Origin of the sequence: Streptomyces odontotermitis, from assembly GCF_050510915.1 — a bacterium.
GTDB lineage: Bacteria > Actinomycetota > Actinomycetes > Streptomycetales > Streptomycetaceae > Streptomyces.
On the sequence record NZ_JBNJLS010000001.1, the window covers coordinates 223348 to 279153 of the forward strand.

The 55806-nt window shown below is 72.7% G+C and carries 54 protein-coding genes (2 of these 54 cut by a window edge); 20 read left to right on the top strand and 34 right to left on the bottom strand.

The window, feature by feature from the left end; translation table 11 throughout:
- Together ACQB60_RS01075 and ACQB60_RS01080 are read left to right on the top strand one after the other, a co-directional pair.
- Nucleotides 1–17, top strand: partial view of a pseudouridine-5'-phosphate glycosidase gene (locus ACQB60_RS01075; protein ID WP_496923878.1) — the end only. Its footprint begins 892 nt before the window's first position; only the last 17 of its 909 coding nucleotides appear in the window; the start codon falls outside the window, past its left edge; its stop codon occupies nt 15–17.
- The gene (locus ACQB60_RS01080) at nt 14–952 is read left to right on the top strand and encodes a carbohydrate kinase family protein (RefSeq protein WP_496923879.1); all 939 of its coding nucleotides are present in this window, start codon (nt 14–16) and stop codon (nt 950–952) included. Before ACQB60_RS01075 ends, ACQB60_RS01080 begins: the two co-directional genes overlap by 4 nt.
- A gap of 166 nt (nt 953–1118) precedes the next feature.
- On the opposite strand, the gene ACQB60_RS01085 is transcribed toward ACQB60_RS01080, so the two are convergent.
- Nucleotides 1119–1934, bottom strand: a complete 816-nt coding sequence (locus ACQB60_RS01085) for a methyltransferase domain-containing protein (protein WP_496923880.1) — start codon at nt 1932–1934, stop codon at nt 1119–1121.
- A 150-nt stretch (nt 1935–2084) separates the two neighbouring features.
- Between ACQB60_RS01085 and ACQB60_RS01090 the strand changes: the two genes are divergently transcribed.
- A complete protein-coding gene (locus ACQB60_RS01090) occupies nt 2085–3236 on the top strand; it encodes a magnesium and cobalt transport protein CorA (RefSeq protein WP_496923881.1) in 1152 nt (383 codons plus the stop codon).
- Between the two features lie 58 nt (nt 3237–3294).
- On the opposite strand, the gene ACQB60_RS01095 is transcribed toward ACQB60_RS01090, so the two are convergent.
- Both ACQB60_RS01095 and ACQB60_RS01100 read right to left on the bottom strand, forming a co-directional pair.
- The gene (locus ACQB60_RS01095; protein ID WP_496923882.1) at nt 3295–3714 is read right to left on the bottom strand and encodes a CBS domain-containing protein; all 420 of its coding nucleotides are present in this window, start codon (nt 3712–3714) and stop codon (nt 3295–3297) included.
- Between the two features lie 185 nt (nt 3715–3899).
- Nucleotides 3900–4592: a nucleoside/nucleotide kinase family protein gene (locus tag ACQB60_RS01100; protein ID WP_496923883.1), complete on the bottom strand. Its 693-nt coding sequence runs from the start codon at nt 4590–4592 to the stop codon at nt 3900–3902.
- Between the two features lie 129 nt (nt 4593–4721).
- On the opposite strand from ACQB60_RS01100, the gene ACQB60_RS01105 reads away from it, so the two are divergent.
- Entirely contained in the window at nt 4722–5201 is a 480-nt protein-coding gene (locus tag ACQB60_RS01105; RefSeq protein ID WP_496923884.1) for an anthrone oxygenase family protein, read from the top strand.
- 375 nt (nt 5202–5576) lie between these two features.
- Here the strand turns inward: ACQB60_RS01105 and ACQB60_RS01110 are convergent, their stop codons facing one another.
- The 3 genes from ACQB60_RS01110 to ACQB60_RS01120 form a co-directional block, all read right to left on the bottom strand.
- Nucleotides 5577–6404, bottom strand: coding sequence for an SAM-dependent methyltransferase (locus ACQB60_RS01110; RefSeq protein ID WP_496923885.1), 828 nt, complete (start codon nt 6402–6404; stop codon nt 5577–5579).
- Nucleotides 6382–6597 carry a DUF397 domain-containing protein gene (locus ACQB60_RS01115; protein ID WP_384843788.1) on the bottom strand — a complete coding sequence of 72 codons (216 nt, stop codon included), beginning with the start codon at nt 6595–6597 and terminating at the stop codon, nt 6382–6384. The genes ACQB60_RS01110 and ACQB60_RS01115 overlap by 23 nt, the downstream gene beginning before the upstream one ends.
- 99 nt (nt 6598–6696) lie before the next feature.
- Complete coding sequence (locus ACQB60_RS01120; protein WP_496923886.1) at nt 6697–7557, bottom strand: Sco1979 family transcriptional regulator; 861 nt, start codon at nt 7555–7557, stop codon at nt 6697–6699.
- A gap of 201 nt (nt 7558–7758) precedes the next feature.
- On the opposite strand from ACQB60_RS01120, the gene ACQB60_RS01125 reads away from it, so the two are divergent.
- Together ACQB60_RS01125 and ACQB60_RS01130 are read left to right on the top strand one after the other, a co-directional pair.
- A complete protein-coding gene (locus ACQB60_RS01125) occupies nt 7759–8199 on the top strand; it encodes an ATP-binding protein (RefSeq protein ID WP_496923887.1) in 441 nt (146 codons plus the stop codon).
- A 103-nt stretch (nt 8200–8302) separates the two neighbouring features.
- Nucleotides 8303–8713, top strand: coding sequence for a hypothetical protein (locus tag ACQB60_RS01130; RefSeq protein WP_496923888.1), 411 nt, complete (start codon nt 8303–8305; stop codon nt 8711–8713).
- Nucleotides 8714–8867: 154 nt separating this feature from the next.
- Here ACQB60_RS01130 and ACQB60_RS01135 read toward each other — a convergent pair whose 3' ends face one another.
- Together ACQB60_RS01135 and ACQB60_RS01140 are read right to left on the bottom strand one after the other, a co-directional pair.
- Nucleotides 8868–9935, bottom strand: coding sequence for an alpha-ketoacid dehydrogenase subunit beta (locus ACQB60_RS01135; RefSeq protein ID WP_496923889.1), 1068 nt, complete (start codon nt 9933–9935; stop codon nt 8868–8870).
- 15 nt (nt 9936–9950) lie between these two features.
- On the bottom strand, nt 9951–10883 hold the full coding sequence (locus ACQB60_RS01140) for a thiamine pyrophosphate-dependent dehydrogenase E1 component subunit alpha (RefSeq protein ID WP_496924745.1): 933 nt from the start codon (nt 10881–10883) through the stop codon (nt 9951–9953).
- A gap of 297 nt (nt 10884–11180) precedes the next feature.
- Between ACQB60_RS01140 and ACQB60_RS01145 the strand changes: the two genes are divergently transcribed.
- Nucleotides 11181–13274, top strand: coding sequence for an ABC transporter ATP-binding protein (locus ACQB60_RS01145; RefSeq protein WP_496923890.1), 2094 nt, complete (start codon nt 11181–11183; stop codon nt 13272–13274).
- Here ACQB60_RS01145 and ACQB60_RS01150 read toward each other — a convergent pair.
- From ACQB60_RS01150 to ACQB60_RS01165, 4 genes are all read right to left on the bottom strand, one after another.
- Complete coding sequence (locus ACQB60_RS01150; protein ID WP_384843576.1) at nt 13219–13401, bottom strand: DUF8839 family protein; 183 nt, start codon at nt 13399–13401, stop codon at nt 13219–13221. The two genes, ACQB60_RS01145 and ACQB60_RS01150, sit on opposite strands and share 56 nt — an antisense overlap.
- 118 nt (nt 13402–13519) lie before the next feature.
- On the bottom strand, nt 13520–14203 hold the full coding sequence (locus ACQB60_RS01155) for a DUF899 domain-containing protein (protein ID WP_496923891.1): 684 nt from the start codon (nt 14201–14203) through the stop codon (nt 13520–13522).
- Between the two features lie 127 nt (nt 14204–14330).
- Complete coding sequence (locus tag ACQB60_RS01160; protein WP_496923892.1) at nt 14331–15539, bottom strand: cytochrome P450 family protein; 1209 nt, start codon at nt 15537–15539, stop codon at nt 14331–14333.
- Nucleotides 15540–15607: 68 nt separating this feature from the next.
- Nucleotides 15608–17053 carry an amidohydrolase gene (locus tag ACQB60_RS01165; RefSeq protein ID WP_496923893.1) on the bottom strand — a complete coding sequence of 482 codons (1446 nt, stop codon included), beginning with the start codon at nt 17051–17053 and terminating at the stop codon, nt 15608–15610.
- Nucleotides 17054–17160: 107 nt separating this feature from the next.
- Between ACQB60_RS01165 and ACQB60_RS01170 the strand changes: the two genes are divergently transcribed.
- A complete protein-coding gene (locus ACQB60_RS01170) occupies nt 17161–18123 on the top strand; it encodes an endonuclease/exonuclease/phosphatase family protein (protein WP_496923894.1) in 963 nt (320 codons plus the stop codon).
- Nucleotides 18124–18165: 42 nt separating this feature from the next.
- Here ACQB60_RS01170 and ACQB60_RS01175 read toward each other — a convergent pair whose 3' ends face one another.
- Nucleotides 18166–19221: a phosphatidylinositol-specific phospholipase C domain-containing protein gene (locus ACQB60_RS01175; RefSeq protein ID WP_496923895.1), complete on the bottom strand. Its 1056-nt coding sequence runs from the start codon at nt 19219–19221 to the stop codon at nt 18166–18168.
- 260 nt (nt 19222–19481) lie between these two features.
- On the opposite strand from ACQB60_RS01175, the gene ACQB60_RS01180 reads away from it, so the two are divergent.
- Entirely contained in the window at nt 19482–19943 is a 462-nt protein-coding gene (locus ACQB60_RS01180; protein WP_496923896.1) for a DUF3574 domain-containing protein, read from the top strand.
- Between the two features lie 24 nt (nt 19944–19967).
- On the opposite strand, the gene ACQB60_RS01185 is transcribed toward ACQB60_RS01180, so the two are convergent.
- From ACQB60_RS01185 to ACQB60_RS01200, 4 genes are all read right to left on the bottom strand, one after another.
- A complete protein-coding gene (locus ACQB60_RS01185) occupies nt 19968–20798 on the bottom strand; it encodes a nucleotidyltransferase domain-containing protein (RefSeq protein WP_496923897.1) in 831 nt (276 codons plus the stop codon).
- Nucleotides 20799–20808: 10 nt separating this feature from the next.
- Entirely contained in the window at nt 20809–21252 is a 444-nt protein-coding gene (locus ACQB60_RS01190) for a hypothetical protein (protein WP_496923898.1), read from the bottom strand.
- 50 nt (nt 21253–21302) lie between these two features.
- Nucleotides 21303–22844 carry an SWIM zinc finger family protein gene (locus tag ACQB60_RS01195; RefSeq protein WP_496923899.1) on the bottom strand — a complete coding sequence of 514 codons (1542 nt, stop codon included), beginning with the start codon at nt 22842–22844 and terminating at the stop codon, nt 21303–21305.
- A gap of 83 nt (nt 22845–22927) precedes the next feature.
- Entirely contained in the window at nt 22928–25912 is a 2985-nt protein-coding gene (locus tag ACQB60_RS01200; RefSeq protein WP_496923900.1) for an SCO1167/SCO6262 family helicase, read from the bottom strand.
- A 213-nt stretch (nt 25913–26125) separates the two neighbouring features.
- On the opposite strand from ACQB60_RS01200, the gene ACQB60_RS01205 reads away from it, so the two are divergent.
- From ACQB60_RS01205 to ACQB60_RS01225, 5 genes are all read left to right on the top strand, one after another.
- A complete protein-coding gene (locus ACQB60_RS01205) occupies nt 26126–27091 on the top strand; it encodes a metallophosphoesterase family protein (protein WP_496923901.1) in 966 nt (321 codons plus the stop codon).
- Between the two features lie 12 nt (nt 27092–27103).
- On the top strand, nt 27104–28444 hold the full coding sequence (locus tag ACQB60_RS01210) for an MFS transporter (RefSeq protein WP_496923902.1): 1341 nt from the start codon (nt 27104–27106) through the stop codon (nt 28442–28444).
- Complete coding sequence (locus ACQB60_RS01215) at nt 28441–29424, top strand: TolB family protein (RefSeq protein WP_496923903.1); 984 nt, start codon at nt 28441–28443, stop codon at nt 29422–29424. The genes ACQB60_RS01210 and ACQB60_RS01215 overlap by 4 nt, the downstream gene beginning before the upstream one ends.
- 70 nt (nt 29425–29494) lie before the next feature.
- A complete protein-coding gene (locus tag ACQB60_RS01220; protein ID WP_496923904.1) occupies nt 29495–29935 on the top strand; it encodes a RidA family protein in 441 nt (146 codons plus the stop codon).
- A complete protein-coding gene (locus ACQB60_RS01225) occupies nt 29932–30372 on the top strand; it encodes a GNAT family N-acetyltransferase (RefSeq protein ID WP_496923905.1) in 441 nt (146 codons plus the stop codon). The genes ACQB60_RS01220 and ACQB60_RS01225 overlap by 4 nt, the downstream gene beginning before the upstream one ends.
- Nucleotides 30373–30418: 46 nt before the next feature.
- Here ACQB60_RS01225 and ACQB60_RS01230 read toward each other — a convergent pair whose 3' ends face one another.
- The 4 genes from ACQB60_RS01230 to ACQB60_RS01245 all read right to left on the bottom strand — a co-directional run bounded on the left by ACQB60_RS01230 (nt 30419) and on the right by ACQB60_RS01245 (nt 35529).
- Nucleotides 30419–31438, bottom strand: a complete 1020-nt coding sequence (locus ACQB60_RS01230) for a glycoside hydrolase family 6 protein (protein ID WP_496923906.1) — start codon at nt 31436–31438, stop codon at nt 30419–30421.
- Nucleotides 31439–31641: 203 nt separating this feature from the next.
- Nucleotides 31642–32592, bottom strand: a complete 951-nt coding sequence (gene pip, locus ACQB60_RS01235; RefSeq protein ID WP_496923907.1) for a prolyl aminopeptidase — start codon at nt 32590–32592, stop codon at nt 31642–31644.
- A gap of 43 nt (nt 32593–32635) precedes the next feature.
- Complete coding sequence (locus tag ACQB60_RS01240) at nt 32636–34171, bottom strand: YfcC family protein (protein WP_496923908.1); 1536 nt, start codon at nt 34169–34171, stop codon at nt 32636–32638.
- Nucleotides 34168–35529 carry a M20/M25/M40 family metallo-hydrolase gene (locus ACQB60_RS01245; RefSeq protein ID WP_496923909.1) on the bottom strand — a complete coding sequence of 454 codons (1362 nt, stop codon included), beginning with the start codon at nt 35527–35529 and terminating at the stop codon, nt 34168–34170. The genes ACQB60_RS01240 and ACQB60_RS01245 overlap by 4 nt, the downstream gene beginning before the upstream one ends.
- A 143-nt stretch (nt 35530–35672) precedes the next feature.
- Between ACQB60_RS01245 and ACQB60_RS01250 the strand changes: the two genes are divergently transcribed.
- Nucleotides 35673–36137 (top strand): RNA-binding S4 domain-containing protein, encoded by a 465-nt coding sequence (locus ACQB60_RS01250; RefSeq protein ID WP_496923910.1) that lies wholly within the window; start codon nt 35673–35675, stop codon nt 36135–36137.
- Here the strand turns inward: ACQB60_RS01250 and ACQB60_RS01255 are convergent, their stop codons facing one another.
- The 3 genes from ACQB60_RS01255 to ACQB60_RS01265 all read right to left on the bottom strand — a co-directional run bounded on the left by ACQB60_RS01255 (nt 36138) and on the right by ACQB60_RS01265 (nt 38433).
- A complete protein-coding gene (locus ACQB60_RS01255; RefSeq protein WP_496923911.1) occupies nt 36138–36569 on the bottom strand; it encodes a DoxX family protein in 432 nt (143 codons plus the stop codon).
- A gap of 98 nt (nt 36570–36667) precedes the next feature.
- Nucleotides 36668–37375 (bottom strand): class I SAM-dependent methyltransferase, encoded by a 708-nt coding sequence (locus ACQB60_RS01260; protein ID WP_496923912.1) that lies wholly within the window; start codon nt 37373–37375, stop codon nt 36668–36670.
- A gap of 59 nt (nt 37376–37434) precedes the next feature.
- On the bottom strand, nt 37435–38433 hold the full coding sequence (locus ACQB60_RS01265; protein ID WP_496923913.1) for an acyltransferase domain-containing protein: 999 nt from the start codon (nt 38431–38433) through the stop codon (nt 37435–37437).
- 41 nt (nt 38434–38474) lie between these two features.
- Here ACQB60_RS01265 and ACQB60_RS01270 point away from each other — a divergent pair, with 41 nt between their 5' ends.
- Nucleotides 38475–38744 carry a DUF6343 family protein gene (locus ACQB60_RS01270; protein ID WP_496923914.1) on the top strand — a complete coding sequence of 90 codons (270 nt, stop codon included), beginning with the start codon at nt 38475–38477 and terminating at the stop codon, nt 38742–38744.
- On the opposite strand, the gene ACQB60_RS01275 is transcribed toward ACQB60_RS01270, so the two are convergent.
- From ACQB60_RS01275 to ACQB60_RS01290, 4 genes are all read right to left on the bottom strand, one after another.
- The gene (locus tag ACQB60_RS01275) at nt 38745–39107 is read right to left on the bottom strand and encodes a tetratricopeptide repeat protein (protein WP_496923915.1); all 363 of its coding nucleotides are present in this window, start codon (nt 39105–39107) and stop codon (nt 38745–38747) included. It lies immediately after the preceding gene.
- 78 nt (nt 39108–39185) lie between these two features.
- Nucleotides 39186–39569, bottom strand: coding sequence for a DUF3592 domain-containing protein (locus ACQB60_RS01280; protein WP_496923916.1), 384 nt, complete (start codon nt 39567–39569; stop codon nt 39186–39188).
- A 33-nt stretch (nt 39570–39602) separates the two neighbouring features.
- Nucleotides 39603–40205, bottom strand: a complete 603-nt coding sequence (gene coaE, locus ACQB60_RS01285) for a dephospho-CoA kinase (RefSeq protein WP_496923917.1) — start codon at nt 40203–40205, stop codon at nt 39603–39605.
- 23 nt (nt 40206–40228) lie between these two features.
- On the bottom strand, nt 40229–41167 hold the full coding sequence (locus tag ACQB60_RS01290) for a PAC2 family protein (RefSeq protein ID WP_496923918.1): 939 nt from the start codon (nt 41165–41167) through the stop codon (nt 40229–40231).
- A gap of 214 nt (nt 41168–41381) precedes the next feature.
- Between ACQB60_RS01290 and ACQB60_RS01295 the strand changes: the two genes are divergently transcribed.
- Complete coding sequence (locus tag ACQB60_RS01295) at nt 41382–42371, top strand: right-handed parallel beta-helix repeat-containing protein (RefSeq protein ID WP_496923919.1); 990 nt, start codon at nt 41382–41384, stop codon at nt 42369–42371.
- 86 nt (nt 42372–42457) lie between these two features.
- On the opposite strand, the gene rpsA is transcribed toward ACQB60_RS01295, so the two are convergent.
- On the bottom strand, nt 42458–43966 hold the full coding sequence (rpsA, locus tag ACQB60_RS01300; protein WP_384843495.1) for a 30S ribosomal protein S1: 1509 nt from the start codon (nt 43964–43966) through the stop codon (nt 42458–42460).
- Nucleotides 43967–44302: 336 nt separating this feature from the next.
- Here rpsA and ACQB60_RS01305 point away from each other — a divergent pair, with 336 nt between their 5' ends.
- Together ACQB60_RS01305 and hrpB are read left to right on the top strand one after the other, a co-directional pair.
- The gene (locus ACQB60_RS01305) at nt 44303–45133 is read left to right on the top strand and encodes a class I SAM-dependent methyltransferase (protein WP_496923920.1); all 831 of its coding nucleotides are present in this window, start codon (nt 44303–44305) and stop codon (nt 45131–45133) included.
- Nucleotides 45134–45137: 4 nt separating this feature from the next.
- A complete protein-coding gene (gene hrpB / locus ACQB60_RS01310; RefSeq protein WP_496923921.1) occupies nt 45138–47681 on the top strand; it encodes an ATP-dependent helicase HrpB in 2544 nt (847 codons plus the stop codon).
- Between the two features lie 29 nt (nt 47682–47710).
- On the opposite strand, the gene pgfA is transcribed toward hrpB, so the two are convergent.
- The 5 genes from pgfA to polA form a co-directional block, all read right to left on the bottom strand.
- On the bottom strand, nt 47711–48709 hold the full coding sequence (gene pgfA / locus ACQB60_RS01315) for a cell envelope lipid trafficking protein PgfA (RefSeq protein ID WP_496923922.1): 999 nt from the start codon (nt 48707–48709) through the stop codon (nt 47711–47713).
- 13 nt (nt 48710–48722) lie between these two features.
- Complete coding sequence (locus ACQB60_RS01320; protein ID WP_496923923.1) at nt 48723–48857, bottom strand: SPW_0924 family protein; 135 nt, start codon at nt 48855–48857, stop codon at nt 48723–48725.
- A 153-nt stretch (nt 48858–49010) separates the two neighbouring features.
- Nucleotides 49011–50735: a lytic transglycosylase domain-containing protein gene (locus tag ACQB60_RS01325; RefSeq protein ID WP_496923924.1), complete on the bottom strand. Its 1725-nt coding sequence runs from the start codon at nt 50733–50735 to the stop codon at nt 49011–49013.
- Nucleotides 50736–50906: 171 nt separating this feature from the next.
- Nucleotides 50907–51884 carry a serine hydrolase gene (locus ACQB60_RS01330; protein WP_496923925.1) on the bottom strand — a complete coding sequence of 326 codons (978 nt, stop codon included), beginning with the start codon at nt 51882–51884 and terminating at the stop codon, nt 50907–50909.
- Between the two features lie 238 nt (nt 51885–52122).
- Nucleotides 52123–54867 carry a DNA polymerase I gene (gene polA / locus ACQB60_RS01335; protein WP_496923926.1) on the bottom strand — a complete coding sequence of 915 codons (2745 nt, stop codon included), beginning with the start codon at nt 54865–54867 and terminating at the stop codon, nt 52123–52125.
- 122 nt (nt 54868–54989) lie between these two features.
- Here polA and ACQB60_RS01340 point away from each other — a divergent pair, with 122 nt between their 5' ends.
- On the top strand, nt 54990–55806 hold the start of the coding sequence (locus ACQB60_RS01340; protein WP_496923927.1) for an FdhF/YdeP family oxidoreductase. Its footprint extends 1478 nt past the window's final position; only the first 817 of its 2295 coding nucleotides appear in the window; its start codon is at nt 54990–54992; its stop codon lies beyond the right edge, outside the window.

Here is a 55806-nt window from a genome sequence, read left to right on the forward strand (position 1 = left end):
GGGCGGAGGGACGGTGACAGGGGCGGAGGAGCGCTCCGGGGTTCCTGGAGGGGGTGGCGCGCTCCTGGTCGTCGGGGACGTCGTCACCGATGTGGTCGCGCGGCACCGCGGCCCCCTCGCGCAGGGCACCGACACCGCGGCGGAGATCCGTACGGTGCCGGGCGGCGCGGGGGCGAACGTGGCCTGCTGGGCGGCGTACGAGGGGTGTCCGGACGTGCGGCTCCTCGGGCGGGTGGGGGCGGACTCGGCTGCCTGGCACGAGGAGGAGCTCACGCGCGCGGGGGTGCGGCCGCGGCTGGTCGTCGACCCCGAGGCGGCCACCGGGACGGTGATCTGCCTGGTCGACGGGGAGGCCGCCGCCGAGCGGACGTTCCTCACGGACAGCGGGGCGGCGCTGCGGCTCTGCGCCGACGACTGGTCCCCGGAGCTGCTCGACGGGGTCGGGTGGCTGCATCTGTCGGGGTATCTGTTCTTCGCCGAACCCAGCAGGGCGGTCGCCGCTGTCGCACTGGAGGCGGCACGCGCGCGTGGGGCGCCGGTGAGTGTGGACCCCGCTTCGGCGGGATTTCTCCGGGAGTTGGGGGTGGAGAGGTTCCTGGGGCTCGTGGACGGCGTCGATGTGCTGTTGCCGAGCCGGGACGAGGCGGAGCTGCTGGCGGGTGTGCCGGACAGCGAGGGGGCGGCGGCGAAGTTGAGCCTGCGGTTCGCGGAGGTGGTGGTGAAGCGGGGGGCCGAGGGGGCTGTGGTGGCTCGGGGTGGGGTGGTGCGGGAGCGGGTGGGGGCGGCGGAGGTGGAGGTTCCGCGGGACTCTACGGGGGCGGGGGATGCGTTTACCGGGGGCTATCTTGCGGCTCGACTGGGTGGGGCGGGGGTTCGTGAGGCTGTGGGCGTGGGGTGTGCGGCGGGGGGTTTCGTTGTGGGGCGGGTGGGGGCGAGGCCGCCGGGGCGGTAGGCCGCTGGGAGCTGGGGCCCTGCGGGGCCTTTTCCCCAATCCCGCCCCTTCCCGAATCCGCGACTCCGTCGCCCTGGGGTGCCCTCTTTTTGGGGCTTCGCCCCTTGCCCCCCTGTCGGCCTGGACGGCCTCGTCCTCAAACGCCGGACGGGCTGAAGGGGCGCCCTTACGCCTTGCGGCCCCACGCCGAGATCAACGGTGCCGTCGTCAGGTCCAGTTCGCCCTCCGCCACATTCGCCAAGTGCCGTTCGATGTCGTCCGGCGTGGCCAGGCCCGCTGCCAGCAAGGGCTCGCGGATGTGGTTGATCGTCGCCTCCTCCAGCGCCGCGCACGCGGGGGACGTCAGGGGGAAGTACGCGTCCGCCTCCACCTGGCGCAGGCCCGCCTCGCGGAGGACGCGGGGGAGCTTTCTGCCGTACGAGAGGTCGGCGCCGCGGTCCGCGAGGAGGGCGCGCAGGCCGTGGCGGAGGCGGTTGGCCAGCTGCTGGGCGGGGCCGTGCTCGTCGGGGCAGGCCAGGGGCTGGAGCGCGGGGTCGGCGTCCTCGATGAGGAGGCGGCCGCCGGGGCGCAGGGCGCGGATCATCGAGTGCAACGCCCGCTCCCGGTCCGGCACATGGACGAGGACGAGGCGGGCGTGGACCAGGTCGAAGCCCTCGGTGGGCGGCTCGTCCGCGGCCACGTCGTGGGTGCGGACCTCCAGCGGTGAGCGGGGCGTCGTCGTCTGCCAGGAGGTGTCGATGTCGGTGGCGAGCACGCGTCCCGTGGGGCCGACCCGCTTGGCCAGCCAGGAGACGACCGACGTGCCGCCCGCGCCGACCTCCCAGACGCGCCAGCCGGGACCGATGCCGAGCCGGTCGAGGTGGCGGAAGGTCGTGGGGTCGAAGAGCGCGGCGAAGGCTTCGAAGCGGCGGCCCGCCTCCGCCTGCTGGTTGTCGAGGAGATAGCCGTTGTGGGAGGAGGCGCCGTCGGTTTGCAGTGTCATGTCGGGATCATCCCAGTTGCGGAGGCGAAGAGGGAGAGACACGGACAGACAGAGGGGACTTATGGAGCGGAACGCTCCATTTCCACAGGGGGTTCGGCTGATTCGGCAGCCCTGGCACACTGGCCGTTCACGTCGGACTAGGAGGCCCCCATGACGGTGGCGGACAACCTGCGGAAGGTCGGTGGCCTCCGCACAGTAGGAACACTCCGTAAGGTCGGCGGCTTGCGCAAGGTCGCGCGGCTCGCCCGGCGCAGCCCTCGCGTGGACCTGAGCCACCCGGCCCGCTCCCCCTTGGGCTCGGCGGTGGTCAAGTGCGTGACGTACCAGGACGGCATCCGGAAGTCCGGGGGCTCCGACGGCGACGTCGTCGAGGCCGTCGAGCGGGTCCGCAGGGCCAAGGACGGATTCGTCTGGCTGGGGCTGCACGAGCCCACGGAGCAGGAGTTCGCAGGGATCGCCGAGCTCTTCGACCTGCACCCGCTGGCCGTGGAGGACGCGGTGCACGCGCACCAGCGCCCGAAGGTCGAGCGGTACGGGGAGACGCTGTTCGCCGTGTTCAAGACCGTTTGTTATGTCGAGCACGCCCAGCTGACCGCGACCAGCGAGGTGGTCGACACCGGCGAGCTCATGGTCTTCGTCGGGCAGGATTTCGTGATCACCGTGCGGCATGGCCGGCACGGCTCGCTGGGGCCGCTCCGGGAGGCGCTGGAGGCGGATCCCGAGCAGTTGCGGAAGGGCCCGGCCGCCGTTCTGCACGCGGTCGCCGACCAGGTGGTGGACGACTACCTGGAGGTGGCCGACGCGGTGCAGAACGACATCGACCAGGTCGAGACGGACGTCTTCGCGAAGGACGGGGTGCGGGCCGACCCGGGGCGCATCTACCAGCTCAAGCGTGAACTCCTCGAGCTGAAGCGGGCGGTGGTGCCGCTGGGGCGTCCGCTCCAGATACTCGCCACGCAGCCGATGCGCGTCGTCGCCCCGGAGATACAGGCGTACTTCCGGGACGTCGACGACCATCTGAAGCGGGCCGCGGAGCAGATCGCCGCCTTCGACGAACTGCTCAACTCCATCCTCCAGGCGCACTTGGCGCAGGTGACGGTCGCGCAGAACGAGGACATGCGGAAGATCACGGCGTGGGCCGCGGTCATCGCCGTGCCGACGATGGTCTGCGGGCTCTACGGGATGAACTTCGACCACATGCCCGAGCTGCACTGGAAGTACGGCTACGCAATGGTGATCGGACTCATCGTCACCGCCTGCTTCGCGCTCCACCGAGGGTTCCGGCGCAACGGCTGGTTGTGAGGCCGTCGGCCCGGGGCGGTGAGGCGATCAGTCCTCGGCCGTGGGGCCCGTGGGGCGGTCAGCCCTTCGCGTAGACGCTCTCGCACCACGTCGCGAGCTGCTCCTCGGAGAGGTGCGTGGCCAGGTCGGCCTCGCTGATCATGCCGACGAGCCGCTTGTTCTCGATCACCGGCAGGCGGCGGATCTGGTGGCCCTGCATCTCGTCGAGCACGGCGTCGATGTCGGCGTCCGCCTCGATCCAGCGGGGCGTGCCCTTGGCCATGTCGCCCGCGGTGACCTTGGCGGGGTCGTGCCCCTTGGCGACGCAGCCGACGACGATGTCACGGTCGGTGAGGATGCCGCAGAGCCGCTCGTTCTCGTCGCTGATGGGGAGCGCGCCCACGTCGAGCCGGGCCATCAGCTGGGCGGCCCGGTCCAGGGTCTCGTGGGCGGGGATCCACTGTGCACCGCGGTGCATGATGTCTCCGGCTGTGGTCATGACGTACCTCCCGGGGCCGGACGACCGGCGCGGCACGGGGTCGCCGCTGTCCCGGCGCGGCGCAGAGCGGGCCGCTGTCCCGGCGCCCCTCATTCTCACCGCGCGCCCCGCGGTCCGCACGCGCAGTCACACAGAGCGAGCAGCCCCGCGCGGCCGTGCGGCCGGCCGTGTCGCCAGCCGTGCGGTCAGCCGCTCCAGGCCGGGCGGCGGGGGTCGTCGGCGCGCACCACGACATCGGCCGCGGCCGTGGGGTCGGCCTCCGCCTCGTAACGCTCGAAGGCGGGGAGCGTCCACTGCTCCCCCGGGTCCGTGTGCCGTCGCAGGGCGCCCGGCGTGAGCCGCAGGTGCACCGTCAGATCGAAGGGGAACCAGTGGCCGAGGAGGAGCGGGCCGTGCAGCAACAGCAGGCCGCCGGGCGGGAGTTCGACGTACGGGCTGCGCGTGGCGCGGTCGGCGTCCGGGTCCCACAGGTCGGGCAGCACCCGCCCGCTGCCGCCTGGGTCGAGGGGCCCGAAGACCTCCCGCCACAGGGCTCCGGTGTCGAACCAGCCGCTGTAGTACGACTCCACGTCCTCGCGCCCGTGCTCCAGGCGCAGCGAGGCGGGGCGCAGGAAGTCCCCGGTGCCGACGACGAGGACGGAGCGGCCGCGCAGCCGCAGCGCCTCGGCCACCCGCCGGGCCAGCTCGCCGGGGCGGGCGGCCGGGGCGCCGTCGAAGGCGACGCGCGGCCACTGGCCCCCGTCGTCCGGCTTCAGGACGAGCAGCCGGTCGCAGAGCTGGTCCGCGAGCCGCTCCCAGGTGATCGGTTCGAGTCGCACGGGCCCATGATGCCGGGCGCCCGCGCGGTGTGGCGCCACGGGTACTGGACGATCACGCATGAGCCTGCGGCCGGGACGCTGGCGCGGAACGCGCCGTGGCAATTGACTTGTGGGTGGCACACCGCGCGATGCAGGATCACTCGCGGTCCGCCTGCTCAAGGGCCGTGGCTACTCAGGGGGTTGGCTGGCATGATCGAGGGACCTTATTTCGTGCTCACCGTCCTGGGCGCGCTCTTCTGCGGTCTGGCCGCCGGTGTCTTCGTCGGCTTCTCGACCTTCGTGATGAAGGGGCTCGCCGCGCTGCCGCCGGCCCGGGGCATCGCCGCGATGCAGTCGATCAACGTCGCGGCGGTCACGCCTCCCTTCATGGCGGTGTTCATGGGCGCGACCGGGCTGTGCGGCGTCCTCGCCGTGGTCACGTTCGTGCTCTGGCCGGACGAGGGCACGGTGGAGCTGCTCCTCGGCAGCGCCCTGTATCTCGTCGGCTCCTTCGGGGTGACGGTCGCGGCCAACATCCCGCGCAACGACGCCCTGTCCAAGCTCGACCCCGAGGACCCGGCGAGCGCCGAGTACTGGCGGTCGTACGTCGGCGAGTGGACGCGCTGGAACCACGTCCGGGCGGGCGCGTCGGCCGCCGCCTCGGTGTCGTTCCTGCTGGCCCTGGCCTGAGCGAGTACCGGGACCGGCCGAGCGAGCGCCGGGTCCCACGGCCCGACGATGGTGGCGGAAAGCCGCGCATCCCCGGGGTGCGCGCGGCACGGAGACTGCCGAGGGAGACGGCCATGGCCGACCCCAAGGGCTTCCTCACCACCGCACGACAGGAGTGGCCGCGCCGCCCCGGCACGGCGCGCACGCTCCGCGCCGACCTGGTGCTGCTCGCCCTCGGCTCCGACGGGCCGGGGCGCGAACAGGGCGGTGTGGTCGGGCAGTTGGGGCTCGCGGTGGACGCGCGCGGGTGCGTGGAGCGCGACGCGGACTTCGCCACCGCGGCGCCCGGGGTGTTCGTGGCCGGGGACGCGGGGCAGGGCCAGCGCCCCCGGAGGGTCACCCCTTGCGGGCAAGACCCCCATACCCCGGCGTCGGCCCGAGCCCCGAGTCGGGCTCGATCTCGCCCAGTTCGGGGTGCCAGGTGTCGAGCACCGCGACGCCCGGGTCCACCAGCTCGTACGGGGCGAAGAACCGCTCGACCTCCGCGTGCGAGCGCAGCGCCAGGGTCAGGCCGCGGGCCCGGTACAGCTCGGCCGCCTGCCGTGCCGTCTCGGGGGTGAAGTCGCCCGTCCCGTGGGAGAGGAGCAGGTAGCTCCCGGGCGGGAGCTCCCCCATGAGCCGCTCCACGAGTTCGTACGCGCCGTCCTCGTCCGCGATGAAGTGCAGCAGCGCGACCAGGGAGAGGGCGACGGGTCGGCTGAAGTCCAGTGTCTTGCGGGCCACTTGGAGGATCGCGGCCGGTTCGCGGACGTCGCCCTGGATGTACTCCGTGGCCCCTTCGGGCGTGGAGCGGAGCAGGGCCTCCGCGTGGGCGAGGACGATGGGGTCGTTGTCGCAGTAGACGACGCGCGCGTCCGGGGCGATCGTCTGCGCCACCTGGTGGAGGTTGGGCTCGGTGGGGATGCCGGTGCCGATGTCGAGGAACTGGCGCACGCCGTTCCTGGTGAGCCAGCGCGTGGCGCGGTGCATGAACGCGCGGTTGGCGCGCGCCGTGACCGTGACCCGCGGGTCCATGGCGGTGAGTTGGCGGCCCACCTCCTCGTCGACGGGGTAGTTGTCCTTGCCGCCGAGGAACCAGTCGTACATCCGCGCGGGGTGCGGCTTGCTGGTGTCCACGTACGGAGAGCTCTCCGAGGAGCCCTCAGGAGAGAAGGAAGTCGGCATCGCCTGCTTTCGCCCCCTGTATGAACGCGTCGATCTCGCCGTGGGTGTAGATGAGCGCCGGGCCGTCCGGGTCGGAGGACTGGCGCACCGCGATCCGGCCGTCGGCCAGCTTCATGGCCTCCAGACAGTTGCCTCCGTTGCCGCCGCTCCAGGGCTTGTGCCAGCCCTCGGAGCCCAGTTCGCGTGCGGGCATGCCGTTGTAGATGCGGGGCCCGCCGGGCCTGGGTTCGGGCGGCCGGGGGCTGCCCGGCGGCCGGGCACCGGGGCGTGAGCCGGCGCGGTGTCGGTCCATTCACAGCTCCTTGCGGACATCCCGGAGGATCTCCTTTGTGCGTTGTGCCGTCGCGGCCTGGGCCGCCATGCGGTCCATGACCTCGAGATGTGTGGCCACCTCCGTGCGCGCGTCCAGATAGACGGCACCGGTCAGGTACTCGCTGTAGACCATGTCCGGGAGCTCCGGCATGGCGAAGCGGAAGAGCACGAAGGGGCCGAACGTGCCGGGGTGCGGGCCGCTGGCGAACGGCACCACCTGCAGGGTGACGTGCGGCATTTCGGTGGCCTCGAGGAGGCGGTCGATCTGTCCGCGCATCACCTCGGGACCGCCGACGGGTCTGCGCAGCACCGTTTCGTCCATCACGACCCACAGGCGCGGGGCGTCCTCGCGGGTGAGCAGCGACTGGCGCTCCATGCGCAGCGCCACATAGCGCTCGATGTCGTCGGGCCTGGTCTGGCCGATGGCGCCGGAGCGCATCACGCCGCGGGCGTAGTCCTCGGTCTGCAGCAGGCCGGGCGCGAAGTGCGGCTCGTACGACCTGATGAGGCCGGCCGCGCCCTCCAGGCTGACGTACATGCTGAACCAGCTCGGCAGGATGTCGTGGAACCGCTGCCACCAGCCGGGCTTGTTGGCCTCCTCGGCGAGCTGAACGAAGGAGTCGGCCTCGTCCTCGGGGATCCCGTACGCCTTCAACAGGGCCTGGAGGTAAGGGATCTTGAGCGCGACCTCGGCGGTCTCCATGCGGCGGACGGTGGCCGGGGCGACCCGCAGAATGCGCGCGGCCTCCTCGCGCTTGAGGCCCGCGCGCTCGCGCAGATCCTGCAGCTGTCGGCCTAGGACGACCTGGCCGACAGTCGGCGCGGAGCGCGGTTCGCTCACGTCGTCCTACCTCCACCCAACTCTCTACTCGCGCCGCAGTGTGAGGCGTTGGCAGAAGTGTGCCATGGCCATCGGCCGAGGAACACGCCACTGTGCACATTTCAGAGTGACCCTTGCCAAGGTGTTCACGCCGGGGCGATAGTGGAGAGCGTGACTCCGCCCGCGCCGTTAGGAACCGAAGCCATCGAAGCCCGTCCCGGCATGGCCGCCGACGCATGGGCCGGGGGCGGTGCCGAGCTGTGCGTCAGCTTCGCGCTCGACCCTCGTCCGGGCTCCGCGTCCGTGGCCAGGCACATGACGCGGGAACGGCTTGGCGGGTGGTCCACGGACGAGGACGCCTGTGAGGCGGCGGCCCTCGTCGTATCCGAACTGGTCACCAACGCGATCGTGCACACGGCGAGTCGACGCATCATCTGCGAGCTCTGTACGGAGCCGGGGAAGCTGCGGATAGCGGTGCGCGACGAAGGCCGCGGTCGAGGAGTTCCGCGGCCCGCCCGGCGGGGACCCGACGAGGAGCACGGGAGGGGATTGCTACTCGTCGAGGCGGTGAGCAGCGCGTGGGGGGTACGGGAGTCCGCTCCCGGACTCACGGTGTGGGCGGAGTTGCCTCTTCGCGGCGGGGTCGTCACATCAGGAGGGTGAACGACGGACGCCGGCAGAACGACCGGGACGACGCGGGTGACCGACCCGTGAGCGCGACGACTATGCGGGCGGGGGACTTGTGAGCGCGGTGACAGTGCGACCGTTGGAGCTGGACACGCTGGTGCGGGTCGCGCGGGAGCGCGGTTGCGGTACCGCCACCCCGGGGCGGCTCGCCGTCCCGGCGGGCATGGAGCAGCCGCTGGGCTGTGACGCGGTGGCGGTGCCCAAGGCGTACGGGCCGGAGCTGATGGCGCGTCTGCCCCGGGTGGGCTGCGTGTACGTGGACGGCACCCACTGGTGGTGGATCGTCCCCGCCGACTCGGACGTGGCTCTGGAGTGGCCGCCCGGCGTGCACTACGCCGCGGGCGCCGTCCTGCCCGACCCGCGCACCGCCCCCGTACTCCTGCACCAGCCGGACGAGTCGGTGCCCTACACCCCGCCGCTCCCCCTGTACGTGGCGCTGTGCCGGGCGATGGGGACGACGCCGGGGTGGTCGCAGCCGGTGCGGGCGTGAGCACGCTCCCTCGACCGGCGCGGCCTCGCGTGCTGCGCGCCTCGCGTGCTGCGCGCCTCCCGTGTAACAGAGACCAACTCCCCGTCACACGCGCCCCGTTGACCTCATGATCGGGGGCGACGCCCTCCCGCAGGCGCCGCCCCACGTCTAGCTTCTACCCATTGCGGCCCGCCTTCCAGCCCATGGCGGCCACAACTGCGGCCGCGACCCGTTCCGCGTCGGGCACGTAGAGGTCTTCGAGGACCGGGCTGAAGGGCACCGGCGTGTGCGGTGCCGTCACCGTGCCGACGGGGGCGCGCAGGGCGTCGAACGCCTCGCGGGCGACGAGGGCCGCGATGTCCGCCGCCATGCCGCAGCGCGGACCGGCCTCGTCGACCACCACCAACCGCCCCGTGCGCGCCACGGACCGAAGGATCGCCGTCTCGTCGAGGGGGCTCGTGGTGCGCGGGTCGAGCACCTCGCACTCCACCCCCGCCGAGTCCGCGAGCCGCTCCGCCGCCGCAAGCGCGACCGGGACCATCCCGCCGAGGGCGACCACCGTCGCGTCGTCGCCCGCGCGCACCACCCGCGCCTGCCCGAAGCCGATGGTGTAGCTCTCCTCGGGGACCTCGCCGACCGTGTCGTAGAGCGCCTTGTGCTCGCAGAAGATCACCGGGTCGTCGTCCCTGATCGCCTGGGTGAGCAGGCCCTTCGCGTCGTACGGGGACGAGGGCAGCGCCACCTTCAGGCCCGGCACCGCGGTGAACACGGCGTGCAGCGACTGGGAGTGCTGGGCTGCGGCGCGCAGGCCCGCCCCGTACATGGTGCGGACCACCACGGGCGTGACGGCCCGGCCGCCGAACATGTAGCGGAACTTCGCCGCCTGGTTGACGATCTGGTCGAGGCAGACGCCGAGGAAGTCCATGAACATCAGCTCCACGACGGGCCGCAGGCCGCGCGTGGCCGCCCCCACCGCCGCGCCGATGAACGCGGACTCCGAGATGGGCGTGTCCCACACCCGTCCGGGGAAGCGGGGCTGGAGCCCCTTGGTGACGCCGAGGATGCCGCCCCAGGCGTCGCTCGCGCCGGGTGCGCCCGCCCCGCCCGCGTTGTCCTCGCCGATGACGAGGACCGCGGGGTCGCGCTCCATCTCCTGGGCGAGGGCCTCGTTCAGCGCTTCGCGGTAGGTGAGGGTGCGTGGCTGTGCCTGTGTGGTCGTGGCCGTGTTCGTGTGCGTGGTCACCGTCGAGTTCCTCCTCTACCGGTACGCGATGTAGACGTCGGTCTCCAGATCGGCGGCCGTCGGCGGGGGTGCTGCCACGGCCTCGCTGACGGCGTCGTCGACGAGCCGGGCGGCCTCGGCGTCGATCGAGTCGAGCTGTTCCAGGGTGAGTTCGCCGGTGGCGGTGACCCGGTGCCGGAAGCGGGTCAGGCAGTCCCGCCCGGACCGGGCGCGCGCCACCTCCTCCGGGGCGCGGTAGGTCTGCGCGTCGCCCTCGAAGTGCCCGTAGTAGCGCTCGAGGCGGACCTCGACGAGGGTGGGTCCGCCGCCCGACCTGGCCCGCGCCACGGCCTGGCCCGCCGCCTCGTACACGGCGAAGAAGTCGGAGCCGTCGACGGACTCCCCGGCGATCCCGAAGGCCGCCGCGCGCGCCGCGATGGACCCTCCGCCCACCGACCAGCCGGCCGCCGTGGTCTCCGCGTAGCCGTTGTTCTCGGCCACGAAGACGGCGGGCAGCCGCCACACCGAGGCGAGGTTGAGGGATTCGAGGGTGGTGCCCTGATTGCTGCCGCCGTCGCCGAAGAAGGCGACGCCCACGCCGCCGTCCCCGCGCACCTTCGCGGCGAGCGCGGCACCGCAGATCAGCGGGGGCCCGCCGCCGACGATGCCGTTGGCCCCGAGCATGCCCCGGCCGAGGTCGGCGATGTGCATGGAGCCGCCCTTGCCGTGGCAGAGCCCGGACTTCCGGCCGTAGATCTCGGCCATCATCGCTTTCACGTCGACGCCCTTGGCGATGCAGTGGCCGTGGCCGCGGTGGGTGGAGGCGAGGACGTCCCGCGCGTCGTCGAGGTGCGCGCACACCCCGGCGGCGGACGCCTCCTGGCCCGCGTACAGGTGCACGAACCCGGGGATCTCCCCGGCGGCGAACTCCTCGTGCAGCCGCTCCTCGAAGGTGCGGACGGTGCGCATCGTGCGGTAGGCGGAGAGCAGCGCGGCTACGTCAGGACGCGGTAATCGGGCGGCGCCGGTTGTCCGAAGTACATCGGTCACGGGATAACTCCTTTGCCGGTGCGGGTAGGGAGTTGCGTCCATGGGTGTGCCATGCGGGCGGGAGGCCGGGCAAGGGTTGCCCGGGGTTGCACGGCTCATGTCACCGCGAGCGCCCCGGGCGTGCTCCGGGTACGCCGTGGCGGAGTGGGCGCGCGCCCTGCCCCCGCCCGGCGGCCACCGCGATAGTGGCCGTCCACTTCGGCGAGCGGAGGTTTGATGGACAAAGCCCAGGACACCACCCCCGACCAGCAAGGGAGCACCATCAACACACCACCCCCACCCGGGACTTCCCGCAACACACCACCCCCACCCGGGACTTCGGAGTCCGAACAGCTGCTCTTCGGCGGACCGCTGCGCTACGACACCGGCTGGGCGCAGCACGAGGAGGCGTTCCTGCAGCTGGGTCTGCGCTCGATGCTGCGCCGGCTGCCCGCCCTGCTCGGCGCGAGCTTCCGGCTCGCCTGGCGGGCCGACCGGCAGGCCGCCCGCATCGTCCTCGGCGCCGAGGTGGCCCGCGGACTCGCCCAGGCGGTGAGCCTGCTCGCGGTCAACAGCGTCCTGGCCCGCCTGATGACGAACGTGCCGATTGCCGACCGGCTGCGGGGCGCGGCGCCCGCCCTCATCACGATGGCCTCGGTGCTGCTCGCCTCGGCGCTGCTGCGCGCCGCGTCGACGTATGCGACGGGCCGGCTGGAGCCGAAGGTCGAACGGGTCGCCACCGAGCAGTACTTGGAGCGCGCCGCGGCCGTGGAGCTCTCCGCCATCGAGGACGAGGCGTTCCACAAGCTCCTGGACACCGCGCAATACGGGGCAGCCTCGGCCCGCCGCATGATCGCCATCGCGACGCGCGTGGTGAACGCGGCGATCTCGCTGATCGCGGCGGCCAGTGTGCTCACCGTCCTGCACCCGGTCCTGTTACCGCTCCTGGTGACGATGACGCTGCCGAGCGCGTGGAGCGCCCTGACCATCGCCCGGCGCCGCTACCGCTCCTTCCACGCGTGGATCCAGCACGCCCGCGCGGGCCGCCTGATCAGCGGCCTGCTCACGGAGGCGGCCGCGGCACCGGAGATCCGGGTGCACGGCGTGGGCCCGTTCCTGCTGCGGCACTTCCGGTCGATGTCGGAGGCGGCGGAGACGGAGCAGGCCCGGCTCGCCCGGCTCGCGGCCCGCACCGGTCTGATCGCGGCGGCCTGGACGGGACTTGCGACCGCCGCGACCTACGCCACGCTCGGGCTGCTGCTCCTCGCCGGGGCGATGGCCCTGTCCGTGGCGGGCACCGCCGTCCTCGCGATCCGCAGCGGCTCCGCGAACCTCGACACCCTCGTCCTGGAGATCAACTCCCTGCACGAGGACGCCCTGTTCGTCGGCGATCTGGACCGGCTGTACGTGGAGGCGGCGCGCCGCGCCATCCCGGAGGGCGGCACCGAACTGCCCGAGCGGCCACGGGAGATCCGCTTCGAGCACGTGACGTTCCGCTACCCGGGCAGCAAGAGCCGCAGGGACGCGCTGAGCGACGTGTCGCTGAGCCTGCCCACCGGGAAGATCATCGCGCTCGTCGGGGAGAACGGCTCGGGCAAGACGACGCTGGTGAAGCTGCTCGCCGGGCTCTACGCCCCGCAGCGGGGCCGGATCCTGTGGGACGGCGTGGACGCGGCGGACGCGGACCGCCACCGGCTCGCCGAGCGCATCGCGATGGTGGCGCAGGACTTCAAGCGGTGGCCGTTCACGGCGCGCGTGAACATCGCGATCGGCCGCTCCGACGCGGCACGCACGGAGGACCGTCTGGGCGCCGCCGTGACCGAGGCGGGCGCGGGAGACGTCGTCGCGGACCTGCCGCGCGGCCTGGACACGCTGCTGGCCCGCGCCTTCACCGGCGGCCACGAACTCTCCGGCGGCCAGTGGCAGCGCCTCGGCATCGCACGGGCCGCCTACCGGCGCGGCAGCATCCTCATCGTGGACGAGCCGACGGCGGCCCTGGACGCCCGTGCCGAGCTCGAAGTCTTCGAGAAGATACGGGCGTTGGCGGGCACCGGGCAGACCGTCATCCTCATCACGCACCGCCTCGCGTCCGTGCGGCACGCGGACCTCGTGCACGTCCTCGAAGGGGGCCGCGTGGTGGAGTCCGGCACCCCGGACGAGCTGCTCGCCACGGGCGGGGTGTACGCGGAGCTTTACGGGCTCCAGGCGGAGCAGTTCACGAAGCCGGTGCAGACGCCCGCCACGGTAGCCGCCAAGGCGCCCGCCACGGATACCACTACGCCGCCACGGCCTCCTCGGGCTCCCGCACGATCACCAGGAAGGCGTCCGTAGCCAGGTCCATCACCACTTCGGCGTCCCGCCCGGCGCAGCGCAGCTCGTGCGCGCACTCCTCCGCGGGCCACGAACCGCGCGGCCCACCCGCGGGAAACCGCTGCACCACCACTCGCTCGTTCATCATCACGTTGTCCCTGTCCCCCGTGTCGCTCGGTTCTCTCGTACGAGAACCGTTCTACCGATGAGAACGCACCGAGCCGTCACGAGGGCTCTCAACGTGACCAAACCGACACGGAGTTGGGTCAGTCCTCGTACTCGTCGTGGTACCGCACCCGGGGGCTGCCGGCCGGGGCGCCGAGGGCCGAGGCGCGGCCCGCCGGCAGCTCCCACTCCTCCTGCCGCCCGAGCGCCGTGAGGTCGAGCAGGCTGGTGGTGGAGCCGAGTCCGTCCAGGCCACGGGCGAACGTCGAGTACGTGTGGAAGACGCGGTCGCCGTCCCGCAGGAAGCAGCTGATCGCGGGCACGTCGTGGGGCTCCTCGCGGGACGAGGCGCCGAAGTCGTAGTTGAAGTCGCCGCCGTCGGTCGAGAACCACGGCACCGTCCAGCCCATGCGGGACTTGAAGTGCAGGAGCTTGGTGTACGGGGCGCGGGAGACGGCCACGAAGTTCGTGCCCCGGGCCCGCAGGTGCGCGAGGTGGCCGATCTGGTCGAGGAAGCCGGAACAGCTGGTGCAGCCCGCGTCCCACTCGGGGGCGAACATGAAGTGGTAGACGACGAGTTGGTCCCGGCCGTCGAAGAGGTCGAGCAGCGTGGCCTTGCCGTCGGATCCGTCGAAGTAGTACTCCTTGCCGACCTCGACCATCGGCAGCCCGCGCCGCTCGGCGTTGAGCGCGTCGCGGGCACGGGTGGCGGCCTTCTCCTTGGCGAGCAGCTCGGCCCGCGCGACCTGCCACTCCGCGCGCGAGACGATGCGGGGAAGTCCCATGGTGTGTCTCCTGAACCCTTCGGGGGCGTACTCCTTCGAAGGGGTGGACCGGTGGGCTTCCCCGAACTCATCGCTCGCGGCGGAGGAATTCCAAGAATTTTCCCGAGGGCTGCGAACTCCCGGCTCCTCAGAAGACCACGGGCAGAGCGGTCAGCCCGCGCGACCGGATCGAGGGCCGCCGGGTCAGCTCGTCCGGCTTCGCGTCGAGGGCGAGGTCCGGGAACCGTTCGAGGAGCGCGCCGAGGGCGATCTGTGTCTCCAGGCGGGCGAGCGGTGCGCCGAGGCAGTGGTGGACACCGCGCCCGAGGGTGAGGTGACCGCCCGCGTCCCGGCCGAGGTCGAGCCGGTCGGGGTCCGCGAAGCGGTGCGGGTCGCGGTTGGCCCCGGCGATCGAGAGCAGGACGGTCTCGCCCGCGGGCACGGTGACCCCGGCGATACGCACGTCCTCGACGGGGAAGCGGCGGATGGCGAGCGGCACGGGGCCGTCGTAGCGCTGCAACTCCTCGACGGCCGCGGGGAGCCGGGACGGGTCCGCGCGCAGCACGGCGAGCTGTTCGGGGTGGGTGAGCAGGGCGAGGACCGCGTTGCCGATGAGCTGGACCGTGTTCTCGTAACCGGCGAAGAGGATGAGGAAGGCGAGCGACATCAGCTCGTCCTCGGTGAGCCGGTCGCCGTCCTCGTCGCGCACGGCGATCAGGTCGGAGAGCAGGTCGTCGGCGGGGTGGGCGCGCTTGTCGGCGAGCAGCCGCGTGAAGAAGCCGAGGATGGCGCCGAGCGACTCCTTCGCGCGGGCCCCGGCGTCCGGCCGCGCCGGGTCGGGGGCGATCACCGCGTCCCACCAGTCCCGGAAGTCGCGCCGGTCCGCCTCGGGCACGCCGAGGAGGTCGCAGATGACGATGATCGGCAGCGGGGCGGCGTACGCGGCGATCAGGTCGGCGCGGCCGAGGGGCGCCATCGCGTCGAGGAGGGCGTCGGCGGTGCGCCGCACGGGGGTGCGCAGCTGCTCGACGCGGCGGCGGGTGAAGGCGCGGGCGACCAGGGACCGGATGCGGGTGTGGTCGGGCGGGTCCATGTTGAGGAGGTTCGCGTCGAGGGCGGGCGGCAGCGCGAGGCCCCGGTAACTCCCGGGCAGCGCATGCTTCTTGTCGATCGAGAGCAGCGGGTTCACGAGCCCCTCGCGCACGTCCTCGTACCGGGTGACCAGCCAGGCGGGCCGTCCGTCCGTCCCGGTGACGCGCGTGACGGGGGCCGTGTCGCGCAGCCGGGCCACGGTGCCGTACAGGTCGCGGAGGAGGCCGTCGGCGGGGTCTTCGGGGGCGGGGTGCGGGGTGGTCATGTTCCCCACCCTAGGTCGCGCCCTCGGCGCCCCGGGCCGCGGCCCTCGGCACCCCCGGGCCGCGCCCCTCAGCCCTCGTACTGCTGGATCCGCCGCCCGTGCCCCCGCTCCACCAGCGCGGGCAGCCGCTCCTCCAACTCCCCCACGGTCTGCGGCACATCGACGGTCAGCAGCTCCCCGTCCCGCATCAGGATCCGCCCGTCGACGATCGTGGTGCGCACGTCGGCGGAGCGGGCGCTGTGCACGAGGGTCGCGGCGAGGTCGTGCACGGGACGGGTGTGCGGTCCGGTGAGGTCGACGAGAATGATGTCGGCGCGGCGCCCGGCCGCGAGGGAGCCGATGTGCTCGCCGAGACCGACGGCGCGGGCGCTCTGCAGCGTTGCGTGGTGCAGGGCTTGACGGGACGTCAGCCAGGCGGGGTCGCGTTCGGCGTGCTTCTGGGTGAGCGCGGTGAGGGCCATGGACTCCCAGACGTCGAGGGAGTTGTTGGAGGCCGCGCCGTCCGTGGCGAGCCCGACGGGGACGCCGATCCGGGCGAGGGCGCGCACCGGGGTCGGGTCCCAGCCGAAGCGCAGGTAGGTGCGGGGCGCCGAGGCCACGGCGACGCGTCCGGCGGCGCGGGCGAGCACGGGCAGGTCGCGCTCCAGGATGCCGGTGCCGTGGGCGATGAGCAGGTCGATGCCGGTACTGGTACCGGTGCCGGAGCCGGTCTCGCTGTCGGTGCCGCCGTCGCCGTCGAGCAGTCCCGCGCGGGCGAGGACCTCGATGGGGGTGAGGCCGTGCCGGGCCAGGCTCTGCTCGGTCTGGGCGCGGTCCTCGGCGGCGTGCAGATGGACCGGCAGGCCGTGTTCGCGGGCGAGCAGGGCGGTGGCCGCGAGGTCGGCGTCGTCCACCGTGTACGGGGCGTGCGGCGCCAGACACGTCGTGACGCGCCCGTCGGCGTCCCCGCGCCTGCGCAGCGCGAAGTCCAGCGAGGCGGCGCGCCCCTCGGGCCCCTGCGAGGAGAAGAACGCCTGCCCGAGCAGCGCCCGCATCCCGCTCTCGGCCACCACGTCGGCGACGGCGTCCATCGCGAAGTAGTGGTCGGCGAAGCACGTGACGCCGCCCCGGATCAGCTCGGCGCAGGCGAGCCGCGCGCCGAGCGTCACGTCGCGCTCGGTGAGGTTCGACTCGACGGGCCAGATCAGCTCGTTGAACCACGTGTCGATCGGCACGTCCTCGGCGAGGCCGCGCAGGGCCACCATCGGGCTGTGCGTATGGCAGTTGACGAGTCCGGGGAGGGCGACAAGGCCGCGGCCGTCGAGGTGCTCGACGGCGGCCGGAGTGCCTGGCACATCCCGGCTCCCGGCGGCAGGCGGCGCGTCGCCCCCGGCCGTCACCGATGCGATCACCCCGTCCCGTACGACGACGGTGGCGTCCTCGACGAAGTCGACGCGCTCCTCGGCGTCGTGCACGAGGGCCGTGCAGCCCGTGATGACGAGGTCGGCGGGGCCGGGTGCGGGATGCGGCGTCATGCGCTCACGGTACTGGGACTACGCATCCGCGCCGCCCGGCTGGGCGGCGGGCGCGTTCGCGAGCACTCTGGCGGTGCGGCGGTCAACTACCGGACAGGGGACCCGACATGCTCATCGGCACCTGGAACCTGGAGAACCTCTACCGGCCCGGCGGCGCGTTCGGGCCCAAGGACAAGGTCGCGTACGAGCGGAAGCTGGCCTCGCTCGCGGCGATGCTGCGCGCCCTCGACCCGGTGCTCCTGGGGGTGCAGGAGGTCGGGGAGCCGGCGGCCCTCGACGACCTCCTGGGCCTCCTCGACGGCACCTGGCACGCCACGCTCTCCCAGCACCCGGACGCCCGGGGCATCCGCGTCGGCTTCCTCAGCCGCACCCCGCTCGCCGTCCTCGCCGACGAGCCCGCCTTCCCCGCTCCCCTGCGCCCGGTCCAGACGGACGACTCCACGACCGACGTGGCGCGGCTCAGCAGGGGCGCGCTCTCGGTGAGCCTGCTGACGCGGGCCATCGCCCTGGACGCGACCGTCTGCCACCTCAAGTCGAAGCTGCTGTCCTATCCGGGCGGCCGGTTCCAGCCGCACGACGAGGGCGAGCGGGCCAGGTTCGGCGCGTACGCGCTGTTCCGCAGGGCGGCCGAGGCGACGGCGGTGCGCGGCCTCGCCGACCGGATGCTGCACGGCGACGGCCGCGAGCACTCCTGCGTGGTCCTCGGCGACCTCAACGACGAGGCGGCCGCCGCGACCACGCAGATCCTGCTCGGCCCGCCCGGCTCGGAGCTCGGCACCCCCGGCTTCGACCACCCCGACAAGGGCGACCTGGCCCGGCTGTGGAACGTGGCCGAGCTGATCCCGCCGGGCCGCCGCTTCTCCCGGGTGTACTCCGGGCGCCGCGAGCTGATCGACCATGTCCTGGTCAGCAAGCGGCTGTTGGGGCAGGTGACGGAGGCGGGCACGGGCGCCCCGGACGCGCCGCTCGCCCCCGAGCTGCCGTCGGTGACCGACGACCCGCAGGAGCGGCGGAACGCCCCAGCGTCGGACCACGCGCCCGTGTGGATCAAGGTCAGGACCCCGGTCTGAGCCCGCACCGGACACGGCTCGGGTCGGGCACGGGCCGACTCCTCAGCCGCGCGGCAGGACGGAACCGAGCACCCCGGGCAGCGGATACCAGTCGGCCGACACGACGCTGGCGTTGGCACGCGCGAGCAGCGCGACGCGCTCGCGCGCCTGGGCCTCGGTCGGGTGGACGCCGTCGATGGCCGGGGGCACCTTCTGGGCGTCGGTCATCACGAGGAGGTAGCGCCGGTCGAGGTACCAGCGGGTGTCGATGGTGCCGTTCGCGTACGTGGCGGCGTCGCCGTCGAAGACGACGAACCAGGGCCGGATCGACGCGTCCTCGTACCGCGTACGGGGATCGCCCGCCGCCGCGCCGAGCACCGCGGGGAACGCGGCGGCGTCCCCGATCCGCCCCGCGCCCGCGAGGTCGCGCAGATGCGTGGCGTACTCGCGGTCGGTCCACAGCTTGTCGGCGGGGTTGCCCTGCTCGACGGTGCCCGGGATGAGGTCGAAGACGAACTTCCCCGCGAGCGCGCTCCGCGAGGGCCAGCCGTCCGCGCGCACGGCCTCGTCGAGGGTGGCGTGCCGCCCCGCGGTGAGGTCGGCGGGCCGGTACAGGGCGTCCCCGAGCTTGCTCCGCAGCAGCGCGTCCAGCTCGGCGGGCCCGCGCCCGTTCCTGGCCTGGAACCCGTCCTTCATCTCGACCTTCACCAGGATCGGCCGGTGCCCGGGGTGGGCGTCGTGCCACGCCCGCAGGTCCGCGAGGCAGCCGTCGAGCCGCTGGTCGCGGGGCTTGGTGCGCAGCTCGCCGGGGCCGGCGGCGTTCTCGCAGTTGTTGTCGTTCCCGATCGGGTTGCTGTGCGAGACGCGCCAGCCGCCACCGAACACATTGGTCCACACGTCGAGTTCGAGCATCCCGGCGCCGGAGTCGAGGGCGTCGGCGAGGTAGGGGTACTTGGCCTTCTCGTAGGCGTTGTGCATGCCGACGGCGGTGGTGGCGGAGTAGGCGTCGTCGGCGGCACGGGTGGGGGCCGGGGCGGCTTGCGCCGGTCCGGGCAGGAGCGCGGCGCCCGCCGCCGCGAGGGCGACGAGAACCGCTCCCGTACGTGTACGTGTGGTCATGCGCACCGTGCGTCTCCTCCGCCTCACGGAATGATTCAAGTCCCGTGCAACGTACGGGAGTCGGGTGACGCGGGGGAAGACGACGGCTTACCACCGGGGGGAAGGAATCCGGTCGTGGTCGGGCGATCACGGATGCGGGGCGCCCGGCCTCCTCTACCGTGTGCGCTCGCACCGCACCGGCGCGTCACCACCCCGAACCACTCCGAACCACTCCGAACCGCCCGGACCGACCCGGACCACCCCGGAAAGGGAATCGCCTCATGGCCCTCACCCTCACGCTCACCGGCCCCCGCATCGCCGCCCTCGCCACGACCGCGGTCCTGGCGATCGGAACCCCGACGGCGTACGCCGCGCTGGACTCCGACTCCGGTCCGGTGACGGCGAAGCGGGGCGCGCCCTACGTGGAGACCCGGCTCTTCTTCGGCACGGAACGCCCCGACGGCGGCCCCGCGGTGACGGACAAGCAGTTCATGTCGTTCGTCAACGAGGAGGTCACGCCGAGCTTCCCCGACGGGCTGACCGTGCAGAACGGCCGCGGCCAGTGGCGGGACTCCAACGGAAAGATCGAGCGCGAGCGTTCGTACGAGCTGATCCTGATGTACCCGACGACCGAGGCAGCCAAGAGGGACCCCCAGATCGAGACGATCCGCAAGGAGTACCGGCGGATGTACGCGCAGGACTCGGTGGCGAGGTCGGACGACCGGACGCGGGTGGACTTCTGACCTGCCGGTCCTTGCCGGAGCTCCTTACCGGCCCCCTTGGACCGCCGCCTCGAACAGGGCCCGCGCCTCGTCGACGGCGGCGGTCAGCTCCTCCGCCCCCGGGTCGTCCCCCATCCCCGCGAGGACGGCGTCGACCCCCCGCAGCCCGGCCCGCCCCAGCAGCCGCTTCTCGTTGGTGACCCACTCCCCGCGCGCGGCGAGCACCGCGTGGGCGCTCTGCAGGGCGGCGACGGCGAGCGCCCCCGAGACCTCGGTGCGCTGCCCGCGCGGGGCGCTGTTGTCGCGCGCGTACTGAAGGGTCAGCCGGGCCTGCCCCCACCACACGCCGGGTGCGGCTTTACGGAGGGCCTCCGGATACCCGTCGACGCGGGGCAGCTCCCCTTCTCCCCGCAGCACGCGGTTGACGGCCATCTCGGCGACGAGGAGATAGCCGGGGATCCCGGCGAGGTGGAACATCAGCGGCTCCCACCGGAACCGCCCCTGCTCCGCCTCCGCCAACTCCCGCTCGACGACGTCGAGATCGCGGTAGTGCACGTCGACGCGGCGCCCGTCGACGACGAGCCAGGCGCCCCCGTTGAAGACTCCCCCGCCCCACGCCCCGAGCTCGGAGACCTCCCCTTCCCACCCGGCGGCTCCTCGCAGGGCCCGCAGATCGGCGGGATCGAAGGGCTCGCCTCCCGTTCCTCGGCCCGCGCCCCGGTAGTAGACGGCGAGGTCCCAGTCGCTGGCGTCGGTGTGGGTCCCCTGGGCACGGGACCCGCCGAGGGTGACGGCGCGGACGCCGGGGAGAGCGGCGAGGCGGTCGGCCACGTGGTCGAGGAAGGCGGTGTCGTCCGCCCAAGTCCTTTTGCTCATACACGCATTGTCACGTGCGCGGCGGCCACCCCTGTTGCACGCTGCCGATGCTGCCCGCCTGGATGACGGGTGCGTGGTTCACCCCACCGCTGATGGTGTTGTTCACCTGCATCGTCCCCTGAGCGGGCTCCGCGGACCCCAACTCGTCCAACAGCGCTCGCAGTTCACGAGCGGCCTCCGGGTCGGCCCGCAGCGTCCGCCGCATCCGGCTGCGCCACTCCGCCAGGACGTCGGCCTGGGCGTCCTCGTCCTCGGCGTCGCGCGCGGCAACCAGATCGTCCCTGGCCTCGTCCAGCTCCCCGGCGACCCCGGCGGCGCCGTCCGCGTCACCGTCACGCCCCCGGGCCAGCACACGGGCCATCCGGTCCCGCACCCGCGTCCAGCCGTCGGTCACCATCTGCTGCACGAGGGCGGTCGCACCGGCGGTGGCCAGGGCGGTCAACTCGGCGTCCACGGCGGCTCCTTCAGCTCGGCTTCGGCTTCGGCTTGGGCTCAGGGGGCGTCTCACTCGCTACCGTATCCCGCCTCGCCCCGCGCGAGCAGTGCATTGAGCACCCGCACCAGGTCTTCCCCGGCCTCCCCCTCCGGCCACCAGTCCTCCACCCCCGCCTCGCCCCGGTACGGATACCAGCGCCCGTCCCGCCCGTAGCGCAGCTGCACCGAACCGGCCTCGTCCGTCAGCCAGTTGTGCCGGACCGCCATGCGGGGCAGGCCCGCCGCGGCGAGGGTGGAGCGGGCGCGGTCGAAGGGTCCTGCGGGCGGGTCCCAGGGCGATTCGAGGGTGGCGAGCCCTTCTTCACCGCCCTGCCTCCAGGCCGCTGCCGCGCGAGTGAGGTCGGCGGGGGTGCGGCCCACCGATCGGGCCAGCTCGGCGAAGGGGCGGCCGAAGCTGCGGCGCCCGGTGAGACCCGGGTGGGAGGCGGCGAGGCGGACCGCGTCGTGCCAGGGGTCGGGGGCGGCGAAGGGGGTGACGCCTGCGGCGAGGTACGCGTGGGCGCGGGCCACCGCGTCCGTGGCGAGGAACTCCAGGGCGGCGGGGGCGGGGCCGCCCGCGACGTCCGGGTAGGCGGGGGCGGTGCCCGGGTGGGCGGGGGGTTCGAGGGGCGGCGGGAGCGGCGGGCGGTAGTCCGTGGCGAAGGCGGCGCGGGCGGGGGTGCCGGGGAGGGTGAGGGTGGTGGGGGCGTCGGAGGTAGGGGCTACGGAGGTGGGGGCGTCGGAGGCAGGGGCTTCGGAGGTGGGCGCTTCGGAGGCCGGGGCTTCGGAGGCCGGGGCTTCGGCGGGAGAGACGTCCGAGGCTGAGGCATCGGAGGGAGGAGCCGGGGACGTTGCCGTCGGCGACGCGGCGGCCGAGGACGATGCCGCCGACGACCCAGTCGTCGAGGACGCGGCGTTCCGGGGTGCGACAGCCGGGGGCGCGGCGGCCGCAGCCTTCGCCTGGTGGACCTCTGCCGCCTCCTTGACCGCGTTGCGCCGCGCCAGTTCGTCCAGGAGGTCCGCCTCCTCGCCACCGCGCAGGAGCAGCAGGACGAAGGGGTCGGCGTCCAGGAGGCGGGCCGTCTGGTAGGCGAGGGCGGCCGCGTGCTTGCAGGGGTGGCCGCGGTCCGGGCAGGTGCAGGCGGGCTCCAACTCCCTTGCCGAAGGGAGGAGTTTGACGTCGGCCTGAGCCGCCGCCCCGTTCAGCGCCTGCGGCATCTCCTTGTCGAGGAGGGCCAGCGTGTGGGCGGGGTTCTCGGTCGCCGCGTCCAGGAGGCGGGTCCAGCCCTCGGGGGTGAGGGTGCGCAGGCGGAGCTCGGCGCGGTAGGGGCGGGGGCGGCTGCCGTGGACGTACGCCACGATGCGGCCGGGCGCGACGGTGATCGTGTCCACCGCGCCCTCGCGCGCATACGTGCGGCCGCGCGCCAGGCGGGCCTGGTCCAGGGCGCTCTCCTCCAGCGCGTCGATCCAGGCGTTGCCCCACCAGGAGGTGGCGAAGGGCGACTTGGGGTCCGCGCGCGGCGGCAGCGGCGGGAACACGCGTCCGCTGCCCATGCGGCTCGTCTCGCTCATGCCGTTGGCCCGGCCGAGGCCACGCGAGTGCGGACCCGCACCTGAGCGCGCGCCGGAACCGGGGCCGAAGCCGCCGCTGCCCCTCATCTCGCCCTCCGCAGTGACACCAGGTCCGCCAGCTCCGCGTCCGACAGCTCGGTCAGGGCCGCTTCGGCGCCGTCGCCCAGGATCGCGTCCGCCAGCGCCTGCTTGGCCGCGAGGAGTTCGGCGATGCGGTCCTCGACGGTGCCCTCGGTGATGAGGCGGTGGACCTGGACGGGCTGGGTCTGGCCGATGCGGTAGGCGCGGTCGGTGGCCTGTTCCTCCACCGCCGGGTTCCACCAGCGGTCGTAGTGGATGACGTGGCCCGCCCGGGTGAGGTTCAGGCCCGTGCCGGCCGCCTTGAGGGAGAGCAGGAACACCGGACTCTCGCCCGACTGGAAGCGGTCGACCATCTCCTGCCGTCGCGCCACCGGCGTGCCGCCGTGCAGGAGTTGGTGGGTGATCCCGCGCGCGGACAGGTGCGCTTCGAGGAGGCGGGCCATCTCCACGTACTGCGTGAAGATCAGGGTGGAGCCGCCTTCGGAGAGGATCGTGTCGAGGAGCTCGTCCAGGAGCTCCAGCTTTCCCGAGCGCGGGGCGCCCGCGCGCGTGGTGAGCGTGCCGTCCTTCAGGTACTGCGCCGGGTGGTTGCAGATCTGCTTCAGCGCCATCAGGAGCTTCATGACCAGGCCGCGGCGCGCCATGCCGTCCGACGCCTCGATGCGCGCGAGCGTCTCGCGCACCACCGCCTCGTAGAGCGACGCCTGTTCGCGGGTGAGCGGCGCGGGGTGGTCGGTCTCGGTCTTCGGCGGGAGCTCGGGGGCGATGCCGGGGTCGGACTTCTTGCGGCGCAGGAGGAAGGGGCGGACGAGGCGGGCCAGGCGCTCCGTCGCCGCGTCGGCCTCGTCCGAGGGCACCGTGCCGCCGCCCTCCACCAGGCGCGCGTGCCGGGACCGGAACGCCTTGAGGGGGCCGAGCAGTCCGGGCGTCGTCCAGTCCAGGAGGGCCCACAGCTCGGAGAGGTTGTTCTCCACGGGCGTGCCGGTGAGGGCCACGCGCGCGGGCGACGGAATCGTGCGGAGCGCCTTCGCGGTGGCTGCGTGCGGGTTCTTGACGTGCTGCGCCTCGTCCGCGACCACCAACCCCCAGCCACGCCCGGCGAGTTCGGCTGCGCTCGTGCGCATCGTGCCGTACGTCGTGAGCACGAAGCCGCCGGTCACCGGCTCCAGGCTGCGGTCGGCGCCGTGGTAGCGGTGGACCGGGACGCCGGGCGCGAACCGCTCGATCTCCCGCTGCCAGTTGCCGAGCAGCGACGCCGGGCAGACCACGAGGGTCGGCTCGGGCCGTGCGCGGCGCAGGTGCAGGGCGATCAGCGTGACCGTCTTGCCGAGGCCCATGTCGTCGGCGAGACAGCCGCCGAGACCGAGGGACGTCATGCGGTCCAGCCAGTCCAGGCCCCGGAGTTGGTAGTCCCGCAGGGTGGCGGCGAGGCCCGGCGGGGGCTGGGTCGCGCCCGGCTCGGCGGTGACGCGGTCACGGAGGCGGGCCAGGGCGCCCACGGGCACGACCCGCACCCGCTCGCCGTCCACGTCGGCGGCGCCGGTGAGTGCGACGGACAGGGCGTCGACCGGGTCCAGGAGCCCGAGGTCGCGCTTGCGCGCCTTGCGGACGAGGTCGGGGTCGACGAGGACCCACTGGTCGCGGAGCCGGACGACGGGGCGGTGCGCCTCCGCGAGGAGGTCCAGCTCCGCCTCGGTCAGCGGCTCGGCGTCCGCTCCGATCGCCACCTCCCAGCGGAACCGGAGCAGTTCCTCCGTCTTGAAGAAGTCGAAGTTGTCCGCCGAGGTGCCGGGCGCCGCCCGCACCACGGCGGTCGCGGTGAGCCCGCGCGTGAGGTCGCGCGGCCAGTGGACGGTGACCCCGGCGGCGGCGAGCCGGCTCGCGGCGGCGCCCAGAATCTCGTACAACTCCTGCTCGTCCAGCGGCAGTACGTCGGGCCGGGGCCGCTCCAGGATCCGGCCGAGCGGCGGCCAGACGCGGGCGGCGCGGCGCACGGCGAGCAGCGTGTCGACGCGGGCCCGGGGCCCGAAGTGGTCGGCGCCCGCCCAGAGCGCGGCGGCGTCCACGACCAGCGTCGGGTCGGCGAGGCTGTGCACCTGGAGCACGGCGGCGGCGACGCTTCGCCCCTCGGCACCGCTCCGCCGCTCCCCCGTGCCGTCCCCCTCCCCGCCGTCCCTCTCCCCGCCACCCCTCTCCCCATCGCCCCTCTCTCCGCCGTCCCCCTCCACGTCGAACACCTCCGACGCCTTCAGGTCGAGCCGCAGCGAGATCCGCACGCCCGCGTCCGCGCCCGCCGCGACCTCCGCCGCCCAGTCCCGCGCGCCGGGCAGCCGCTGGGGCGCCCGGGCCGCGAAGGGGACGCCCGCCCCGGTGCGGGAGGTGAGGGCGCCCGCGGCGTGTTCGGCGGCCGGGGTGCGGGGCAGGCAGTCGGCCACCGCGTCGACGAACGCCCGGACCAGCGCGGTCGGTTCGGGCAGGAGCAACGGCTTGCTGCCGGGCAGCGGCACCGCGTGCGACGCGGAGGGCAGGGCCGCGGCGATGGCGCGCAGGTGCGCGGCGTCCGCCGCGTCCAGCGGTCCGGCCCGCCACGCGTCCATGTCCCCGGCGGTGAGCCCGGGCAGGAGCTTGCCGCGCGCGGCGAGGTGCAGGGCGTGCCGGGCGGCCGCGGCCCAGCAGGCGGTGCCGGGGTGCGGGCGGGTGGCGCCGAGGAGCAGCGGCAGGGCGTCGGCGACGGGCAGGAACAGGGCGGGCACGGTGCGCCTGCGCACGCCCTTGCCGTGCGGCCGCACGACGGTGAGCTCCCCCTCGTACGCACCCTCGTACGCACCCTCGGCACCTTCGGACCCGCCCGCCGAAGGCACCTCATCGAGCTGCTCACCGAGCAGCTCACCAAGCGCCTCGCCATCCGGCCGCCAGAACGCCAGCCGCCCCTCCCGCGGCACCTCGGCCGGAAGGAAGACGGCAGCGCACGAACGCAACAACCGCACACCCCTCACCTCCCTGACCGGCACAAGCAACCCTCGGGCAACCCTAGGTCAGCACACTGACAACGCCGCCCCTCACCAGCTCTCCGGCGCCCCCGTCACCCTCCAGTAGGAAACTTTCCTAACAATTCTCGGCTCTTCTCATTGACGCGCACATGTCGCATCGACAAGATGCCTCCCGAGAACGGCACCCCCACGCCGACCCCAGGAGACGACATGTCCCCCACGCGTCACCGCTCCAAGAACCCCGTGAAGAACCCCCGCATCGGCATCCCCGTAGCCGCGGGCGCCGCCCTCGCCCTCGTCGGCGGCGCCCTCCTCTGGTCCCCGGCGGAGAAGGCCGACGCGGCGCCCACGAAGGGCGCGCAGGCGCAGCGGGCCGCCGGTTTCACCGCCGTCGCCGCCGGTGACATCGCCGAGCAGTGCACCGCCGACGACAGCGGCTGCAAGCACCCCAAGACCGCGGCCCTCGTCAAGAAGATCAACCCGTCCTTCGTGATGACCATGGGCGACAACCAGTACGACGACGCCCGACTGCAGGACTTCGAGGACTACTACGACACCACCTGGGGCGCCTTCAAGGACAAGACGCACCCCATCCCGGGCAACCACGAGACGTACGACCCGGACGGCGAACTCAAGGGCTACAAGTCCTACTTCGGAGACATCGCCTATCCCCAGGGCAAGCCCTACTACAGCTACGACCAGGGCAACTGGCACTTCATCGCCCTGAACTCCAACAGCTTCGACGACTCCGCGCAGATCGACTGGCTCAAGAAGGACCTCGCCGCCAACTCCGGCAAGTGCGTGGCCGCCTACTGGCACCACCCGCTCTTCTCCTCCGGAGAGCACGGCAACGACCCGGTCAGCCGCCCCGTCTGGAAGCTCCTCTACGACAACAAGGCCGAGCTCGTCCTCAACGGCCACGACCACCACTACGAGCGCTTCGCCCCGCAGAACCCGGACGGCAAGGCCGACAAGAACGGCCTCGTGGAGCTCCTCGGCGGCATGGGCGGCGCCAACCCGTACAAGATCGAAGAGGTGCAGCCCAACAGCGAGAAGCGGCTCACGAAGACCTTCGGAGTGGTGAAGCTCAACTTCACGGACACCGGGTTCTCCTGGGAGCTGATCGGCACCGACGGGAAGACGAAGGACACCAGCCCGTCGTACGCCTGCCACTGATCGGACCGGGACATGTACCTGTCCACCACCGACGCCGTCGCCCAGGCCACACAGGCGAAGCGGGCCAAGGACGCCAAGGAGGCGCAGCAGGCGGAGGCCGGGCGGAAGGGGCGGGTCCGCGTCGCCGGGCCCGTTCTCGCCCTCGGCGCCGTCAGCCTCGTCACCGACATCTCCTCGGAGATGGTCTCGGCGGTCCTGCCGCTGTACTTCGTCGTCGGGCTCGGCCTCTCCCCCTTGCAGTTCGGCTTCCTCGACGGGCTCTACAACGGCGCCACCGCGGTCGTGCGGCTCCTCGGCGGGTACGCCGCCGACCGCGGCGGGCGGCACAAGCTCGTCGCGGGCTCCGGCTATCTGCTCTCCGCCCTGTCCCGGCTCGGGCTGCTCCTCGCGGGCGGCGCGACGGCCGGGATCGGCGCGGCGATCGCGGCGGACCGGATCGGCAAGGGCGTGCGCACCGCGCCACGCGACGCGCTGATCTCGCTGAGCAGCCCGCCCGACGGGCTCGGCCGCGCCTTCGGCGTGCACCGGGCGATGGACACGACGGGCGCGCTGCTCGGCCCGCTCGCCGCGTTCGCGCTCCTGTGGGCCACCGCCGACGCGTACGACGCCGTCTTCGTCGTCAGCTTCTGCGTGGGCCTGCTGGGCGTGCTGATGCTCGTCGCCTTCGTGCCGGGACGCGACCAGCTGTCCGCTCCGAGCATGCCAACGGCACGCCGGGGCAGGGTACTTGAGCTGCTGCGCGTGGCCGCGTTCCGGCGGGTCTTCGCGGCCGCCGCGCTGCTCGGCGCCGCCACCATCGGGGACGCCTTCCTGTATCTGCTGCTGCAGCGGCGCCTGGACTTCGCGGAGAGCTGGTTCCCGCTGCTGCCCCTCGGCACGGCCGCGGTCTATCTGCTGCTCGCCGTCCCTGTGGGGCGCCTCGCCGACCGGACGGGCCGGCGCCTGCCGTTCCTGGCCGGGCACGCGGCGCTGCTCGGCGGGTACGCGCTGCTGCTCACCCCCGCGGGCGGTCAACTGCTGCTCATCGGCGTGCTGTTGCTGCTCGGGGTCTTCTACGCGGCCACCGACGGCGTCCTGATGGCCCTGGCCGCGCCCGTCCTGCCCGAGGGGCGGCGGGCGGGCGGCATGGCCGTCCTGCAGACCGGCCAGGCCCTCAGCCGCCTGCTCGCCGCGGCCGGGTTCGGCGCGGCGTGGACGCTGTGGGGCGTGAGCGCGGCCATGGCCTGCGCGGCCCTCGCGCTCGCCGTCGCCCTCACCGGGGCGACGCTCCTGCTGCCCCGCACGGGACCGACGGCACCGACGGGGCCCCCGGGATCGACGGAATCGACGGAATCGAAAGAAGGGCAGGCATGACCCTCCGCTCCCGGATCATCGCCGTCGCCGCGGCCGCCGCCGTCCTCCTGGGCGTCGCCGTCGCCTACACGGTGCGCGCCGCCCAGCGCGCCGAACCGGCCACCACCGCATCGGAGTTCGCCCTCGACGACGGCCATCTCTACTTCCGCAGTACGGGCGCAGGCACGGGCCGCGTCGCCCGTCTGCCCCTCTCGGAGCGCGGCGCGCGCCGCACCACCGACGGCCCGTCCTGCGACCGCTTCTACGCCGCCGCCCGCACCGCCCTGTGCCTCCAGCGCCGCCCCGGCATCCCGCCCCGCTCGTACGCGGTCGTACTGGACTCGCGGCTGCGCGAGAAGCGGCGCATCGCGCTCACCGGCATCCCCAACCGGGCCCGGGTCTCGGCGTCGGGGCGGATGCTGTCGTGGACGATGTTCGCGACCGGGGACTCGTACGCGGGCTCGTCCTTCTCCACGCGTACGTCGATCCTGGACACCCGTACCGGCTACCTCATCAAGAACATGGAGGAGATCCCCCTCACCCTCGGCGGGCGCCGCTACCACGCCCCGGACGTCAACTACTGGGGCGTGACGTTCGCCAAGGACGACAACCGCTTCTACGCGACCGTCTCCACGAAGGGGAAGACCCACCTCGTCCAGGGCGACATGAAGAAGTGGGCCGCGCACGACCTGCGCACGAACGTGGAGTGCCCGTCCCTCTCCCCCGACAACACCCGTATCGCCTTCAAGAAGCGCGTGCGGAAAGGGACTTCGGACCCCTGGCGGCTCTACGTCCTCGACCTGCGCACCCTGCGCGAGCACCCCGTCGCCGAGCGGCAGAGCGTCGACGACCAGGCCGCCTGGCTCGACGACGACACCCTCGCGTACGCCCTGCCGGGGCGCTCCGGCCGCAAGAGCGACATCTGGACGGTGCCGGCGGACGGTTCGGGCGCACCCGAACTGCGGGTGCCGGACGGGAGTTCACCGGCGGCGGTGCGCTGAGGAGGAAGCCGAGAAGGCCGCCGCGGAAATTGAGGTGCGGCGGCGGGCCCGGCACGCCCAGGATGGGGTCATGTCCGTCTCTGCCTCCCCGGCTCCGCGCACCGTCGTCCCGTCCCTCTTCCCGCCTCCCGGATACGCCCACGCCGCCGTCGTCGAGGCGGGCACCCGGCTCGCGTTCATGGCCGGGTCCGTCCCGCTCGACGCGGACGGGAAGCTGATCGGCGAGGGCGACCCGGTGGCCCAGACCCACCAGGTGATCGCCAACCTGGACGAGGCGCTGCGCGCGATCGGCAGCGACCTCTCCCAGGTGGTGGCCTCCACGGTGTACGTGGTGGGGGACGAACCGGGCGCGCTCAGCGAGGTCTGGGAGGTCGTCCGCGCCTCCGGGCTGCTCACCGAGGTACCGCACACCTCGACGCTCCTGGGCGTGACCGTCCTCGGCTACACCGGTCAGCTCGTCGAGATCACGGCGACCGCCGTCGTACCGGAGGCGGAGGCGGAGGCGCGGTGACGACGCTGCGTGCGGCCACGGCCGCGGACGCCCCCGCCGTCGCCGACGTCTATCTGGCGTCCTTCGACGCCGCCCTGCCGACCGTGCGCCGCGCCCACACCGACGACGAGGTGCGCGCCTACATCCGTGACGTCGTGGTGCCGCGGGGCAGCACCTGGGTCGCGGAGGAGGCGGGCGCGGTCGTCGGTCTGATGGTGCTCGACGGCCCCTTGCTCAACCAGCTCTACCTGGCGCCGAGTTGGCGCGGCCACGGCATCGGGGACCGCTTCGTGGCGCTCGCCAAGGAGCTCAGCCCGGCCGGGCTCGACCTGTGGACCTTCCAGGTCAACGAGCCCGCCCACCGCTTCTACGAGCGCCATGGCTTCGTCGCGGACCGGTGGACGGACGGGGACAACGAGGAGGGCGAGCCGGACGTGCACTACGCCTGGCAGCCCTGAGCCGGCCGGTGGGCCGGGACAAGGGTTGAGCGGGGGCCCGGCCCGCTCAGCCCCGGGCCCGGCTCGCGAGCCCCAGCGCGTACTGCGGCCACCAGCGCCCGGCGGGCGGCCCGCCCCGGCAGGTCCCGTCGGACTCGCCGGGCCGCTTGACCCACAGGTAGGCGTCGGCGGCCCGGTCGCCGGTCCTGGTGGTGGGCGGGGCGCCGAGGGCGCGGCCCGGCGGGTTGCACCAGGACTGGGGGCCCGCGTAGGGGCCGTTGCCGTTGCGGCTGGTGTCGATCACATAGTGCTTGCCGCCGCCCAGCGCCTTGGCGAGGCGCCGCGCGTACGCCGAAGTGGCCCGGGTCGTCTGGTAGTTGGAGACGTTCAGGGCGAAGCCGTCGGCCTGCGCGATGCCCGCGGCGCGCAGCGGGCCGACCAGGCGCCGCTCGTCGGGGATCCAGCTGGCGTTGCCCGCGTCGAGGTAGACCCTGGTGTGCGGGTGCCGCTTGATGCGCCGTACCGCGTAGGCGAGCAGCCCGAAACGCTCGCGCGGGTCCGCCAGGGTGCACCCGGCCTCGGTCTGCGCGACAGCGTCCGGCTCCACGACGACGTACGCGCCCCGGGTGCCGAGCCCGGCGGCGAACCCGTCGATCCACTGGCGGTAGGCGGCGGCGCTGTGGGCGCCGCCCGCCGAGTAGTCGCCGCAGTCGCGGTGCGGGATGAAGTAGGTGACGAGGACGGCGGTGCGGTGCGCCCTGGCGGCGGCGTCGACGTAGCGGCGGACGACGGCGCCCGGCCGGTTCTTGTGCAGCCACTCGGCCTGCGGGCGGCGCGCGATGCGCTCGACCAGACGGGCGTCGGCGCCCCGCTTCTGGGCGCGCCAGACGGCGGCCTGGTGGGAGGCGGCGGTGTGCGGGTTCACCCAGAACGCGACGGGGGCGGGGGCGCCTCCGGCTTCGGCGCCGGGGCCGGGGGCGGGGGCGGGGGCGGGCGCGCAGGCGGTGACGAGGGCGAGGGCGGTGACCGCGAGGCGGAGGAGGCGGGGACGGGCGAGGAGGTGGGGGCGGGCGAGGAGGTGGGGCACCTGTGACTCCCGGGGACTCGGAGCGTTTCCCGGAGTGTCACCAGTGGGCCGCGCGATGCCGGGCCACGACGGCCCGGGGGCACCCCAAGATCACCCCGACGGCGGGAATCCAGCCCGTCCGGCGATTGAGGACGAGCCCGAAGGGCGATCAAGGCCCGCCCCGGGAGAGGGCACCCCGACAAGAAGGGGACCAAGGGCCGGCTTCAGCCGCGATAGCGGTCCGTCGCCCTGACCAGCTCCTCCGCGATCCCCACCGCGCCCGCGTCGTGCCCCACCTCGGACACCAGCACCAGCTCGCTCCCCGGCCACGCCCCCGCGAGCCGCCACGGAATGCCCACCAGGTTCCCGAAGTCCAGGGCTCCCTGCACCAGCGTGCCGGGGATGCCCGCGAGGGAGCCCGCGTCGCGCAGGATCACCTCGTCGCCGCCGAGCCAGTGGTCGTGGGCCCAGTAGTGGGTGACGATGCGGACGAACGCCTCGCGGTAGGCGGGGTCCTCGAAGCGGGGCACGGAGCGCGGCGGGGCCGAGGCCATCGCCGTCTCCCAGTCCGTCCAGGCCCGCGCGGCCACGGCCCGTACCGCCGCGTCCGGCGACTCCATGAGCGCGTTGTACGCCGCCGCCAGGTCACCGTCCCGCTCCTCCTTGGGCACCGCGCCCTGGAAGTCCGCCCACGCCTCGGGGAAGATCCGGCCGAGCCCCCGCGTCATGAGGTCGACCTCCGCCCTGCTGCCGGTGGCGAGGCCGGTGAGGACGAGTTCGCTGACGCGCTCGGGGAACGTCTGCGCGTACCGCAGGCCGAGGACGGACCCCCACGAGGCGCCCCACACCAGCCACCGCTCGATGCCCAAGTGCCGCCGCAGCAGCTCCAGATCGGCCAGCAGGTGCCGGGTCGTGTTGAGGCTCATGTCGGTCGCGGGGTCGCTCGCGGGCGGCGTGGAGCGGCCGCAGCCGCGCTGGTCGAGGAGGACGATGCGGTACGCGTCCGGGTCGAAGTAGCGGCGGAAGCCCGGCGTGCAGCCGGAGCCGGGCCCGCCGTGCAGGACGACGGCGGGCCTGCCCACCGGGTTGCCGCAGACCTCCCAGTACACGCGGTTGCCGTCGCCGACGTCGAGCATGCCGTGGTCGAAGGGTTCGATGTCCGGATAGAGGCCCATCGACGCACCGTAGCCCGCGCACCCCGGGCCCCGCGCCCTCACATCAGGTCATGGCCGCGCCGAGGCCCACGAACACGCAGATCAGCACGAGCAGGATCGCGAGCAGCGGCCAGACGAACCGCAGGTACTTGTTGTAGCCGACCTTCGCCAGGGCGACGCCACCGATGGTGACCGCGGTGGTCGGCACCCACAGGTTCATCCAGCCGCTCGCCGCCGCCCACGCGGTGACGACGACCGCGCGCGAGACGTCGGCGAAGTCCGCGAGGGGCGCGAGGATCGGCATGGCGAGGGTGGCGTGGCCGGAGGTGGAGGGGATCAGGAAGGCCAGCGGCAGGTTCACCAGGAAGACGATGATCGCGAAAAGGCCCGACGAGGTGCCCTTCACGACGCCCTCGATGGCATCGAGGACCGTGTCCGTGATCTTCGAGTTGTTCATGATGACCGTGACGCCGCGCGCCAGCAGGATGACGAGCGCCGGGGACACGAAGTCGGCGGCGCCCTGGATGATCGTCGAGCTGAGCTTCTGCTCGCCGAGCCGCGCCACCACGCCCACCAGGACGGCCGCGCACAGGAAGAGCGCCGCCAACTGCGGGAAGGACCAGTCCAGTTCGAAACCGTAGGGCTTGGCGTCGGCGTTGCCGGTGAGCGCGCTGGACCAGGGCACCACCGAGAAGATCATGAAGGCGAAGACGAGCCCCATGACGACGAGCACCGACTTGTGGGTGCTGGTCAGCTGCGGCGCCTCGCCGGTCTCGGCGGCTGCCTGCTCCCGGTCGCCGGGCAGGAAGCCGGAGAGGGAGCGCTCCGGATCCTTCTGTACGCGCTTCGCGTACCGGATGACGTACGCGACCGTGACCCCCGTCAGCACGGCCCACATGACGAAGCGCAGCGCGATGCCGTCACCGAGGGAGATCCCGGCGGCCGAGGAGGCGACGCCGGTCGCGAAGGGGTTGACCGTGGAGCAGAGCACCCCGACGCCCGCGCCGAGGATGATCGCGCCCACGGCGGTCATCCGGTCGTAGCCGAGCGCCAGCATCAGCGGCACGATCAGGCCGTAGAAGCCGAGGGTCTCCTCCGCGAAGCCCTCCACCGTGCCGAGGACGGAGAAGACCACCATGATGCCCGCGATGAGCAGCGCGCCGCGCTCGCGCAGCCGGTGCGCGAGGCGTTCGATGCCCCGGTCGAGCGCGCCGGTCGCGAAGACGACGGTGATGAACGACCCGATGGCGAGCACGAACAGGAAGACGCCCGCACTGCCGTACAGGGAGCCGGAGTTGTCCGGTGCGACCAGGGAGGTCTTCTCGTCCTGGATGCCGTAGAGGCCGTTGACCGGGGCGAGGAAGAGGTCGTTGAGGCGGTCGACGAACGACTGGTCGTTGCTGACCCGGTGGTAGGTGCCCTCGACGGGGGCGCCGGAGTCGCCCCGGTCGTACTGCCCGGAGGGGATGAGGAAGGCGAGCAGCCAGACCGCGACGGTGACGATGGCCAGCACGGTCAGGGCGCTGGGAAAGGTGAACTTCCGCTTGCCCGAGGGCTCTTGGGTGCCGTCCGGCCCGGTGGACGTCTCGGAGGTGCTCACGCGCGGCCTCCCGCCTCGAACCCGGCGGCGTACTCCCGTACGAAGGCGCACATCGCGACGACCGTGTTGCGCAGCTCCGAGAAGAGGACGCGCTCGTTCGGGGCGTGCAGGTTGCACAGGCTGTCCTGGGCGCCGAAGAGCAGCACCTCGGCGCCGGGCGCGGCCTTCGCGAGCCCGTTGACCAGCGGGATGGAGCCGCCGGTCGCCACGTACGAGGCGTCCTTGCCCCAGGCTTCCTTGAGGGCGGCGAGCGCGGCGCGGTAGGCGGGGCCGCCGGTGACCGCCTCGTAGCCGGGTCCGGTGTCGCCGGGCGTGACGGTGAGCGGGACCCCGAAGGGCTTGAGGGAGCTCAGGTGCTCGACGAGCCGGCGCTGCGCCTCCTTGGGGTCCTGCCGGGGGTGGAAGCGCAGGTTCAGCTTGGCCCGCGCAGCGGGCACCACAGCCGACGCGGCGCCCTCGACGCTGGGCGCGTCCAGGCCGATGACGGTGATCGCGGGCCCGCTCCACAGCCGCTCCCCGAGGCTGCCGCTGCCCATGAGCGGCACCCCGTCGCGCACCCCGGCCAGCGAGCGGAACTCGTCCTCGGTGTAGGTGGTGCCGGTCCAGTCCTCGCGCCGCAGCCCCTCCACGGCGACGTCGCCGTGCACGTCGTGGAGGGTGGCGAGGGCCTTCAGGAGGGCGAGCAGGGCGTCGGGGGCGGCGCCGCCGAACTCGCCGCTGTGGCGCGGCTCTTCGAGGGTGCGGGCCTCGACGATCACCTCACAGGCGCCGCGCAGGCCGGTGGTGAGGGTGGGGGTGCCGGGGCGGAGGTTGCCGAGGTCGGCGATGACCATGGCGTCGCAGGCGAACCGGTCGGCGTCGGTGGGCGGGTAGTCGTCGAAGGGGCTGCCGTACTCCTCCTGCCCCTCGAAGACGATCTTGATGCCGACGGGCGGGCGGCCCTGGAAGGCCCGCAGCATGCCGAGGTGCGCGATGACGTTGGACTTGTCGTCCGCGATGCCCCGTGCCCGCAGCCCGCCCTCGATCGCGGTCGGCTCGAAGGGCGGCGACTGCCAGAGGGCCTCGTCGCCGGGCGGCTGGACGTCGTAGTGCGAGTAGAGCAGGACGGTCGGGGCGTCCGGGCTCGGCGGCGGGATCTCGCCGAAGATCACGGGCGCGGTGTCGGGCAGGTCGATCCGGTCGACGCGCTCCACACCGACGTCGCGAAGGAGGCCGACGAGCAGGTCGTGGGCCTCGTGCACGGGCTCGGGCGGGAAGCCGGGGAAGGCGATGGAGGGGATCGCGGCGAGGCGTTCCAGGTCGGCACGCAACCCGTCCATCAGTCCGTCGACGGTGACTTCGAGCTCTTCGGGCTTCATGGGCAGCACCCCTGCGTTCGAGTTCGGGCGGTGGCATGTCATTTGCCTTTTGCGGTGATTAGCCCGAATTATCGAGTGCGAGGGAAGGGGGATCCGGATGGCTCGCCGGGGCCGGTGTCCGCCCGGCTGAGTAAGGTCGGGGCATGGCTTCGGAGACTGCGAGTGGCACGGGCGGCGGGAGCGGCGGTGCGGGCACCGAGGGCGGCAGCGTGCGCGTGGACAGCTGGATCTGGTCCGTACGCCTCGTCAAGACGCGCTCGATGGGTGCCGCCGCGTGCAAGGGCGGCCATGTGCGGGTCAACGGGGAGCGGGTGAAGCCCGCGTACGGCGTGCATGTGGGCGACGAGGTGCGGCTGCGGCAGGCGGGCGGCCGGGAGCGGGTCGTCGTGGTGAAGCGCGTGATCCGCAAGCGCGTCGGGGCACCGGTGGCCGTGGAGTGCTATGTCGACAACAGCCCGCCGCCCCCGCCGCGTGAGGCGGTGGCCCCGGCCGGGGTGCGGGACCGGGGCGCGGGCCGCCCGACGAAGCGGGACCGGCGGGAGATGGAGCGGCTGCGGGGCGCGGGGCCGGGCCCCGAGCCGAACACCTGGCCGGGCTCCGGCCGGTGATCACCGGCGGGCCGTGACGAGCCGCGCGAGCGCGCCGTTCTGGTCCCGGCGCGCCCAGGCGATCCAGGCGAGCGGCACGATCAGGATCAGCGGCGTCGCGGCGTTCTCCCCGCCCATGGCCGTGACCTGGACGACGAACGCCCCGCACATCAGGCCGATGAAGGCCGTCGCGGCAAGGGAGTTGAGCGGCCGCACCAGCAGGGCGACCGCCCCCGCGAGCTCGAGCGCGCCGATCGCGTACATCCCCGGCGCGCCCCAGCCCAGCTTGTCGAAGGCTTCGACGGCCGATTCGTGGGCGATCAGTTTGGGCACGGCGCTCGCGATCCCGTAGAACGCGGCGAGCAGCACCTGAACGGTGAGCAGGACGCGGCGGGCACGCGGCCCGGAGGCCACGGACGGGGCGGGCGGGGCGGTGGATACGGTCTCGGACACGGCGGTCTCCTCCTGGAAGGGCTGGCCCGCGCTCTCCGCGCGGTCACAGAGGTAGACCGCGCGACCGCCCGGAACTCATCGCCCCCGGCCGCCCGTGGTCACGCGGCGACGGCCCGCACCCAGATCCCGTCCTCCGTGAGGTACTTGTCGACCTTCAGGCCCGACTCGGCCAGGGCCGCCTCGAACTGCTCCTTCGTGAGCGGCCTGGCCAGGAACGTCTGGGTCCAGACGGCGTCCGGGAAGATGTACTCCGCGCGGACCGAGTTCACCCCGTCCCCGACCGGGTCCGCGGAGACGATGCGCACCGTGTACCCGCCGCGGTCGACGCGCTCGCGCGGCAGGTTCGTGTGGTAGTCCGCGCCCTCGCGCTGGATCAACACCACGCCGCCGTCGGCCACATGGCGTCGGCACGCGTCGAGCAGGCCGCGCCGCACCTCGACCTCGGCCGTGTGCACGAGGAACGACCCGAGCATCACGACGTCGAAGGTCTCGCCGAGGTCGAGCGACTCGATCGGGGAGCAGACCGTGCGCTCCACCTGCACTCCGTCGAGCGCCTCGACCTTCTCCAGCATCTCCGCGGACTCGTCCACCGCCGTCACGCGGAAGCCGCGCTCCAGGAGCGGGCGCGTCACGCGGCCCGCACCACTGCCCAGTTCGAGGATGTGCGCCCCGGCGGGCACCGCGGCCTCGATCACTTCTGGTTCGTCGCCCACGGTCAGGCGCTCGTAGAGATCCACCGCGCAGCCGTCCGGAGTGATCGCCCCGGGGCCCGTACCCTCATGTCCCGTACGCATCTCAGTGCTCATGCCCCGCCAACGAGGCGCGCCACGAGCCCAGTTCCCGCCCCCGGCCCCGCTCCCGCCCGCTACAGCGGGAACCAGCCATGCCCGCCGTACCAGTGGCCGCCCGCCCGCAGATGGTCCCCGACCGCGCGTTCCAGCCGGGTACGGCGCGGCAGTTCCGCGACGGGCAGCTCGGGATCGCCGAAGACGAAGGCCACCGGGCCCTGGTCATCGGGCTCCGTCTCCCGTCGCGCTGTCCGAAAACGACCCTGGAAGCGGATGATGTTGGACTCCGGCGGCAACTGGTCGCGCAGCTGCGGGTCGAGCAGCCAGGAGTGGCACACGGCCACCGGATAGCGGCGCTGCGGATAGTGCCGGGCGAAGAACTCCCGCGCGCGGGCCAGTGATTGGTCGCACGCCTCAGGGGACAACGGCCCCAGGTAGTCGGGTATGTGCAGGTTCAGACAGGGGTCGCCCTCCGCCGCCACCCCGGCCGCCGCCACCACCGCGCCGGTGCGCGCGCCGAGCACGGCGTGCTGGAACTGCAGCCGCCCCAGCTGGTACAGCAGCCCGCGCAGATGCAGCACCAGCCACGACGGCACCAGCACCCCGACGGACCCGTACCGCCTGCGGTGCAGCGCCAGGTTCCGCCCGACGTCCGCGAACGTGCTGCGCGCGACCTCGTCCGGAACCCCGATGCCCCGGTGGTACGCGCGCGTGTACGGCAACGCCGCCACCAGGACGTACGCGTAGAAGCACCGCCCGAACGCGCCGAGTTCCGCCGGGAGTTGCGGCAGGAACCGCGGCGGCACCGCCTCCTCGCCCATCCCACGCACCACCGCGCCCACACACCGCCGCAGCAGCAGCCACGCCCCCGGGTCGTCCGCGAACCGGCGGCGCAGCGCGAGGAGTTCGGCGATGTCCCCGTGCGGCACGGCGAGCTCCAGGAGCACGTCGGCCAGGTCGGCGCCGTCCGGCAGCGCCACGTCCTGCGGCAGGTCCGGATCGTCCGGCAGCCCCCGCAGCCACGCGGCGAGCGTCTCGTCCGCCGCCAGCACGTCCAGCACGCCCTGCTCCGCCATGCCCCACCCGTCCTATCCTGAGAGGGAGGAAGTGAACTCTCATGTCACCTCACGCACGCACAGGCAGTGAACCGACGACCGCACGCAGTCCGCTGCGCATGCGCTTCTGGTTCAGCGTATGGGGCCTGCTCTGGGCGGCCGGAGGCACCGTGCTCTTCGCCCTGGCGGGCCGCCCCGGCTGGGCGGCCGCCTTCGGGGCGCTACTCCTTGTCGTCACCGCCGACCTCGCAGCGATCGTCCACCACCTCCACGAAGGCCCGCACTACCAGCCGGGCCGGGACGTCCCGCCGTACGAGCCCCCGAGAAGCTAGCTACTCCTCGAAGCGGGCCGCCGCCAGATACTCCGGCTGCGGGTCGAGCGCGGCCGCGAGCCGGAAGTGGCGGCGGGCCTGCTCGGGCTTCGAGGCGCGCTCGTAGGTGCGGGCCAGGGCGAAGTGCGCGAACGCGTTGTCCGGCTCGCGCTCCAGGACGATGGTGAACTCCAGCTCGGCGGCGCGCAGTTGGGCGGAGGCGAAGAAGGCGCGGGCGCGCAGCAGCCGCGCCGCGGTGTTCTCCGGGTACGCCGCGATGACCGTGTCGAGCAGCTTCACGGCGCCGCGGGGATCACGGGCGGCCAGCAGCTGCTCCGCCGCGCGGTAGTCGATGACGTGCGTCTCCGGGGTGATGTCGGGCACGCCGGTACTCCTTCCCTCACTGCGCTCTCGTCACGCTCAACGCACTCCGTACGCCGGTGTATTCCGTGCCGCTCCGGCTCAGCCGGCCACGGCGGCGAGCACGGCGCCCAGGACGACGAGCGCGGCGCCCGCGACCACGAAGGCCCGGTCGGCTCCCCTGCGCTCCCGGCCGAGCAGCACGGTCTCGGTCGGGTCCTCGTCGTCGTACGCGAGCCGGACGTGATCGCCCGCCTGGAGGGGCCGCTTCCGGGTCGGCGGCACCGGGGAGATGACCTCCACGACCCGGCCGTCCTTCGTCTCGAACTGCAGCAGCGGCCGGTCCGCCCCCGGCTGCACCTCCTTGACCAGCGCGTCCGCGACGACGCCCGACTCCGTGATGGCCCGGATGCGCCGCAGCCCGTAGGTCCCCGCGAGCAGCGCGACGAGCCCGCCCAGGGCGGTGATCAGTGCCAGTACGCCCACGACTCCCCCGCCTCCCCGCTCCCCCGCCCCGTCCTACGCGGCCTGCGCCCGCCGTACGAGCTCCGCCCACACGGCGTCGACGCGCTCGCCGAGCCCCTCCAGAGGGCCGTCGTTGTCGATGACGACGTCGGCGATCTCCAGGCGCTTCTCGCGGGTGGCCTGGGCTGCCATCCGCGCGCGGGCGTCCTCCTCGGTCATCCCGCGCAGCCGCACGAGGCGGTCCAGCTGGGTCTCGGGGCGGGCGTCGACGACGACCACGAGGTCGTAGAGCGGCGCCAGGCCGTTCTCCGCGAGCAGCGGCACGTCGTGCACGACGACGGCGTCGGAGGCCGCGGCCCGCTCGAGCTCCGCCGAGCGGGCCCCGACCAGGGGGTGCACGATCGCATTCAGGGCGGCGAGCTTCTCCGCGTCGGCGAAGACGAGCGACCCCAGCCTGGGGCGGTCCAGGGAGCCGTCCGCGGCGAGCACGTCCGGGCCGAAAGCCTCAACGACGGCGGCGAGCCCGGGAGTTCCGGGCTCCACCACCTCACGGGCGATCCTGTCCGCGTCGATCAGGACCGCGCCACGCTCCACCAGGAGCCGCGACACCTCGCTCTTGCCCGCACCGATTCCGCCGGTCAAACCCACTTTCAGCATGAGCGGCAGCTTAGGCCCTGCTGTTACGCGTCGCCCTCGCGTTCCGCGAGGAACCTCTCGAATTCCTGGCCGATCTCGTCCGCCGACGGGATGTCCAGGGGCTCCGCGAGCATGTTGCCGCGCTCCTGGGCGCCCGACGCCGCGTCGTACTGGTGCTCAAGTCCCTGTACGAGCGCGACCAGTTCCTCGTCGCCCTCCTGGATCTGCCGGTCGATCTCCGTCTGCGTGCGGTGCGCCTCGGTGCGCAGCGAGTGCGCGGCGGTGGGCAGCACCAGGCCGGTGGCGGCCGTGATGGCCTCCAGGACGGTCAGTGCGGCGTCCGGGTAGGCCGAGCGCGCGATGTAGTGCGGGACGTGCGCGGCGACGCCGAGGACGTCGTGGCCCGCCTCCAGGAGGCGGTACTCGACGAGGGACGCCGCGCTGCCGGGCACCTGCGCCTCGTCGAAGGGGCTGCGGTGTCCCGGCACCAGGTCGGTGCGGTTGCCGTGCGGGGTGAGGCCCACGGGCCGGGTGTGCGGGACGCCCATCGGGATGCCGTGGAAGTTCACCGAGAGCCGCACGCCGAGGCGCTCCACGATCTGCTGGACGGCCGCGGCGAAGCGCTCCCACTCGATGTCCGGCTCGGGTCCGGACAGCAGCAGGAAGGGTGCGCCCGTGGCGTCCTGAAGCAGCCGCACGTCGAGCGTGGGCACCTCATAGTCCGTCCAGCGGTCCCGCTTGAAGGTGAGCAGCGGGCGACGGGCGCGGTAGTCGACGAGACGGTCGTGATCGAAGCGGGCCACGACCTGGCCCGGGAGGCTGTCCGTCAGTCTCTCGACGATCTGGTCGCCGGTCTCACCGGCGTCGATGTACCCGTCGAAGTGGTAGAGCATGACAAGTCCGGCCGACTCCTGGGCGAGTGCCATGTCGACGACGGCGAGACCCTTCGGCTCCCATGCGTACAAACCCTGCGGATCATGCACTGTGACCGCTCCTCCTCGTGTTCGTAGAGAAGAACGCGGGGCGGGGCGCGCCCATTCCCCGACGCGCCCCCTTCACAGCGTCCGCTTACCTGACCCCCACCCCGTCTTGACGCGACCATGCCGCACCTCTACGTTCATGTTCCCGCCCGCAGTTCATGTCACTGAACCTTCGCTCGGGCAGAACCGAGCGAACCGACGGGAAGGCCACCCCCACATGCGCACGCGACGCATTCGAAACACCCTGCTCACGGCCGTGTTCACGGCGGCAGCCGGCTCCGGGACCCTCACGGCGGCGGCCATGGCGACCCCCGCCCCGGGGTCAGCCGGCACGGCAGGCACCATCGAGGTATCCACCTCCGCGGAGCTCAAGTCGGCTCTGGCGAGCGCCACTTCGGGCGACACGATCCACCTCGCGGACGGCACCTACTCCGGCAACTTCAAGGCCACGAAGGCCGCGAGCCAGGGCTCCCGCATCACCCTGACCGGCTCCGCCGAGGCGGTCCTCACGGCGGGCGGCGGCTACGGCCTGCACCTCGACGGCGCCTCGTACTGGACGGTCAAGGGCATCACCGTCACGGGCGGCCAGAAGGGCATCATGATCGACTCGGCGCGGGGCGTCGTCGTGGACACCGTCACGGTCCACGGCCTCGACATGGAGGGCGTCCACTTCCGTAAGTCGAGCAGCGACGGCGTCATCAAGAACTCCCGCATCTACGACACCGGGAACGACAACCGGGGCATGGGAGAAGGCGTCTACGTGGGCTCCGCGAACACGCTCTCCGACAAGAGCGACAACGTCCAGATACTCGACAACACGATCGGCCCGGACGTGGGCGGCGAGTCCGTCGACCTCAAGGAGGGCACGACCGGCGGCAAGGTCTCCGGCAACACCTTCGACGGCAGGGGCCTCACCGGCAACAACTACGACGACTCCTGGGTCGACGTGAAGGGCAACGACTACGTCATCGAGAACAACACCGGCAAGAACACCACGAACAACGGCTACGAGACCCACACCCAGCAGTCCGGCTGGGGCTGCGGCACGGTCTTCCGCGCCAACAAGTCCGACCTGACGGGCGCGTCGGGCGACAAGCAACTGGCGATCAACGTGACGAACAGCAGCGGCAGTTGCACGACGAAGGTCTACGCGAGCAACACGGTGACGGGCGGCAAGGGCCTGACGAACATCGAGGTCACCCCGTAACGCACCCTTGTGCCCAACGCACCGTGGGCCCCACCTCCGAAGAGGTGGGGCCCCACAGCGTCGTTCAGCTACTGCTGGCTAGAGCTTCAGCTCTGGCCGCCCGCGAGCTTCTCGCGAAGCGCGGCAAGCGCCTCGTCCGAGGCCAGCGCGCCCGAGTTGTCGTCCGACTCCGCGGAGGAGTACGAACCGCCACCCTGACCGCCCGCGGCCGGAGCCGCACCGGCGGCGTCGCCGCCCTCGGCCGCCGCCTGGGCGTCGGCCTCGCGGGACTTGATGACCTGGGCCTGGTGCTGCTCGAAGCGCTGCTGCGCCTCGGCGTACTGGGTCTCCCAAGCCTCGCGCTGGGTCTCGAAGCCCTCGAGCCAGTCGTTGGTCTCGGGGTCGAAGCCCTCGGGGTAGATGTAGTTGCCCTGGTCGTCGTAGGACGCGGCCATGCCGTACAGGGTCGGGTCGAACTCGACGGCCGACGGGTCGGCGCCGAAGGACTCGTTGGCCTGCTTCAGGGACAGCGAGATCCGGCGACGCTCGAGGTCGATGTCGATGACCTTGACGAAGATCTCGTCGTTGACCTGGACGACCTGCTCCGGGATCTCCACGTGGCGCTCGGCCAGCTCGGAGATGTGGACCAGACCCTCAATGCCCTCGTCGACGCGGACGAACGCACCGAACGGAACGAGCTTCGTGACCTTACCCGGGACGACCTGACCGATCTGGTGGGTCCGGGCGAACTGCTGCCACGGGTCTTCCTGCGTGGCCTTCAGCGACAGGGAGACGCGCTCGCGGTCCATGTCGACGTCGAGGACCTCGACGGTGACTTCCTGGCCGACCTCGACAACCTCGGACGGGTGGTCGATGTGCTTCCAGGACAGCTCGGAGACGTGGACGAGACCGTCGACGCCACCCAGGTCCACGAAGGCACCGAAGTTGACGATCGAGGAGACGACGCCGGAGCGGACCTGACCCTTCTGCAGGGTCGTGAGGAACGTCTGGCGGACCTCGGACTGGGTCTGCTCGAGCCAGGCACGGCGGGACAGGACCACGTTGTTGCGGTTCTTGTCCAGCTCGATGATCTTGGCCTCGAGCTCCTTGCCCACGTAAGGCTGGAGGTCGCGGACGCGGCGCATCTCGACAAGGGAGGCCGGCAGGAAGCCACGGAGGCCGATGTCGAGGATGAGACCACCCTTGACGACCTCGATGACGGTACCGGTGACGATGCCGTCCTCTTCCTTGATCTTCTCGATCGTGCCCCAGGCACGCTCGTACTGAGCGCGCTTCTTGGACAGGATGAGGCGGCCTTCCTTGTCCTCCTTCTGGAGAACCAGGGCCTCGATCTCGTCACCGACGGCGACGACCTCGTTCGGGTCGACGTCGTGCTTGATGGAGAGTTCGCGGCTGGGGATGACGCCTTCGGTCTTGTAACCGATGTCGAGCAGGACCTCGTCCCGGTCGACCTTCACGATGACGCCGTCGACGATGTCGCCGTCGTTGAAGTACTTGATCGTCTCGTCGATCGCGGCGAGGAAGGCTTCCTCGTTACCGATGTCGTTGACCGCTACCTGCGGAGTGGTGGCGGTGGTCTCGGTGCTGCTCGTCATGTGGGAAAGGGCTCCGGTACGGACATTGAAGTCGTAGGTACTGCTTACGCCGGAGCCCGTTTCGCTCTGCAGAAGCCGGACAGCCTAGGAAGCGCCGACCTGAAGATCCAGGATGGCGCCTCGACAACCGAGGGGACATACAACAGACGCGAGCGCAGCCTGCTATGTCTGAGGAACGCAGGCTCGCAGCGCAACTTGTAGCATACGGGGGCTGCCGGACAGGGTCAATGCGCGAAGGCGCACACCCGGGGGCGGACCACCGCATACCCGGCACAAAACTTGTTACATGAGGCCACATGGGCCGCACTGCGCTCTGTGGACCGGAAGATTACGACGATGGAGCCGATCATCCAAGAGTCCGAGCCGACCGAGCCGACCGAGCCGGAAGCCACGCGGCGTGACGCAGGTGTCACCGAGAGCAGTCGCGCCAATCGCGGCTGGTGGGACCGGAACGCGGACGAGTACCAGATCGAGCACGGCACGTTCCTCGGGGACGACCGTTTCGTGTGGGGCCCCGAAGGGCTCGACGAGGTGGAGGCGGAGCTGCTTGGCCCGCCCGAGGACCTCAAGGGCAAGGACGTCCTGGAGATCGGCGCGGGGGCCGCGCAGTGCTCGCGCTGGCTGGCCTCGCAGGGCGCGCGCCCGGTGGCGCTCGACCTCTCGCACCGCCAGCTCCAGCACGCGCTGCGCATCGGCGGGGGCGTGCCGCTGGTGCAGGCCGACGCGGGCGTCCTGCCGTTCCGCGACGGCTCCTTCGACCTGGCGTGCTCGGCTTACGGAGCGCTGCCCTTCGTCGCGGATCCGGTGCTCGTCCTCAAAGAGGTGCACCGGGTGCTGCGGCCCGGCGGCCGGTTCGTGTTCTCCGTGACGCACCCCGTCCGCTGGGCGTTCCCCGACGAGCCGGGCCCCGAGGGGCTCTCCGTGTCGGCGTCCTACTTCGACCGCACTCCTTATGTGGAGCAGGACGACGAGGGCAACGCCGTCTATGTGGAGCACCACCGGACCGTGGGCGACCGGGTGCGGGACGTGGTGGCCGGGGGCTTTAGGCTCGTCGATCTCGTGGAGCCGCAGTGGCCCGCGTGGAACACCCAGGAGTGGGGCGGCTGGTCGCCGCTGCGCGGCAACCTGATCCCCGGGACTGCGATCTTCGTCTGCGTGCGGGACTGAGGGCGTGACCGGCCGGCCGCGCGATGCTCTGCTGAACCTCCCCGTCCGTTCCGCGCTGCCCGCGCTGCGGTCGGCCCTGGACGCGGACGGCGCCGCGGTGCTCGTGGCGCCGCCCGGCACCGGCAAGACGACGCTGGTGCCGCTCGTCCTCGCCGGGCTCCTGGAAGGGCCGCAGGAGGGCGCCGGCGAGCGCCGTGTGGTCGTCGCCGAGCCGCGGCGGATCGCCGCGCGGGCGGCGGCGCGGCGGATGGCGTGGCTGCTCGGCGAGAAGGTGGGCGAGCGCGTCGGGTACACGGTGCGCGGCGAGCGGGCCGTGGGTCCACGCACGCGCGTGGAGGTCGTCACGACCGGTGTGCTCCTTCAACGTCTGCAGCGGGACCAGGAGTTGAGCGGCGTGGATGCCGTGCTCCTGGACGAGGTGCACGAGCGGCATCTGGACGCGGACACGGCCACGGCGTTCCTGTGGGACGTACGGGAGACGCTGCGGCCCGACCTCGAGCTGGTCGCGGCGTCGGCGACGACCGACGCGCAGGGCTGGGCGCGGCTGCTCGGAGGTGCGCGGGTCGTCGAGGCCGAGGGGGTGGCGCACCCGGTGGACGTGGTGTGGGCGCCGCCTCCGCGCGCGGTGCGGCCGCCGCACGGGATGCGCGTCGACCCGGCGCTCCTGACGCATGTGGCGTCGGTGGTGCGGCGGGCGCTCGCCGAGCGGGACGGCGACGTGCTGTGCTTCCTGCCGGGCGTCGGTGAGATCGCGCGCGTGGCCGGTCAGCTGGGCGGCCTCGGGGACGTCGAGGTGCTCCAGGTGCACGGGCGGGCGCCGGCCGCCGTGCAGGACGCGGTGCTCGCTCCGGGGGCGGGGCGGCGGGTGGTCCTGGCGACGTCGGTGGCCGAATCGTCCCTGACGGTGCCCGGGGTGCGGGTGGTCGTGGACGCGGGCCTGGCGCGGGAGCCGCGTGTGGACCACGCGCGCGGGCTGAGCGCGCTGACGACCGTACGGGCTTCGCGGGCGGCGGCCCGGCAGCGGGCGGGCCGGGCCGGGCGGGAGGCGCCGGGCGTGGTCTACCGGTGCTGGGCCGAGGCCGAGGACGTCCGGCTCCCGGCCTTTCCGGCGCCGGAGATCCAGGTGGCCGATCTGACGGCGTTCGCGCTGCAGACGGCGTGCTGGGGCGCTCCCGACGCCTCCGGGCTCGCCCTGCTGGACGCGCCGCCCGCCGGTGCGCTGGCGGCGGCCCGCTCCGTCCTGGCGGCGGTCGGCGCGGTGGACGCCGCGTCGGGCCGCGTCACCGAGCGGGGCACGCGCCTGGCCCGTGTGGGGCTCCATCCCCGGCTCGCGCGGGCCCTGTTGGACGCGGCGCCCGTCGTGGGTGCGCGGCGGGCGGCGGAGGTGGTGGCCCTCCTGAGCGAGGAGCCGCCACGGGAGTACGGGGACGACCTGGCCACCGCGTGGCGGGCCGCCCGGCGGGGCGGGGACGGGTACGCCGCGCGCTGGCGGGCCGAGGTGCGGCGGCTGAGTTCGGCCGTTCCCGGCGGCGGGGACGGCCGGCCCGGCCTGGGCGAGGACCAGGCCGCCGGGCTCGTGGCCGCCCTCGCCTACCCCGAGCGGGTGGCGAAGGCGCAGCGGGACGGGACGTATCTGATGGTCAACGGCACGCGCGCGGAGGTGCGTTCGGGCTCCGGGCTCAGCGGCGCCGCGTGGGTCGCCGTGGCCGTGGCCGACCGGCCGGTGGGCGCCGGGCACGCGCGCGTGCAGCTCGCCGGGCACATCGACGAGGACGTGGCCCGGGATGCGGCCGCCTCACTGCACGAGGACCGCGACGAGGTCGCCTGGGACGGCGGCGCCCTCGTGGCCCGGCACGTGGAGCGGCTCGGCGCCGTCGAGCTGGCGGTGCGCCCGCTGGCGGACCCCGACCCCGCCCTCGTACGAGCAGCTCTCCTGGAGGGGTTGCGGGAGGAGGGGACGGGGCTGCTCAACTGGTCGCGCGGGGCGCGGGAGTTGCGGGAGCGGCTGGCGTTCCTGCACCACCATGTGGGGGCGCCCTGGCCCGACGTATCGGAAGAGGCGCTGCACGCGCGCGTGGACGAGTGGCTGGAGCCGGAGCTGTCGCGGGCGCGGCGCCGGGCCGACCTGGGGCGCATCGACGCGGGGCAGGCGCTCACGCGGCTCCTGCCGTGGGCGTCCGGGGACGCGGCGCGCCTGGACGAGCTGGCGCCGGAGCGGGTGGAGGTGCCGAGCGGGTCCAGGATCCGGATCGACTACGCCACCCCCGAACAGCCCGTTCTGGCCGTGAAGTTGCAGGAGCTGTTCGGTCTCCAGGAGACGCCGCGCGTCTGCGGGGTGCCCCTTCTGGTGCATCTGCTGTCCCCGGCGGGCCGCCCGGCCGCCGTCACCGCCGATCTGGCGTCGTTCTGGCGCGAGGGGTACCGGGCGGTGCGGTCCGAGCTGCGCGGCCGCTACCCGAAGCACCCGTGGCCGGACGACCCGGCGACCGCCGAGCCGACCCGGCACACGAAGGCACGTCAGCAGGCTCAACAGGGCGGCCGCGCCTAACGGGGCGGCCGCACTTGGGCGTTCGGTCCTCAGGCGTTGACGGGTTCCGGCTCCGGGTCGTGGTCCGCCTTCTCGGTGGGCTCGCCCGGCCTGCGGCTGCGGGCCTCCAGCCACAGGGACAGGGCCAGGAGCAGGATGCCGAGGATCAGGAAGCCCCAGGGCAGGTACGAGGTGAGCAGGAGCACCAGGACGCGCTGGGACTTGACCTGGTCGACGACGTCCTTGATGTAGTCCTCGCGCATCTTCACGTGGCCCTTGAAGACGGTGACCTTGTCCCGGCCGCCGAGGAGGGAGCCGCCGCGCAGCTCGTTGTTCTGGATCTCCTCGCCGTAGACGGGCGCACCCGTGGTCGGCTCGACCCAGAACCTGCGGACGGTGCTGTACCAGCGGGTGGTGCCGGACGCGGTGAGGGACTTCGCGTTGACGCCCTTGATCGGCATCGTCTTGGGGTAGGGCACCTTGGTCCACGGGATGGTCTGCTCGAAGTAGTAGACCTTCAGGCCGCGGAAGTTCTGGGTGCCCTTGTAGTGGATGGGCTTGGTGACGCGGGCCTGTGCGTCGAAGTACTCGTAGTCCCGCTTCTCCGTCAGGAAGGGCCACTTGAACTCGATGCCCTCGCGCTTGACGGTGTCGCCGTCGACGGCCTCGGTGTTCGTGTGGACGGGGGCCTGGCTGTGGGCGTCGAAGATGTACCGCTCGGGGATCTTGGAGACCATCTTGCCCTGGGGGTCGACCACATAGGAGAGCGCGTCCCAGACGACGACGTCGCGGCCCGCGGTCTTCTCGACCTTCTCGGACTCCTCGACGTTGCCCTTGAGGGTCTGCACGATGGTGACCTTGGGGACCTTCTTCGCCTTCATGGAGGCGTAGTCGATGAGGGTCGGGTTCTTCGCCTCCAGGACGGCGTTCTGGTACTGGTTCGGCGGGATCTTCGCCAGGCGCGGGAAGGCGTACCACCGCATCAGCGGGGACAGGGCCGTGAAGAACACGGCGAACGCGAGCAGGATCAGGCTGGCCTTGCGGCGCACGCTGGGGCCCTCCCTACGGGTGCTTGGGGACGGTGGTGAGCAGCGGCTTCGGTGACGTCTCGCCGGGAGGCGCCCCGAGGGCCGTGATCGTGAAGATCAGGGCGAGGGCGACCACGAGGCCGGTGGCGGCGGCGATGAGGGCACGCATGCGGGCCTCCCGTTACGGCGTGAACACGGAACCTGATAGGTCGTCAGGGCGGGCACCGTAGCAACGCCGGGGCGAGATGAGAACACGTTGCACACAGCGGACCGCCCCCGCTGCCGGGTGCGGCAACGAGGGCGGTCCCCAAGGGTGTTCGGCTCAGGCAGCGGCCACCTTCAGTTCCACGGTGGCCGTGGCGCCGCCCGCCGTGGTGACGCGCAGGAAGTACGTGCCCGCCGCGTCGTCCGCGTACATCTTCGGCAGCAGCAGCGCGCCGTCCTTGTCGGTCTTCAGGCCCTTGAGGGTGCGCACCGGCTTGCCGTCCGCGTCCTTGAAGTAGGGGCCCTTGGCGGCGGCCGCCGCGTCGGCGTCCGCCGAGGCGACGAACGTGGCGGTGGCCGCGACGCCGTCGGCGGCCTCACCCTTGTAGGTCGCCTTGAGCTCCACCTGGTCCGCGAAGGTGCCGCCGGGCACACAGGTCAGCGCCTTGTCGCCGGTCCGCGCGAGGGCGTCGGCCTGCCGCTCGGTGACCGTCGCCTTGTAGTCGAGGCCGGGCAGCGAGCGGCCCACGACGGTGGCCCGGACGGTGAACTCGCCCGTCTTCTCGCCCGCCTTGATCTCCGGCGCCGTGGCCCGGCCGGTGGCGCTGGTGGCGAGCGTGACGCTGGTGGCACCGCCCGCGAAGCGCGCGTCGGTGTCGCCGACGATCGCGAACTTCACCTTGGCCTTCGCCACCGGCGTGCCCGAGGCCCGCTCCGCGCGCACCGCGACGCGCTCCGCGAAGGCGTCGCCGGCCTGCGCGGTGAGCTTGCCGGTGCCGCCGTCCTTGAGCCGGGCCACCGACTCGGTGGGCGTGGGCGTCGGGTTCGGCGTGGGGGTCTCGGAGCCGCCGCCGCCCGGCTTCGGCGGGGTGGGCTTGGGGGTCGGGGTGCCGCCGGGCTTGCCGGAGTCGCCCGGCTTCGGGCTCGGCTTGCCGCTGGGCTTGCCGCTCGGCTTCCCGCTCGGCTTGGTGGGCTTCGGGGTCGGCGTGGGGGTGGGCTTCGCACTCGCGCCGCCGCCGGAGAGGTCGCCGTCGTCCGGGAGGCCGCCCGTGCCGTCGGGGATCTCGTGGGTGCCCTTGCGGTAGTACTCCAGCCACGTCAGGACCGTGGTGAGGTACTCCTGCGAGTGGTTGTAGCTGAGGATCGCCGCGTGCAGTCCGGGCCCGGTGGACAGGTCGCGGCCGTCCGCGCACAGATAGCGGCCCGCGGCGAGCGCGGCGTCGTAGATGTTGTTCGGGTCCTTCTTGCCGTCTCCGTTGCCGTCCTGCGCCCAGGTGTTCCACGTCGACGGGATGAACTGCATGGGGCCGACCGCGCGGTCGTGCGTGCTGTCGCCGTCGTACGCGCCGTCGTCGGTGTCGGTGATCTTCGCGAAGCCGTTACCGTCCAGGACCGGGCCGAGGATCGGCGTGAGCGTCGTGCCGTCCTTGGTGACGCGCCCGCCGCGCGCCTGGCCCGACTCCACCTTGCCGATGGCGGCGAGGAGTTCCCAGGGCAGCCGGCAGCCCGGCTTCGACTCGGCGAGGGACGCCTCGGCCTTCTTGTAGGCGTCGAGGAGCGTCGCGGGCAGGCCCGCCTCGGGGTCGCGGCCGCCGGTGGCGGGGTCGCCTATGACGGGGTTGGACGGCGTGGTGTTCAGGGGCGGAAGGTCCGTGTAGTACGGGGAGTTGCCCGTCGCGGAGTCCTCCCCGGGCGGGGGCGTCGACTCGGACGTGGCCCGCTCGTCGCGGGGTGTGTTCGTCACGCCCGGTGCCTGCGACGCGGCGAGCGCCGCCACCGCCGCGGCCGCCACCGCGGTCGTCACCGCGCCCCTGCGCAGCCGCCTGCCGAATACCGCCGCCATGTCCGTGCACCCCTCCCGCCGACGCCTTGGCCCGCCGCCGCCCGCACACGCGTGCGCCCCATACGGCGACCCAGGCGACACTACGTCAACTTTCGGCGCCCAGGCACCCCATCGTGCCCGTTTTTAACCGGTTGGCCAGGTCACCGTCGCACGCTACGGGCAATGCCACGGTTACGGCTCGGGGTTGTCCCCAAGAGGTGACGAAGTGTCCGGAACCGACCCGTCGGGAATCTCACTGATCTCGCTCGGCGGAGTCAGCCCCTGGCCCGCCGCACGGCCCTTGTTCAGCGCGCGGTGCACCGCCTGCGCGATCCGCTCGATGGTCCGCACCCCGTACGCCATCGTCGGGTTGTCGTGGGAGAGGACCGCAAGCCGGTAGGTGCGGCCGCCCCCGGTGAACGCGCCGACGCTGTGCACCCGCCAGCCGTGCGTGGCCCGCGGCAGCCAGCCGTTCTTCAGGTGCGCGGTGATGCCGCGCGGCATGCCCGCGGGCACCCCCCAGCGCTGGTCACGCCGCACCTGGCTCAGCAGATTCAGGCCGTACGCGCGTGAGCTCGCGCGCAGCACGTCACGGGCGCCCGTGAGCACGCCGAGGAGGCGCAGCTGATCGGCGGCCGTCGTCCGGGTCAGGCCCCAGTAACCGTCGTGGCCAAGGGTGGTGGCGGTGGTGCCGACGCGGCGCAGGAACCGGGAGAGCGTGGTGTGGCCCAGGTCGGTCCAGAGCCGCCAGGCCGCCCCGTTGTCCGAACGCGTGATCATGGGGCGGGCGTTGCGCTGCTCCCAGCCGGTGAGCTTGCGCCGCCAGGACTCCGCGCGGCGCAGGGCGGTCTCCAGGATCAGGACCTTCGCGACGCTCGCCGCGTCGTAGCGGCGCTGCCCGGAGAGGTCGCAGGTGAGGCCGGTGCGGTCGTCGTGGAGGGAGACCGAGACGGTGCCGGATCTGTGGGCGAGGGCCGCCTTGAGGTCCCGGGAGAGGTTCTTGGCCAGGGTGGGGTCCTTGGCCGCCGTGCAGGGGGCTGCGAGAGCGGATCCCTGGGTGCCCTGGCCCGTGCTCGCGGCTGCGGCGGTCGCCAGGGGTACAGGGGTGAGCAGGGCCGAGGTCAGGGCTGCGGCCACGGGGGTGCGCCAATGGCGCGGGTGTATGCCCATGCGGTCATCGTGGACGGGGGTGCGGGGGGTGGGCTCGGGGGCGGGGGCCACCTGGGTGAGCTGGCCTTTCTTGATCCCCGAACCCGCCCCTTCCCGGAAACCATGCGCTTCGCGCCTGGGCCCCGCTCCGGGGCGGGGTTATGGGGGGGGCTTCGCCCCCTTGCCCCCCCCTGTCGGCGCTGCGCGCCTCGTCCTCAAACGCCGGACGGGCTGAGAGACGCCCGCCCGGCCTTGATCGTCAGTGGGCCGCCGACTCCCAGTCCTGGCCCACGCCCACCGACACGTCCAGCGGGGCCCTGAGGTCCGCCGCACCCGCCATCTCCTTGCGGACGATCTGCTCCACCTGCTCGCGCTCCCCCGGTGCGATCTCCAGGACGATTTCGTCGTGAACCTGGAGGAGCATGCGGGACGTGAGCTTCGCCTTGGTGAGGGCACGGTCCACGTTCAGCATCGCGATCTTGACGATGTCCGCCGCCGTGCCCTGGATCGGGGCGTTCAGGGCCATGCGCTCGGCCATCTCGCGGCGCTGGCGGTTGTCGCTGTTCAGATCCGGGAGGTAGCGGCGGCGGCCCAGCATCGTCTCCGTGTAGCCCGTGGCGCGGGCCTCGTCGACGGCGCGGCGCAGGTAGTCGCGCACCCCGCCGAAGCGCTCGAAGTACGTGTCCATCAGGGCCCGGGCCTCGCCCGCGTCGATGTTCAGCTGCTGGGAGAGGCCGAACGCCGACAGGCCGTAGGCCAGGCCGTACGACATCGCCTTGATCTTGCGGCGCATCTCCGCGTCGACCGCCGAGCGCTCCACTCCGAAGACCTGCGAGGCGACCGTGGTGTGCAGGTCCTCACCGGAGGTGAACGCCTCGATGAGGCCCTCGTCCTCGGAGAGGTGCGCCATGACGCGCAGCTCGATCTGGCTGTAGTCGGCCGTCATGAGGGATTCGAAGCCCTCACCGACGACGAACCCGCGGCGGATCGCACGGCCCTCGTCCGTGCGCACCGGGATGTTCTGGAGGTTGGGGTCGGTGGAGGAGAGGCGGCCCGTCGCCGCCACCGTCTGGTTGAACGTGGTGTGGATGCGGCCGTCCGCCGCGATCGTCTTGATGAGGCCCTCGACGGTGACCCGGAGCTTCGCCTGCTCGCGGTGGCGGAGCATGATCACCGGGAGTTCGTTCTCCGTCTGCGCCGCGAGCCAGGCCAGGGCGTCGGCGTCCGTGGTGTAGCCGGTCTTGGTCTTCTTCGTCTTGGGGAGGTTCAGCTCGCCGAAGAGGACCTCCTGGAGCTGCTTGGGCGAGCCCAGGTTGAACTCGTGGCCCGCCGCGGCGTGCGCCTCCTTCACGGCCTGCTGCACGGCGCCCGCGAACTGCTGCTCCATCGACTCCAGATGGGCGCGGTCGGCCGCGATGCCGTGCCGCTCCAGGCGGGCCAGGAGCGTGGAGGTCGGCAGCTCGATGTCCGCCAACAGGTCGGCCGCGCCGACCTCTTGGAGCCGCTCACCGAAGGCCGTGCCCAGGTCCAGGACCGTGCGGGCCTGCAGCATCAGCGACTCGGCCTCGGCCTGGTCGTCCTCCTCCGTACCGAAGGCCAGCTGGCCGTCGGCCGCGGCGGCGGGGGCCAGCTCACGGCCCAGGTACTCCAGGGACAGCGCGTCCAGGGCGAAGGAGCGGCGGCCCGGCTTGACCAGGTAGGCGGCGAGCGCGGTGTCCATGGTGACGCCGTCGACGCTCCAGCCGTGCTCCGCGAAGACCCGCATGACGCCCTTGGCGTTGTTCAGGACCTTCGGCTTCTTCGCGTCGGAGATCCAGGCGGCGAACGCCTTCTCGTCGGCCTCGTCCAGCGACGACGGGTCGAACCAGGCCGCCGCTCCCCCGGCGGCCGCCAGCGCCACCTCCGTGACGGAGCCCGTGCCGAGCTGCCAGGTGTCGACCGTGGCCAGACCCAGGACCGCCTTGCCGTGCTCGGCCAGCCACGGGGCGAGCTCACCGCCGCCCAGCACCGTGCCGTCCAGCTCGATGCCGTCGGCCACCGGGGCGGCGTCCTCCGCCTCCTCCGCGCCCGGGTCGACCGCCAGCAGGCGCTCACGCAGGGAGGGGTTGCGGATCTCCAGGGTGTCCAGGACCAGGGCGAGGGCCTTGCGGTCGTACGGGGCGCGCGCCAAGTCGTCCACGGACTTGGGCAGTTCCACGTCGCGCACCATCTCCGTGAGCCGGCGGTTCAGCTTCACGGCCTCGATGTGGTCGCGGAAGTTCTGCCCGGCCTTGCCCTTGACCTCCTCGGCGCGCTCCACGAGATCCGCGAACGAACCGAACTGGTTGATCCACTTCGCGGCGGTCTTCTCGCCGACGCCGGGGATGCCCGGGAGGTTGTCCGACGGGTCGCCGCGCAGCGCCGCGAAGTCGGGGTACTGGCTGGGCGTGAGCCCGTACTTCTCCTGGACCTTCTCCGGGGTGAAACGCGTCAGCTCGGAGACGCCCTTGGTGGGGTACAGCACCGTCACGTGGTCGGTGATCAGCTGGAAGGAGTCCCGGTCGCCGGTGACGATCAGGACCTCGAAGCCCGCCGCCTCGGCCTGCGTGGCGAGCGTCGCGATGATGTCGTCCGCCTCGAAACCGTCCACCGCGAAGCGCTGCGCGTGCATCGCGTCCAGCAGCTCGCCGATCAGCTCGACCTGGCCCTTGAACTCGTCGGGCGTCTTGGAGCGGTTCGCCTTGTAGTCGCTGAACTCCTCGGAGCGCCACGTCTTGCGGGAGACGTCGAACGCCACCGCGAAGTGCGTGGGCGCCTCGTCGCGCAGCGTGTTCGCCAGCATCGACGCGAAGCCGTAGATCGCGTTCGTCGGCTGGCCCGTCGCCGTCGTGAAATTCTCCGCGGGCAGCGCGAAGAACGCCCGGTACGCCAGGGAGTGCCCGTCCATCAGGAGCAGGCGCGGACGGTCACCGCCCGTGGTCTTCGTCGCGGACTCGGACTTCTTCTTCGATGCTGTTTCTGCCACGGGTCCGATCCTGCCAGACCCCACTGACAGTCCGGCCCCACGCGACCTGACCCGGGCGCTGTCGGCGGTGCGTGGGAGGATCGGAGACGTACCTCACGCAGGCGCTCGAGGAGGAGCCGACCATGGCAAGCAAGCCGCCCAAGGGTGATCCGGTCCAGGACGCGCCGCAGGTGAGCGAGGTGCAGCACTCCGCGGTGGGCCTGCCCGGCGTCGCCCACGCCCTGAAGATCTCCCGGCAGCAGATGGGCGTGCGCCGCACCGCGCTCACGCTGCTGCGCGTCAACCAGAAGGACGGCTTCGACTGCCCGGGCTGCGCCTGGCCCGAGCCGGAGCACCGGCACACCGCCGAGTTCTGCGAGAACGGGGCGAAGGCCGTCGCCGAAGAGGCCACCCTGCGCCGCGTCACCCCCGACTTCTTCGCCGCGCACCCCGTCGCCGACCTCGCGACGCGCAGCGGCTACTGGCTGGGCCAGCAGGGCCGCCTCACCCACCCCATGTACCTGGCCGAGGGCGCCGAGCACTACGAGGCGATCCCCTGGGAGCGGGCCTTCGACATCGTCGCCGAGGAAATCGCCGCCCTGGACAGCCCGGACGAGTCCGTCTTCTACACCTCGGGCCGCACCAGCAACGAGGCCGCGTTCCTCTACCAGCTGTTCGCCCGCGAGCTCGGCACGAACAACCTCCCCGACTGCTCGAACATGTGCCACGAGTCGTCCGGCTCCGCGCTCACGGAGACCATCGGCATCGGCAAGGGCAGCGTCTCCCTCGAAGACCTCTACAAGTCGGACCTGATCATCGTCGCCGGACAGAACCCCGGCACGAACCACCCGCGCATGCTCTCCGCCCTGGAGAAGGCGAAGAACAACGGCGCGAAGATCATCACGGTCAACCCGCTGCCCGAAGCGGGCATGGAGCGCTTCAAGAACCCGCAGACGCCGC

Coding starts and splice junctions, on each gene's coding strand:
- ACQB60_RS01210 (WP_496923902.1), top strand. CDS start 27,104: ATGTACCTGTCCACCACCGACGCCGTCGCCCAGGCCACACAGGCGAAG.
- ACQB60_RS01185 (WP_496923897.1), bottom strand. CDS start 20,798: ATGAGCAAAAGGACTTGGGCGGACGACACCGCCTTCCTCGACCACGTG.
- ACQB60_RS01090 (WP_496923881.1), top strand. CDS start 2,085: ATGACGGTGGCGGACAACCTGCGGAAGGTCGGTGGCCTCCGCACAGTA.
- ACQB60_RS01195 (WP_496923899.1), bottom strand. CDS start 22,844: ATGAGCGAGACGAGCCGCATGGGCAGCGGACGCGTGTTCCCGCCGCTG.
- ACQB60_RS01150 (WP_384843576.1), bottom strand. CDS start 13,401: ATGATGAACGAGCGAGTGGTGGTGCAGCGGTTTCCCGCGGGTGGGCCG.
- ACQB60_RS01305 (WP_496923920.1), top strand. CDS start 44,303: ATGGAGCCGATCATCCAAGAGTCCGAGCCGACCGAGCCGACCGAGCCG.
- ACQB60_RS01145 (WP_496923890.1), top strand. CDS start 11,181: ATGGACAAAGCCCAGGACACCACCCCCGACCAGCAAGGGAGCACCATC.
- ACQB60_RS01265 (WP_496923913.1), bottom strand. CDS start 38,433: ATGGCGGAGCAGGGCGTGCTGGACGTGCTGGCGGCGGACGAGACGCTC.
- ACQB60_RS01175 (WP_496923895.1), bottom strand. CDS start 19,221: ATGACCACACGTACACGTACGGGAGCGGTTCTCGTCGCCCTCGCGGCG.
- ACQB60_RS01105 (WP_496923884.1), top strand. CDS start 4,722: ATGATCGAGGGACCTTATTTCGTGCTCACCGTCCTGGGCGCGCTCTTC.
- ACQB60_RS01220 (WP_496923904.1), top strand. CDS start 29,495: ATGTCCGTCTCTGCCTCCCCGGCTCCGCGCACCGTCGTCCCGTCCCTC.
- pip (WP_496923907.1), bottom strand. CDS start 32,592: ATGGGCCTCTATCCGGACATCGAACCCTTCGACCACGGCATGCTCGAC.
- ACQB60_RS01160 (WP_496923892.1), bottom strand. CDS start 15,539: ATGACCACCCCGCACCCCGCCCCCGAAGACCCCGCCGACGGCCTCCTC.
- ACQB60_RS01245 (WP_496923909.1), bottom strand. CDS start 35,529: ATGAAGCCCGAAGAGCTCGAAGTCACCGTCGACGGACTGATGGACGGG.
- ACQB60_RS01260 (WP_496923912.1), bottom strand. CDS start 37,375: ATGAGCACTGAGATGCGTACGGGACATGAGGGTACGGGCCCCGGGGCG.
- ACQB60_RS01295 (WP_496923919.1), top strand. CDS start 41,382: ATGCGCACGCGACGCATTCGAAACACCCTGCTCACGGCCGTGTTCACG.
- ACQB60_RS01155 (WP_496923891.1), bottom strand. CDS start 14,203: ATGGGACTTCCCCGCATCGTCTCGCGCGCGGAGTGGCAGGTCGCGCGG.
- ACQB60_RS01250 (WP_496923910.1), top strand. CDS start 35,673: ATGGCTTCGGAGACTGCGAGTGGCACGGGCGGCGGGAGCGGCGGTGCG.
- ACQB60_RS01110 (WP_496923885.1), bottom strand. CDS start 6,404: ATGCCGACTTCCTTCTCTCCTGAGGGCTCCTCGGAGAGCTCTCCGTAC.
- ACQB60_RS01205 (WP_496923901.1), top strand. CDS start 26,126: ATGTCCCCCACGCGTCACCGCTCCAAGAACCCCGTGAAGAACCCCCGC.
- ACQB60_RS01100 (WP_496923883.1), bottom strand. CDS start 4,592: ATGCGTGATCGTCCAGTACCCGTGGCGCCACACCGCGCGGGCGCCCGG.
- ACQB60_RS01270 (WP_496923914.1), top strand. CDS start 38,475: ATGTCACCTCACGCACGCACAGGCAGTGAACCGACGACCGCACGCAGT.
- ACQB60_RS01325 (WP_496923924.1), bottom strand. CDS start 50,735: ATGGCGGCGGTATTCGGCAGGCGGCTGCGCAGGGGCGCGGTGACGACC.
- ACQB60_RS01125 (WP_496923887.1), top strand. CDS start 7,759: ATGGCCGCCGACGCATGGGCCGGGGGCGGTGCCGAGCTGTGCGTCAGC.
- ACQB60_RS01215 (WP_496923903.1), top strand. CDS start 28,441: ATGACCCTCCGCTCCCGGATCATCGCCGTCGCCGCGGCCGCCGCCGTC.
- ACQB60_RS01165 (WP_496923893.1), bottom strand. CDS start 17,053: ATGACGCCGCATCCCGCACCCGGCCCCGCCGACCTCGTCATCACGGGC.
- ACQB60_RS01115 (WP_384843788.1), bottom strand. CDS start 6,597: ATGCCCGCACGCGAACTGGGCTCCGAGGGCTGGCACAAGCCCTGGAGC.
- ACQB60_RS01170 (WP_496923894.1), top strand. CDS start 17,161: ATGCTCATCGGCACCTGGAACCTGGAGAACCTCTACCGGCCCGGCGGC.
- ACQB60_RS01320 (WP_496923923.1), bottom strand. CDS start 48,857: ATGCGTGCCCTCATCGCCGCCGCCACCGGCCTCGTGGTCGCCCTCGCC.
- ACQB60_RS01095 (WP_496923882.1), bottom strand. CDS start 3,714: ATGACCACAGCCGGAGACATCATGCACCGCGGTGCACAGTGGATCCCC.
- rpsA (WP_384843495.1), bottom strand. CDS start 43,966: ATGACGAGCAGCACCGAGACCACCGCCACCACTCCGCAGGTAGCGGTC.
- coaE (WP_496923917.1), bottom strand. CDS start 40,205: ATGCTGAAAGTGGGTTTGACCGGCGGAATCGGTGCGGGCAAGAGCGAG.
- ACQB60_RS01330 (WP_496923925.1), bottom strand. CDS start 51,884: ATGGGCATACACCCGCGCCATTGGCGCACCCCCGTGGCCGCAGCCCTG.
- ACQB60_RS01180 (WP_496923896.1), top strand. CDS start 19,482: ATGGCCCTCACCCTCACGCTCACCGGCCCCCGCATCGCCGCCCTCGCC.
- ACQB60_RS01085 (WP_496923880.1), bottom strand. CDS start 1,934: ATGACACTGCAAACCGACGGCGCCTCCTCCCACAACGGCTATCTCCTC.
- ACQB60_RS01140 (WP_496924745.1), bottom strand. CDS start 10,883: ATGCGCACCGTCCGCACCTTCGAGGAGCGGCTGCACGAGGAGTTCGCC.